49 protein-coding genes (1 of these 49 running past the window's edge) are annotated in these 57,671 nt (G+C 50.9%); 19 read left to right on the forward strand and 30 right to left on the reverse strand.

Annotation, left to right across the window (positions count from 1 at the left end):
* The 7 genes from ACKI61_RS08025 to ACKI61_RS08055 form a co-directional block, all read right to left on the reverse strand.
* A partial coding sequence (locus ACKI61_RS08025) for a patatin-like phospholipase family protein (RefSeq protein ID WP_407457225.1) occupies positions 1-332 on the reverse strand: 332 nt, incomplete at its 3' end.
* Entirely contained in the window at positions 329-1,075 is a 747-nt protein-coding gene (locus ACKI61_RS08030; RefSeq protein ID WP_407457226.1) for a lysophospholipid acyltransferase family protein, read from the reverse strand. The genes ACKI61_RS08025 and ACKI61_RS08030, both read right to left, overlap by 4 nt.
* A 90-nt stretch (positions 1,076-1,165) precedes the next feature.
* Positions 1,166-1,612: a 3-hydroxyacyl-ACP dehydratase FabZ gene (fabZ, locus tag ACKI61_RS08035; RefSeq protein WP_407457227.1), complete on the reverse strand. Its 447-nt coding sequence runs from the start codon at positions 1,610-1,612 to the stop codon at positions 1,166-1,168.
* The gene (locus ACKI61_RS08040; protein ID WP_407457228.1) at positions 1,609-2,340 is read right to left on the reverse strand and encodes a glucose 1-dehydrogenase; all 732 of its coding nucleotides are present in this window, start codon (positions 2,338-2,340) and stop codon (positions 1,609-1,611) included. Before ACKI61_RS08040 ends, fabZ begins: the two co-directional genes overlap by 4 nt.
* A gap of 189 nt (positions 2,341-2,529) precedes the next feature.
* Positions 2,530-4,746 (reverse strand): HD-GYP domain-containing protein, encoded by a 2,217-nt coding sequence (locus tag ACKI61_RS08045; RefSeq protein ID WP_407457229.1) that lies wholly within the window; start codon positions 4,744-4,746, stop codon positions 2,530-2,532.
* Positions 4,747-4,759: 13 nt separating this feature from the next.
* Positions 4,760-4,981 (reverse strand): DUF167 domain-containing protein, encoded by a 222-nt coding sequence (locus tag ACKI61_RS08050; RefSeq protein WP_173566031.1) that lies wholly within the window; start codon positions 4,979-4,981, stop codon positions 4,760-4,762.
* A complete protein-coding gene (locus ACKI61_RS08055; RefSeq protein ID WP_407457230.1) occupies positions 4,981-5,493 on the reverse strand; it encodes a DivIVA domain-containing protein in 513 nt (170 codons plus the stop codon). The genes ACKI61_RS08050 and ACKI61_RS08055 overlap by 1 nt, the downstream gene beginning before the upstream one ends.
* Before the next feature lie 153 nt (positions 5,494-5,646).
* Here ACKI61_RS08055 and ACKI61_RS08060 point away from each other — a divergent pair, with 153 nt between their 5' ends.
* The 13 genes from ACKI61_RS08060 (at position 5,647) to ACKI61_RS08120 (ending at position 18,297) form a co-directional block, all read left to right on the forward strand.
* On the forward strand, positions 5,647-6,735 hold the full coding sequence (locus ACKI61_RS08060) for a GGDEF domain-containing protein (protein WP_407457231.1): 1,089 nt from the start codon (positions 5,647-5,649) through the stop codon (positions 6,733-6,735).
* Positions 6,736-6,815: 80 nt separating this feature from the next.
* Positions 6,816-7,076 (forward strand): phosphoribosyl-ATP diphosphatase, encoded by a 261-nt coding sequence (gene hisE / locus ACKI61_RS08065; RefSeq protein ID WP_072812962.1) that lies wholly within the window; start codon positions 6,816-6,818, stop codon positions 7,074-7,076.
* Positions 7,073-7,912 (forward strand): ATP phosphoribosyltransferase, encoded by an 840-nt coding sequence (gene hisG / locus ACKI61_RS08070; RefSeq protein WP_407457232.1) that lies wholly within the window; start codon positions 7,073-7,075, stop codon positions 7,910-7,912. The genes hisE and hisG overlap by 4 nt, the downstream gene beginning before the upstream one ends.
* A 3-nt stretch (positions 7,913-7,915) precedes the next feature.
* The gene (locus ACKI61_RS08075) at positions 7,916-9,151 is read left to right on the forward strand and encodes an EAL and HDOD domain-containing protein (protein WP_407457233.1); all 1,236 of its coding nucleotides are present in this window, start codon (positions 7,916-7,918) and stop codon (positions 9,149-9,151) included.
* Positions 9,141-9,737, forward strand: a complete 597-nt coding sequence (gene recR / locus ACKI61_RS08080) for a recombination mediator RecR (protein ID WP_407457234.1) — start codon at positions 9,141-9,143, stop codon at positions 9,735-9,737. Before ACKI61_RS08075 ends, recR begins: the two co-directional genes overlap by 11 nt.
* Positions 9,734-10,435 (forward strand): ribosome biogenesis GTP-binding protein YihA/YsxC, encoded by a 702-nt coding sequence (gene yihA / locus ACKI61_RS08085; RefSeq protein WP_407457235.1) that lies wholly within the window; start codon positions 9,734-9,736, stop codon positions 10,433-10,435. Before recR ends, yihA begins: the two co-directional genes overlap by 4 nt.
* Positions 10,419-11,297 (forward strand): MlaE family ABC transporter permease, encoded by an 879-nt coding sequence (locus ACKI61_RS08090; protein WP_407457236.1) that lies wholly within the window; start codon positions 10,419-10,421, stop codon positions 11,295-11,297. The genes yihA and ACKI61_RS08090 overlap by 17 nt, the downstream gene beginning before the upstream one ends.
* Positions 11,297-12,112, forward strand: coding sequence for an ABC transporter ATP-binding protein (locus ACKI61_RS08095; protein WP_407457237.1), 816 nt, complete (start codon positions 11,297-11,299; stop codon positions 12,110-12,112). The genes ACKI61_RS08090 and ACKI61_RS08095 overlap by 1 nt, the downstream gene beginning before the upstream one ends.
* A 1-nt stretch (position 12,113) precedes the next feature.
* On the forward strand, positions 12,114-13,118 hold the full coding sequence (pyrC, locus tag ACKI61_RS08100) for a dihydroorotase (protein WP_407457238.1): 1,005 nt from the start codon (positions 12,114-12,116) through the stop codon (positions 13,116-13,118).
* Positions 13,119-13,133: 15 nt separating this feature from the next.
* Positions 13,134-14,201: an acyltransferase gene (locus ACKI61_RS08105; RefSeq protein WP_407457239.1), complete on the forward strand. Its 1,068-nt coding sequence runs from the start codon at positions 13,134-13,136 to the stop codon at positions 14,199-14,201.
* 69 nt (positions 14,202-14,270) lie between these two features.
* On the forward strand, positions 14,271-15,014 hold the full coding sequence (locus tag ACKI61_RS08110; protein WP_407457240.1) for a lysophospholipid acyltransferase family protein: 744 nt from the start codon (positions 14,271-14,273) through the stop codon (positions 15,012-15,014).
* A 1-nt stretch (position 15,015) separates the two neighbouring features.
* Positions 15,016-17,406 carry an RNB domain-containing ribonuclease gene (locus ACKI61_RS08115; RefSeq protein ID WP_407457241.1) on the forward strand — a complete coding sequence of 797 codons (2,391 nt, stop codon included), beginning with the start codon at positions 15,016-15,018 and terminating at the stop codon, positions 17,404-17,406.
* Between the two features lie 3 nt (positions 17,407-17,409).
* Positions 17,410-18,297 carry a hypothetical protein gene (locus ACKI61_RS08120; RefSeq protein WP_407457242.1) on the forward strand — a complete coding sequence of 296 codons (888 nt, stop codon included), beginning with the start codon at positions 17,410-17,412 and terminating at the stop codon, positions 18,295-18,297.
* On the opposite strand, the gene ACKI61_RS08125 is transcribed toward ACKI61_RS08120, so the two are convergent.
* Positions 18,294-19,370: a hypothetical protein gene (locus ACKI61_RS08125; RefSeq protein WP_407457243.1), complete on the reverse strand. Its 1,077-nt coding sequence runs from the start codon at positions 19,368-19,370 to the stop codon at positions 18,294-18,296. The genes ACKI61_RS08120 and ACKI61_RS08125 overlap by 4 nt on opposite strands.
* Positions 19,371-19,533: 163 nt before the next feature.
* Positions 19,534-34,227, reverse strand: coding sequence for an InlB B-repeat-containing protein (locus ACKI61_RS08130; RefSeq protein WP_407457244.1), 14,694 nt, complete (start codon positions 34,225-34,227; stop codon positions 19,534-19,536).
* Between the two features lie 368 nt (positions 34,228-34,595).
* Here ACKI61_RS08130 and ACKI61_RS08135 point away from each other — a divergent pair, with 368 nt between their 5' ends.
* The gene (locus ACKI61_RS08135; RefSeq protein WP_407457245.1) at positions 34,596-35,492 is read left to right on the forward strand and encodes a PD-(D/E)XK nuclease family transposase; all 897 of its coding nucleotides are present in this window, start codon (positions 34,596-34,598) and stop codon (positions 35,490-35,492) included.
* Between the two features lie 67 nt (positions 35,493-35,559).
* Here ACKI61_RS08135 and ACKI61_RS08140 read toward each other — a convergent pair whose 3' ends face one another.
* The 10 genes from ACKI61_RS08140 to ACKI61_RS08185 all read right to left on the reverse strand — a co-directional run bounded on the left by ACKI61_RS08140 (position 35,560) and on the right by ACKI61_RS08185 (position 44,524).
* On the reverse strand, positions 35,560-37,692 hold the full coding sequence (locus tag ACKI61_RS08140) for an FISUMP domain-containing protein (protein ID WP_407457246.1): 2,133 nt from the start codon (positions 37,690-37,692) through the stop codon (positions 35,560-35,562).
* A complete protein-coding gene (locus tag ACKI61_RS08145) occupies positions 37,637-38,884 on the reverse strand; it encodes an FISUMP domain-containing protein (RefSeq protein WP_407457247.1) in 1,248 nt (415 codons plus the stop codon). Before ACKI61_RS08145 ends, ACKI61_RS08140 begins: the two co-directional genes overlap by 56 nt.
* A gap of 80 nt (positions 38,885-38,964) precedes the next feature.
* The gene (gene yidC, locus ACKI61_RS08150) at positions 38,965-40,839 is read right to left on the reverse strand and encodes a membrane protein insertase YidC (protein ID WP_407457248.1); all 1,875 of its coding nucleotides are present in this window, start codon (positions 40,837-40,839) and stop codon (positions 38,965-38,967) included.
* Positions 40,839-41,099, reverse strand: a complete 261-nt coding sequence (gene yidD, locus ACKI61_RS08155) for a membrane protein insertion efficiency factor YidD (protein WP_407457249.1) — start codon at positions 41,097-41,099, stop codon at positions 40,839-40,841. The genes yidC and yidD overlap by 1 nt, the downstream gene beginning before the upstream one ends.
* Complete coding sequence (locus tag ACKI61_RS08160) at positions 41,092-41,496, reverse strand: ribonuclease P protein component (RefSeq protein ID WP_407457270.1); 405 nt, start codon at positions 41,494-41,496, stop codon at positions 41,092-41,094. The genes yidD and ACKI61_RS08160 overlap by 8 nt, the downstream gene beginning before the upstream one ends.
* Positions 41,477-41,632: a 50S ribosomal protein L34 gene (gene rpmH, locus ACKI61_RS08165; RefSeq protein ID WP_072979488.1), complete on the reverse strand. Its 156-nt coding sequence runs from the start codon at positions 41,630-41,632 to the stop codon at positions 41,477-41,479. Before rpmH ends, ACKI61_RS08160 begins: the two co-directional genes overlap by 20 nt.
* A 137-nt stretch (positions 41,633-41,769) precedes the next feature.
* Positions 41,770-42,495 carry a hypothetical protein gene (locus ACKI61_RS08170; RefSeq protein WP_407457250.1) on the reverse strand — a complete coding sequence of 242 codons (726 nt, stop codon included), beginning with the start codon at positions 42,493-42,495 and terminating at the stop codon, positions 41,770-41,772.
* Positions 42,492-42,827: a hypothetical protein gene (locus ACKI61_RS08175; protein WP_407457251.1), complete on the reverse strand. Its 336-nt coding sequence runs from the start codon at positions 42,825-42,827 to the stop codon at positions 42,492-42,494. The genes ACKI61_RS08170 and ACKI61_RS08175 overlap by 4 nt, the downstream gene beginning before the upstream one ends.
* A gap of 12 nt (positions 42,828-42,839) precedes the next feature.
* The gene (locus tag ACKI61_RS08180) at positions 42,840-43,886 is read right to left on the reverse strand and encodes an ORF6N domain-containing protein (RefSeq protein WP_407457252.1); all 1,047 of its coding nucleotides are present in this window, start codon (positions 43,884-43,886) and stop codon (positions 42,840-42,842) included.
* Positions 43,887-44,149: 263 nt separating this feature from the next.
* Positions 44,150-44,524: an ASCH domain-containing protein gene (locus tag ACKI61_RS08185; protein ID WP_407457253.1), complete on the reverse strand. Its 375-nt coding sequence runs from the start codon at positions 44,522-44,524 to the stop codon at positions 44,150-44,152.
* A gap of 321 nt (positions 44,525-44,845) precedes the next feature.
* Here ACKI61_RS08185 and ACKI61_RS08190 point away from each other — a divergent pair, with 321 nt between their 5' ends.
* Positions 44,846-46,912, forward strand: a complete 2,067-nt coding sequence (locus tag ACKI61_RS08190) for a DNA/RNA helicase domain-containing protein (protein WP_407457254.1) — start codon at positions 44,846-44,848, stop codon at positions 46,910-46,912.
* Between the two features lie 92 nt (positions 46,913-47,004).
* Here ACKI61_RS08190 and ACKI61_RS08195 read toward each other — a convergent pair whose 3' ends face one another.
* Together ACKI61_RS08195 and ACKI61_RS08200 are read right to left on the reverse strand one after the other, a co-directional pair.
* On the reverse strand, positions 47,005-47,400 hold the full coding sequence (locus ACKI61_RS08195; RefSeq protein ID WP_407457255.1) for a hypothetical protein: 396 nt from the start codon (positions 47,398-47,400) through the stop codon (positions 47,005-47,007).
* Between the two features lie 249 nt (positions 47,401-47,649).
* Positions 47,650-47,784, reverse strand: coding sequence for a hypothetical protein (locus ACKI61_RS08200; protein WP_407457256.1), 135 nt, complete (start codon positions 47,782-47,784; stop codon positions 47,650-47,652).
* A gap of 159 nt (positions 47,785-47,943) precedes the next feature.
* Between ACKI61_RS08200 and ACKI61_RS08205 the strand changes: the two genes are divergently transcribed.
* Together ACKI61_RS08205 and ACKI61_RS08210 are read left to right on the forward strand one after the other, a co-directional pair.
* Positions 47,944-48,633: an MrcB family domain-containing protein gene (locus tag ACKI61_RS08205; protein ID WP_407457257.1), complete on the forward strand. Its 690-nt coding sequence runs from the start codon at positions 47,944-47,946 to the stop codon at positions 48,631-48,633.
* A gap of 60 nt (positions 48,634-48,693) precedes the next feature.
* Positions 48,694-49,959, forward strand: coding sequence for a hypothetical protein (locus tag ACKI61_RS08210; protein ID WP_407457258.1), 1,266 nt, complete (start codon positions 48,694-48,696; stop codon positions 49,957-49,959).
* Positions 49,960-50,096: 137 nt separating this feature from the next.
* Here the strand turns inward: ACKI61_RS08210 and ACKI61_RS08215 are convergent, their stop codons facing one another.
* From ACKI61_RS08215 to ACKI61_RS08255, 9 genes are all read right to left on the reverse strand, one after another.
* Positions 50,097-51,752 carry a BspA family leucine-rich repeat surface protein gene (locus ACKI61_RS08215; protein WP_407457259.1) on the reverse strand — a complete coding sequence of 552 codons (1,656 nt, stop codon included), beginning with the start codon at positions 51,750-51,752 and terminating at the stop codon, positions 50,097-50,099.
* A gap of 33 nt (positions 51,753-51,785) precedes the next feature.
* Positions 51,786-52,466 carry a hypothetical protein gene (locus ACKI61_RS08220; RefSeq protein WP_407457260.1) on the reverse strand — a complete coding sequence of 227 codons (681 nt, stop codon included), beginning with the start codon at positions 52,464-52,466 and terminating at the stop codon, positions 51,786-51,788.
* Between the two features lie 5 nt (positions 52,467-52,471).
* Positions 52,472-53,266 carry a hypothetical protein gene (locus ACKI61_RS08225; protein ID WP_407457261.1) on the reverse strand — a complete coding sequence of 265 codons (795 nt, stop codon included), beginning with the start codon at positions 53,264-53,266 and terminating at the stop codon, positions 52,472-52,474.
* A gap of 29 nt (positions 53,267-53,295) precedes the next feature.
* A complete protein-coding gene (locus ACKI61_RS08230; protein WP_407457262.1) occupies positions 53,296-53,994 on the reverse strand; it encodes a hypothetical protein in 699 nt (232 codons plus the stop codon).
* Position 53,995: 1 nt separating this feature from the next.
* Positions 53,996-54,634, reverse strand: a complete 639-nt coding sequence (locus ACKI61_RS08235; protein ID WP_407457263.1) for a hypothetical protein — start codon at positions 54,632-54,634, stop codon at positions 53,996-53,998.
* A 14-nt stretch (positions 54,635-54,648) separates the two neighbouring features.
* Positions 54,649-55,284 (reverse strand): JAB domain-containing protein, encoded by a 636-nt coding sequence (locus tag ACKI61_RS08240; protein WP_407457264.1) that lies wholly within the window; start codon positions 55,282-55,284, stop codon positions 54,649-54,651.
* 1 nt (position 55,285) lies between these two features.
* Positions 55,286-55,666: a hypothetical protein gene (locus tag ACKI61_RS08245; RefSeq protein ID WP_407457265.1), complete on the reverse strand. Its 381-nt coding sequence runs from the start codon at positions 55,664-55,666 to the stop codon at positions 55,286-55,288.
* 42 nt (positions 55,667-55,708) lie between these two features.
* Positions 55,709-56,392: a hypothetical protein gene (locus ACKI61_RS08250; RefSeq protein WP_407457266.1), complete on the reverse strand. Its 684-nt coding sequence runs from the start codon at positions 56,390-56,392 to the stop codon at positions 55,709-55,711.
* Between the two features lie 503 nt (positions 56,393-56,895).
* Positions 56,896-57,213, reverse strand: a complete 318-nt coding sequence (locus ACKI61_RS08255) for a hypothetical protein (protein ID WP_407457267.1) — start codon at positions 57,211-57,213, stop codon at positions 56,896-56,898.
* Positions 57,214-57,453: 240 nt separating this feature from the next.
* Between ACKI61_RS08255 and ACKI61_RS08260 the strand changes: the two genes are divergently transcribed.
* Positions 57,454-57,648 carry a hypothetical protein gene (locus ACKI61_RS08260; RefSeq protein WP_407457268.1) on the forward strand — a complete coding sequence of 65 codons (195 nt, stop codon included), beginning with the start codon at positions 57,454-57,456 and terminating at the stop codon, positions 57,646-57,648.
* On the forward strand, positions 57,623-57,671 hold the start of the coding sequence (locus ACKI61_RS08265) for a GNAT family N-acetyltransferase (protein WP_173382438.1). Its footprint extends 551 nt past the window's final position; 49 of the gene's 600 nt are visible here — the first part of the coding sequence; the start codon lies at positions 57,623-57,625; its stop codon lies off the right edge, out of view. The genes ACKI61_RS08260 and ACKI61_RS08265 overlap by 26 nt, the downstream gene beginning before the upstream one ends.

Here is a 57,671-nt window from a genome sequence, read left to right on the forward strand (position 1 = left end):
AGACCGATTTCGAATTCAATCTTGGAATTCCGGTAGGCCTCGAAATCGAGCGGCATCTTGCCGTCGGCCGCGAGGTAATTCAATGCGTGAAATTCCTTCTGGATTCCGATAAACTTGCTCGCCCATTTTTTGCCCTCTTGCAGGCGTGTCGGGAGAACGATAAACTTGAGCCTTCCCTGCTGGCGGGTAATGAAGTTCACCGCCGCGTGCGCACCGGCGGAAACGCCCGCAACGTAATTGAAGTCTATACCCTCGTCGAACCAGGTGTCCAGCACTCCTGCGCTGAACATCGTCTGGCGCGAGCCTCCTTCCAGCACCAAACCCGTTTTCACGCATTCCCCCTATTGTCATCCCCGGCCTGACCGGGCGGACAGCACTTAGAGCTTTGCTCTTTAGTGCGCATGGCCACCAAGGTGGGGATCTGTTCGGACGGAGTTTCCGCCGCCACCGGCAAAACCGGAGGTTCTGCAACGCCAAGAGCCTTCTGCTTGAGCGTCCAGACCTTCTGGCGGAAATACTCACTGCGTTCGGCCAGATGCTTCGAAGAAGGTATGCCCTTCACGCGCTCGATTTTTTCGGGCTCACCCACGACTATGCGGGTGCGGTGCCCTATCTTGTACACACCTTCAAGGCCCACCGAAAGCACGGGAGCGCCCGTACTGCGCGCAAGGAAAGCAAAGCCCGTCTTGAATTCGTTCAGCAGGCCATCGTAACGGCACTTGCCCTCGGGGAAAATAATGACGTTGTTCCCCTTTTCGAGTTCGCGCTTCGCTAGCAGCGCCCATTCGGTATCCAGGTTAAAGCGGTCGCAGGGAACCACGCACTTGACGCGCGTCAAAGCCCAGCTGAAATGCGGGTCTTCCACCTGATCCTTCGCCACCACGATGCTCTTCTTGTGGAAAAAGATGGCAAGCATCATGAGGGGGTCCCACATGCTGGTATGGTTCGCGATAATAACCGAAGGCGTCTTGAGCCGCGGGGACTTTACCGAACCCGCAAAAGTAATCTTCGGGCGGTACGCCACCAGCAGGTAAACGCGCACGGTGTATATCACGACCACCATGACGAACTGCATAAAAAATTCAAACAAAGGATTCTTTTTCTTACTAATCGCAGACATTACGTTCTAAAGGGAGATCCCCGCCTTCGCGGGGATGACATCTACTTATTTACCTAGAGATTCTTTCGGGATGGACGTAAAGGTCAAGGCGCCCTTCGCATGCACGTTGCCGTTCACCTTCACGATGCAGTCAAAACCAACGAGAACGCCACCGCCCTTCGTCTTATTCACGGTAATTTCGAGCTGGTCGCCGGGAATTACCGGCTTCACGAACTTGAACCCGTCAATCTTCAAAAGCACGTAGAGGTTCTTTTCCAAATCTTCCGCGGGCTTCTCGATAACGAGGGAGCAGAGCTGTGCGCATGCTTCGCAAATGAGGACACCCGGCATAATCGGAGTGCCCGGGAAGTGTCCCATGAAGTACGGTTCGTTCACGCTCACGTTCTTGATGCCGGTAGCGGATTCGTTCGGCACGAGTTCCGTGACTTTCTCGATCATCTGGAACGGCGGGCGCTGTGCAATCTTTTCGCTGATTTCGTAAATGTTCATCATAGGGAAAGTCCTCCGTCGAGCACGAACACCTGGCCGGTCACATAAGCGAACTGGTCAGAGGCCAAGGCAGACACGATGTTTGCGACTTCGTCGGCAGAACCGAAGCGCTTGAGCGGAATCTTTTCAAGGTAGCCCTTGCGGGTCTCTTCGGGAATCGCTTCGATCATATCTGTCGCGATAAAGCCCGGAGCCACGGCATTCACGCGGATACCGAAACCGCCCAGTTCCTTGGCTAGCGTCTGGGTCAGCGAATTCACGGCACCCTTCGTGGCACTGTAGACAGCCTGACCCGCGAGAGCGAACTTCGAAGACACGGAACTCATGTTGATGATCACGCCGGACTTCTGCTTGTACATCTTCACGGCCACCTGCTGTGCGCAATAGAAGTAACCCTTCACGTTCAGGTCGAAGCACTTGTCCAAGGTTTCGGGATTCATCATCATCAGGTATTCATCGCGGACAATGCCTGCGTTGTTCACCAGCACGTCAATGCGGCCGTAAGCCTTGAATACTTCGCGAACCATGACCTTTACCTGGGAAAGGTCGGCCACATTGGCTTTGTAAATCATGCCGTCGCCACCTTCGGCCTTAATCTGGTCCAAAGTCTGCTGAGCAGCCTCGTCGGAACTGGAGTAGTTCACCACAACCGTGTAGCCATCGCGAGCAAGACGCAAGGCACAAGCCTTGCCGATTCCCTTCGATGCACCTGTAACCAAAGCAACTTTCATAGGTCCTCCCACAGTTCGTTTCAGTTTATTTTTCATCGCAAATTTAACAAAAAAAACGGAAACGGCCTTCCCAACCAATCACAAAAGCGACAAAAATACAAAATCAAGGGGCGAAATGACAGTTCATTTGTTCAAAATAGCCGGGTACAAGGCTCCGCCACCTACAGACAAGCGTTTCACCCCTGTTCTCTACGACTTCGGGGCGTCACTCTTTTCTGGAGCCGTGGATTTATCAAGTTCGATGCTCGCTTCGGAGCCGGACTGATCAAGCCTCGTCCTTTCGCTGTAGAGCTTCTCAGATATATGCGTGAATGTTTCGACAATTTCCGGGTCGAAATGTCTGCCCGCTCCTTCGGTAATGATCGCCATCGCCTTCTCGTAGGTAAAGGGCTTCTTGTATACTCGTTCGGCGACCAGTGCATCGAACACATCGGCCACCGCCATAATTCTTGCAGACAGCGGGATGTCTTCGCCCTTGATTCCTGTCGGATAACCCGTGCCGTCCCACTTCTCGTGGTGGTAGTGGGCCATGTCTATCGACTCGTTCAGGTAATTTGCATCGATGGTATCGCCCGCATCTTCTACCATCTTCGTAAGGATTTTCCAACCTTCGGTGGTGTGGCTCTTCATGATGCCGAACTCTTCGTCGGTGAGCTTGCCCGGCTTGTTCAAGATCAAGTCGGACACGGCAATCTTTCCGATGTCGTGGAGAGGAGCTGCGCGCTTGAGTTTCTGCACAAACTCTTCGGTAAGCACGTCGGAGAACTTGCCTTCTTTCTTGAGCTGTTCGGCCAAGGCTTCCACATAGGCGGCAGTCTTCTTAATATGATTACCGGTGCTCTTGTCGCGGGCTTCGACGACTTCAGCGAATTCCATAATAATCACTTCCTGCATCCTGCGGATTCGTTCCGCCTGCCCCTGCACCTGCGAAATAAAATTGTAGGTGTCGGTGGCCATCGCCTGCAGAGAATCGTAAAGGTTTCCAATTTCGTCGAGAGACTGGATCTTCAGGTCGACCACGCGGTCTGCCGCAAGCTTAATCTGCTCGAGGTTCACCATTTCGTTATCCATGGAGCTTGCGATCATGGTCGTTCCAGAGAACTTCATCGCCGCCGTAGCCATGCGGTTCACGGGAATCACAACGCCGCGGTTCACCAGTTCGATAATGACGCTCATGATGATAATCGAAAGGCCAAAGAACAGCGAAAGCATCTTGATGAAGAACATGGCCTCGTCGGCGGAAATTTCCGTCATGTCAATGTCTGCAGCCACATAGGCAACGGTCCGTCCGCTCGAATTCTTAAGCGGAGTGTACACCGTGAGTAGCCAGCCGAACTGGTCGTCCGAAATAATCGGATCGATGGTACCACCGGCAAAAAGCGTCGGCAAGTAGGGCTCGAACGACGGATCGAACGGAATAATTTCTCCTGCGTATCCTCCCGGTTCCCCTTCGGCATCCAGGTCGAACACCACATGGCAGCCGTCTCTTTCGATCTTATAGATGTAGAGGAACCTTGTCTGCGGGAAACTTTCACGAATGCCAAACAAGATGCTCTCGATCATCTTGTATTCTTCGGCACTGTCCCCCATCGCGATGTATTCTTCGACACGGTCGGCATCCACAACGCGGGACGCCGCATGAGTCACGCCGGTCGCAATGTCCACGAATCTCTTGATGGAGTTGTCGCGGTAGAGGAAGAAACCAATGGTACAGGCTAGCGCTCCCAGGAGCACCTGAGCAAAAATAATCAGCACCACCACCTTGTGCAACAAGGAATGTTTCACGGTCTTCTTCGCGTGGCTGTTGCTCGAGTCGCGCAGGAACACCTTGTTCAAATGGTTCTTTAGGCGCCGCGGGATAAAGCGGAACAGGAATACGGCGGCGACAACCACAGCGCCCTTGTCAAACACATCGATGATGATGTCCGCGAGGAGTTGCGACACGAACTTGCTGTAGCCGAACACCTCGTGGAAAGCGTTTGCAAAGGGAGCGGTCACGCCCTGACCGAAATTCAGCCCGTAAAGGAAATAGGTAAAGAGCGAACCGACGCCGCCACCGATAACGGCAAACGACACAATGACGACAAAGAGCCTAGGAATGTTCGTGAAAAAGCGTTGATGGTAATAGAAGGTCGCCACAGCCGCAATCAAGATGCTGATGACCCCGTAGTACATGGTCTCGGGCTCGGAGATCCCGTTGATGGCATTTGACGCAAAGCCCACTATCACGGCGGGAAGGTTTCCGCCGAGCATCGCGGTTATAATCGTTCCGGTGCAGTCCAGGTAAAGGGGAATCCCCAAGGCCAGGGCGATGCGGGCAGGAATCACGTTCAAGAGAATTCCCGTCACGATCAACAGAAACGCAGACACTAATGTCGGATGGTTTCGATAATCAAACACCTTCATACCACACCTGCTTCTACATTACGATTTCCACAACCTTTTTATTGTTGGTGGCCCCCGTCACCACAGACACGTCCCTTTTGTGAACCCCAAAGTGCGATGCCAAAAGTTCGCAAATAGCCTCGTTTGCGGCACCATCTACAGGCGGGGCCTTCACCTCGACCTTGTAGCTGCCGTCGGGCTGCTTCACGACGCTTTCGCGCTTGCTTCTAGCATGTACCTTGATATTGATCTTCATCAGGCTAGCACATTTCCTTGGGGAGCCGACGGGCGAGCTCTCAGTTCTTCTTGCATTCGCTGGTCGTTTTCCATGGCGGAAAGCAGGTCTTCCTGCCCCTTGATCAGGGCGCGGCAGCGGATAAAGTAGTTCGTTCGCAGCTGCTTGAGCTGCTCGATTTCCATGCGGAGCTCTTCGGCTTCCTTCTTGGTGGATTCCACCTCGCGGACCGCACGGGCCTTCGCCTCGGCGACGATGAGTTCGGCTTCCTTTTCGGCAGACGCCTTGACTTCGTCAACGGTGCGCTGCATGGTGACAACGGCATCCTGTATGGTCTTTTCGATCTGGCGGTAGTAATTCACGCGTTCTTCGGCCACCTTGAGCCTTTCGGTCAGGTCCGTCCGGTCTCTGGACATCTGCTCGAACGCGCCCGCGGCCGTTTCCAAAAACGCCTTGACCTCTTCGGGGTCTACGCCGCCAAAATTCTTCTTGTGGAAAGTCTGGTTTCGAATATCCAAGGGTGTAAGTTCCATACGAATACCTGCAAAAAAAGCCTATTTCAGCCGTTATTAACCATTTGAAATATAAAAACTTGAAAATGAATCCAAGCTGGTCATCAAAAAATAAGATTAAAAAAGCCGAAATATCTTTTTATACACCCCATTTTCAAGCTATATTATCAGTATATGGTCAAGGCTATCAAAAAATTCTGGAAAGCTCAGGATACGCTAGAACGCAAGATGTTCTGGTCTATTTTGGTAGTTGTGACCATCGTTGCGACTTTTTCTGCCATTTTTACGGTTTTTGAAGGGTTCAACATCGCAGCCTCGCTTGCAAGCCTCGGTTGCGCAGCCCTTTGCTTTGTCATCGCGTTCATCGCTGTCAAGTCGGCCCTTTACAACCAGTGTTACCTGGTCATGTGCTGCATGCTCAGCTGCTTTCTCCTGCCGCTCCTGTTCCTGTTCTGCGGCGGAATCACCAGCGGCATGCCCCTGTACTGCATCACCTCGATGGCCCTCATCGCGCTCGCCGCTCGGGGCAAGGCAAAAATCGCCGCATTCATCATATCGATGGTGATTCAGATGGTTGTCGTGTACCTTTCTTGGGTCAACCCCGACATGGTATTTACAACACTTGACAGGGACGCTTCGTACCTCGACTTCATCGTGACCATTTTCCTGACCGGCATCACGTTATTTGCAGTGGGTTCGCTCTCCCTAATGGCCTACGCCGACGAACGCGAAAAGAACGCACGGCTCATCGCGAAACTCGACTACCTTTCGACGCACGACCCACTCACGGGGCTCTACAACAGGCGCTACCTGTTGCAGTATCTCGAAAACTTTGTATGGAAGCGCCGTAACGACTACTACCTCGCCATGCTGGACCTAGACAATTTCAAACAAGTTAACTGTTCCTGCGGAAACGACTTCGGCGACCACATCATCTGCACCGTGGGCAAGGCCCTGCAACGTTACGAAGACCAGGCCACCGGCGAATGCGTCGCACGTTTCGGTTGCGAAAAGTACATGTATGTAATCAACGCCGGTTCCGAAGTCGAAGCCTACGCCAAGGTGGAATCGTTCCGCAAGGCCGTTCGACAAATGCACTTCGAAAAATCCGTCGCGGTAAACGTCACGGTAAGCGGTGGGCTCATTCCCTGCAACAGCAAGGCGATTACCGATGTAAAGCAGTTGCTGTTCAAGGTAGACGAACTAGTGGCATCCGCCAAGAAACAGGGCAAGAACCAAATCCGCAACATGGTGGAAAATTAACGGAATCCCTGCACGGCAGGGATTTTTCGTTACGGCTCTTTTTCTATCTTTACATCCGTAAAAAATTTAAGAGGTCCATTATGACATTTGAAGAAATGTACGCCCTGGCATGCCAGCGCAAAAAGGAAATGCCCGAAGGCAAGGGAACTACGGAACTTTTCAAGAAGGGGCCGCACGCCATCGGCAAGAAGCTCGTGGAAGAAGCCGCCGAAAGCTGGCAGGCCGCACGCTTCGAAAGCCGCGACGCCCAGTGCCTTGAACTTTCCCAGGTGCTCTACTACGTGGCCGTGATGATGGCCGAAAAAGGCTTAACTCTCGAAGAGGTGTACGCTAAACTATGATCAAGGTAGCTCTCCCGAACAAGGGCATGCTTTTTGAGCCCACCCAGGAACTTTTGAAGGCCTGCGGCTACAAGGCTTCCAAGCCCTACAAGACTTTGACCCAGCTCGATACCAAGAACGGAATCGAGTTCTTCTTCCTGCGCCCCAGCGACATTCCCATGTACGTGGGCCGCGGCATTATCGACGCAGGCATCACGGGTATCGACTTCAATGCCGAAGCCAAGAGCCCGGCCGTCAAGGTGCTGGATCTTCCCTTTGGCGCATCCAAGATGTGCGCTGCCGTGCCAAACGAAAGCCCGGTGCAGTCTCTCGATGAACTCAAGAACTCGACCATCGCCACCAGCTTCCCGAACATCGTCGAAGGCTACTACAAGAAGCCGATGGATTTCGTGGTGCTCGAAGGTGCCGTCGAAATTTCGGTGAGCCTGGGTGTGGCCGACGCCATCGTCGACGTGGTGGAAACCGGTACGACGCTCAAGCAGGCAGGACTTCGCATCGTGGGCGAACCACTCTTCAGGAGCAACGCCGCCCTGTTCTGCAACCCGCAGAAGACCGAACTTGAAGAAGTTAACACACTGATCCGCCGCATCGAGGGCAAGCTTGTGGCCCAGTCGTACATGATGATCGAGTACGACTGCCCCGCCGAGCTCTTGCAGAAGGCCTGCGAACTGACCCCGGGTCTCGACGCCCCGACGGTGACCAAGCTGCACGGCCGTGAATGGTACTCCGTGAAGGCCATGGTCCCGCAGGAAGAAGCCAATTCCATCATGGACAAGCTCTGGGACGCAGGCGCTCGCAGCATTCTCCTGTTCGGTATCAAGAGCGCCCGCATCTAGACCATGAACTCTCTCGCTTATTTAGCACGCCAGCCCATTCTTGACCGGGAAGGCAAGATTTACGCCTACGAGCTTTTGTTCCGCGATTCCCCCGAAAGCGACATCGCGATTATTGCAAGCGATGTCCTTGCAACGGCGCAGGTGCTCGAGAACGTGCTGAACAACATCGGCATCCAGCGCCTGATCGGCAAGAACAAGGCGTTCGTGAACTGCAGCAAGAACATGCTGCTCGACAACCTGTTCGGGCTTTTAAACCCCAAGTATTTCGTACTCGAGATTCTCGAGGATGTCGAAGTGGACGATGCAATCGTCAAGGCAGTCCAGCGCTACAGGGCGCTCGGCTTTGAGCTCGCCCTGGACGACTTCATCTTCAACGAGGAGTTCATCACCCGGTTCAAGCCGCTGTTCCCCTACATCAGCTACGTGAAGATGGATGTCGTGGACAATTCGCTTCAGTCCATGGCAACCGCAGCGACTTTCTTCAAGACGATGGGTGTAAAGCTCCTCGCCGAAAAGGTCGAAGACGAAGCAACCTTCAAACGCTGCGAGGAAGCGGGCTACGACTATTTCCAGGGGTTCTTCTTTGCAAAGCCAGAACTTGTCACGGGCAGAAAGATCGACGCCACGTCGGCGACCATTCTTCAGCTTCTGCTCTGCATCAAGTCGCGGCCGAGCCTCGAAGACCTGTGCGAACATCTGCAGCAGCACGAAGACATCGCCCAGAACCTGCTTCGATTCGTAAACTCCGATGCACAGATCCGGCACAGCCGCATAAACTCCATCAAGGAAGCAATCGTCTGGGTCGGTATGAGCCGCATCCAGGAATGGCTGATGCTCATGCTGTACGCACGCCCCGAACTCGGCATGACTCCGCAGAGTTCTCCCTTGTTCCAGAACGCAACCCACCGAGCCAAGTTCCTGGAAAGTTTGGCCCGTACCATCGACAACGACAACGACGACTTCTGCGCGAAGGCCTTCATGGCGGGTCTCATCAGCCGCATGGACGCACTTGTCCGTGCCCCGCTCGAAACGATCCTGCCCGACGCCCCCGCTGACGACGAGATGCAGGACGCGCTTCTCAACAGAAGCGGTCGACTGGGAGCCCTTTTGCGCCTTGCCGACGCCGTGGAACTTGACGACCAAGACTCGATCCGCTCAAGCCTTTCGGAACTCGGCCTGAACTTTGCCCAGCTGAAACTCTGCATCAACGAAACCTACAACTTTAGCAATGAACATTGAGCCTGCAAGCCTTGAAGCGCTAATCGGGGAATTCTCGTCGCTCCCTGGAATCGGGCACAAGACCGCCCGACGCCTCGCCTACCATGTGCTTTCGAAAAGTACAGGCGACGTGGAGCGGTTCTCGGCAAACCTGCTCAATGCAAAGAACAAGGTCCACCCCTGTCCGCGCTGCTACGCCTTCACCGACGAAGACCTATGCCCCGTTTGCAAGGCCCGTGAAGGCGCCAAGTCCATCTGCGTCGTCGAGAAAAGCTCCGACATTATCCCCTTTGAACGCTCGGGAATCTACAAGGGGACCTACTTTGTACTGGGCGGCGTCATTTCGCCCCTCGACGGAATCGGCCCCGAACACCTGCACCTGCCCGACCTGGTGCGCCGCATCAAGGACGAAAACATCGAGGAACTGATCCTTGCCCTAGGTTCGAGCCCCGAAGCCGACAGCACCGCCCTTATGCTCGACCGAATGCTCGCAGGGATAAACGTCAAGCGCACGCGCCTTGCCCGCGGCATTCCCATGGGTTCAGACCTTGAATTTGTAGACGAAGTCACCATGCTGCGCGCATTCGAAGGGAGAGTCAGCTTATGATGTCGGAAGGAAAAAAAATGCAGGCCCCGAAAATAGCGAAGGGGCTAAAGGCGAACCTGCCGCCGAAAGTGAAACACCATGCTCCCGTGGTGGTGGGCGGCTACAAGATTGTCTCCGCAGAATTTGTGAAGGGTTCCACAAGCATCAAGCATCTGCCCGAAGAACGCCTGCCGCAAATCGCATTCCTCGGGCGCTCCAACGTGGGCAAATCTTCGCTGATGAACGCCCTAATGGGCAGAAAAGACCTCGTCAAAGTCGGAAGAACCCCCGGAAAGACCCGCGAATTGAATTTTTTCAAAGTCAACAACCAGTTTTTTCTAGTAGATTTACCTGGTGTAGGCTACGCAAAGGTCAGCAACAGCAAGCGCGACGAGATGGCGGACTTTATCCGCGAATACGTGGAAAAGTGCAAGGACCTGAAGGGACTCGTCTATCTGGTGGACGTTCGCCACGGCGGACACGCCATCGACATCGAGACGGTCGAAAACATCCGCGCATCGGGCTGTCCCGTGCTGATCGTTGCAAGCAAACGCGACAAGGCGAACCAGTCGGAACTTTCGAAGGGGCTGCGCTCTATACGGGAAAAATTCGGTCTCGACCAGAACCCGCTGAGCGTGAGTTCCCTGAAAAAGTTCGGGTTGGAGCAGCTGTGGCAGAACATTTTGGAAGCGATAGAGCAGGATGATCAAAAGGGCTAACAGAAACTCGGATCGGTTTACACCGCCCGCCAAGTTGTTCCACAACCTGGGACTGTTCCTGTTGCATCTTCCGGTGGGTCAGCAGGCCGCATTGTTCTTCAAGGCCATCGGCAGTCTGTTTTCCAATAACCGCAGCTTCAAGACCGATTCCAGAAACATCATCCTGCAGACATTCTTTACGGGTGTCGAAGTTTTCCCCATCCTGTTTATCGTTGCAACCTTGTTCGGTACCGTCGTCATTATCGAAGTGATTACCATGATGGGGAAGATGGGATTTTCCGATGTTGTCGGAAGCCTGATCGTGGTGGTGATTATCCGCGAACTGGGGCCCATTTTAACGGCGTTCCTGATTGCAGGCCGAAGCGGGTCGTCGCTCACGACCTACATCGGAAGCATGGTCATCAATTCCGAAGTCGACGCCCTTGCGACCATGGGTGTAGACCCCGTGCGCTACCTGGTGATGCCAGGCCTAATCGGTGGCTGTATTGCGATGGTCATCATGAACATCTTCTTTAGCACAAGCGCAATCGTAGTCGGATACCTCACCACCAAGGGGGCGATCCTCCTTAGCGGAAACGCCTTGAACATTCAGTTGACCTGGACCTACCTGAGCACCGAAATCCTGAACGCCATTTCGCTTTCCGACTTCGTGTTCGTCATCTTGAAGCCGCTCGTATTCGGCGCCATCATTACGACAAACGCCTGCTACCAGGCCCTGAACATCCAGCGCGATGTTCGCCAGGTGCCCAAGGCGACATCGCGGTCGGTCGTCAAGTCTTTCTTGTATGTCGTTATTGCTGACGTGTTCCTCTCGGTATACTACTTTGTTGAATACATGAACAACCTCTCTACGCTGATCTAATGTTTGACGAAGCCTTAAGAATGGAAGATGTCCACCTTGCCTACAGGGACATTGCAGGAGCAATGTTCTCGAAGCCGAGGACTCTGGGCTATTTTAGAGGCGAAGAGACCGACCCGCAAAAGGAACTCTTTTCGGACGTGAATCTTGTCGTGAAGCGAGGCGAGACCCTCTGCATCGGCGGTGGATCCGGTCAGGGAAAAAGCGCCCTGCTGCGAATCATCGCTGGGCTTGTCCGCCCCACAAAAGGCGACATCTTCTACTTCGGCGAATATATTCCGCCCGAACGCCTTACCGCACTCGAAGTGGCAAAGCGCCAGGTGGGAATGGTGTTCCAGAACGGAGCCCTGATTTCAAACCTTAGGGTGCGCGACAACATCGCGCTCCCGCTTCGTTACCACAAGATGGGCTCACCCGCCGAAATCGAAGAAAAGATTAACATGGCCATGGACCTGATGCGCGTCCGCGACGAGGCGGACCTGTTCCCGCACATGCTCAGCATGGGCATGCAGAAGCGCGTCGCCATCGCACGTAGCTGGGCCATGGACCCGAAGCTCCTCTTGATGGACGAACCCACCGCAGGGCTCGACAACTACAACCGCCGAAACCTGCTGCCGCTGATCGACAACATGCGTACGCTGTTCAAGACGACCATCATCATCGTGACGCACGACCTCATGATATCGAAGGAACTCGACTGCAACATCTGTTTTTTGCACCGCAAAAGGCTGACCGAGCCCAAGTCTTTTGACTACTGGCTCAATTCCAACAGCGAAATTTCCAAGGAACTTTTCCGCGACTTGCGCACAAGTGGTTAATATGTACCTACCTTTGCCCGACGATTTTCATGCCCACCTGCGACAGGGTGAACTTTTGCCCGGCTACGTACGCGACCTTGTAGCCCAGTTTGGCCGTGCCATCATTATGCCGAACACCATCCCCGCGATGACGTCAGCGAAGGCGATTGCCGAATACAAGGCGCAGATTCTCGACGCCGCGAAGGACATTCGAGCCGATTTCGTTCCACTGATGACCTTCAAGTTGAACCCAAGCTACACGGAGCAGGACCTGAAGGACATGATGGAAGTAGGCGTAGTCGCAGGCAAGTACTACCCCGCCGGAGTCACGACGAACAGCGCCGATGGTATCAGCGATTTCGAGGCGGTTTTTCCCGTAGTCGCGATGATGGAGAAGCTTGGGCTCGTGCTGTGCGTGCACGGCGAAGAGCCCGGCGAGTTCTGCCTAGACCGCGAGCCCGCATTCATCAAGCGAGTCGAGACGCTCGCCGAAAAATTTCCGAAGCTGAAGATTGTATTTGAACACCTGAGTTCTGCGAAGTCGGTCGAGGCGGTCAAGAGGCTACCCGCCAACGTGGCGGCGACCTTCACTGTACACCACCTGATGATGACGCTCGACGATGTCGTCGGGGACGCCCTCAGGCCGCACCATTTCTGCAAGCCCTTGCCTAAGCGGCCTGAAGACCGTGCCGCCATCCGCGAAGCCGCCTTCAGCGGGAATCCGAAGTTCTTTCTCGGCACGGACTCCGCCCCGCACCAGCTGGGGAAAAAGGAATGTCCGTGCGGGGCGGCGGGCGTCTACAGCGCACCGGTCGCCATTCCGCTGCTCGTGCAGGAATTCGAAAAAGCCGGTCACCTGGACAAGCTCCCGAACTTCATCGCAGGCTTTGGCGCCGACTTCTACGGAATTCCGCGCACCCAAAAGCAGATTGAAGTCGTCAAGGAATCGTGGACCGTCCCCACGCTCGTGAACGGAGTGGTGCCGCTTGCCGCAGGCCAGACGCTCGAGTGGAAAATGAAGCAATAGTAAGGGGCGCCCCTTATGAAAGAGTCTCGCGCTTCTAATTTCGAGTTGCTCCGAATCATTCTGATTCTTTTCGTCCTCGCGCTCCACTACAACTCCCCCTATCGACACGGCGCCTTCAGCTATATCGAAAGCGCACCCCTTTTCAACAAGTTCTTTCTGTACAGCATCGAGGCCCTCGCCCTCGGTGCCGTAAACACTTTCCTCTGCATCTCCGGATATTTCCTGAGCGAACGGAAGAGCGTCAACGTCCGAAAAGTCGTCTACCTATTTACCGTGCTGATTGCCTACAATGCCTTATCGTATTTGGCCTTGTCGATCGGAAGTGGAAACTTCACCCTAAAAAACTTTTTCCTTAGCGCAAGCCCCGTCAACTACTACGCGTGGCTATATGGCGCCACCTACCTGCTAGCCCCCTTCTTGAATCTCGTCTTTAGACATACATCTAACAAGGGACTCAACACGTTCATAGGCATCGCGGTCATCCTTTTCTCCATTGTCCCGACGCTCTCCGATTTCTGCCTGCCGTCACTTTTCAATACCAAGGCATCGTTCTCAGCCGTTTCCCTCTACGGTAACGGAAACGGCTACACGCTGGTAAACTTCGTCTTGCTCTACTATATTGGCGGCTATATCGCCCATCAAAAGGCCGGCCTAAAACCAATTCCTGCTGCGCTATGCTACATCCTTTGCACCGCAGTCATTTGCGCCATGATGTTCATCGACCACAGCAGGGCCATATCGTACTGCAACATATTTGCAATCATGCAGGCCATCTCGCTATTTCTACTGTTCAAAAACATCCACTTCAACAGCAGGATCGTGAACAGCATCGCCAGAAGCGTATGGGGCATATTCATCATCCACACGTTTTTCGTCACCCTGTTCGTTCATGCCTATCCCTTTGCACCGGCCGTTTCTGGTTCAATTCCGCAGCTTCTTACGCACTTCACCGTTTGCATAGCATCCACGTTCCTGTGCGCCCTGCTATGGGACAAAGTTTGCTCACTACTGCTTCGTCCCGTCAACGCCCTATTTGACCGGGTTAAAATCCTGAATAGGGAAATTTCGGTTTCCGCTCTTTAATCGCATTTTTTTAGTTCCATCACTATAAAATAATGTAGATTATATGAAGAACTATAATCTGGGATTCTTATGGCCTTTATCCGTGCAATCTTTTACTATTTGTTTATCGCCGTCGGTCTTTTTGTCGTCGGTATTCCTTTCATGTTCTACAAGGGAGTGCTTTGCAGGCGCTGGGAAGACAGTACCCGAGTGTGCATCCCTTTTTTCAATGTACTTTTCAAGCTATCCGGAATCAAGATCGAAATCGAAGGCAAGGAAAATATCCCGGACCACAAGAAATTCGTACTCGTCGCGAACCACCAGAGCTTTTTGGACATCAACGTCATTTGGCCCTCGATTACCATGACCTCGTTCATTGCGAAGGCGGAACTTTGGAAGATTCCCGTATTCGGCTGGGTGCTGAACAAGATCGGCTGCATCCCCGTACACAAGAACCCGCGCAAGAACCTGGGCATGGGCGCTGTCGTGAAAAAGCGCCTCGAAGACAACGTGACGATTTCGGTGTTCCCCGAAGGCCACCGCAGCGCAGACGGGCACATGCTCCCGTTCCAGAACGGAATTTTCCGCATGGCCAAGGAAAACAAGTTTCCGCTCCTGCCGGTGACGCTTGTGGATACGGGCAAGCGTCTTTCCAAGACCAAGTGGGCGCAGACCCCGGGTGTCGTGAAGATTGTGGTGCATCCGCTGCAGACACCCGAAAGTTTTGAGAATAAATCCGCCACGCAGCTGCGCGACGAGATTCACAACATGATTTCATCGGCTCTGCCTTACAGGCAAGCCGAAGCCGCCACCGCGGCACAAAAGGAGGCTTAGTATGGCTCAGCATTTACCTAGCGAAGATCAGATTATTGCAATACTGCGCGACGAACCGATGGTCGGTAGCCGCCTGCGCAGCGCACTCGGGCTCCCCAAGAAGCAGAAGATGGCTTTCAAGCAGCTGCTCGCCGACATGGTGGACCGAGGCCTCTTGAAGCGCACCAGCCACAAGGAATACCAGCTGGGAGACGGCGAAAGCGTCGAAGAAAAGCGCGAAAAGCGAGTGAAGAAGATTGCGGAACAGTCCCCCGAAGACAACCGTCGCCCAGGTGCCCGTAGCCGCCGCCAAAACGACAAGTCTACCGAGACCCGCGTAAAACGCGGAATACTCCACCAGACGGGCGAAGAAGAATGGGAAGTACACGAACTCGAAACCGGCAAGGTGTACGAGATGTGCCACCGCAGGCAGGCCCCGGGCAAGGAAGGCGAAACCATCAGCTTTACGCTGTACCCGCACCCGAAACTCAAGCACAGCTACTTGGCAAAGGTCGACCGCAGCGCCGAAGCCATGAACATCAGCTGGGACGAAGTCAAGACCAAGTTCATGGAAGACGCGAACTTACCCAAGGACTTCAGCCCCGCTATCAAGAAGTATGTGGACAGCGTCAAGGAGCCGTGCGGCAAGGACTTCAAGGGCCGCGTGGATTACAGGCAGCTCACGATTCTCTGTATCGACCCCGAAGGCGCCATGGACCACGACGACGCCATTAGCGTGGAACGCACCCCCAAGGGCTACAGGCTGGGCGTGCACATTGCCGACGTGAGCTACTACGTACCCGAAGGGAGCGAACTCGACGAAGAGGCTCTGGAAAGGAGCTACACGCAGTACCTGCCGTGGACCGCCGTGCCGATGCTCCCGGACAAGCTTTCGAGCAATGTTTGTAGCTTGCACCAGGGCGTGGACCGCTGCGCATTCACCTGCATGATGGAACTCGACAAGCACGCGAACGTGCTCAGCTGGGATTTCCACCGCAGTATCGTGAAGATTACCAAGTCCATCACCTACGAGCAGGCGATGGAAATGATGAAGAACGGCGACGACGACATCAAGGCGCTCGCCGAGGTGACCGCACTTTTGAAGCAGAACCGCACCAAGGACGGCCTGCTGGAATTCCAGAGCACCGAATTCGGCTGCAAGTTCAACGAGAAAGGTGAACCGGAAAAGATTTACCCGCGCGTAACCGACGAATCGAATTCGTGGGTGGAAGAATGCATGCTTATTGCGAACAACTGCTGCGCGAAGGAACTCAAGAAGCGCAAGCTCCAGGGCATTTACCGTATCCACGAGGCGCCAGACACCAAGGACATCATGGAACTGTACTACATGTACCCGGACCTGTTCAAGGATTCTCCGGTGATGTTGCGCGACCTGGGCAAGCCCCGCAGCGGCGACACGAACCTGAACCCGACGGCATTCAAGCTGTACGAGCATTTGGTGAAGCGCGCCCAAGGCGACGAGACGCTTACGAACCGAATTCTGCGCAGTATGCAGAAGGCGCATTACGACAGCAACAGCTTCGGACACTTTGCGCTGAACTGGCAGGACTACGCCCACTTTACGAGCCCGATTCGCCGTTATGCCGACTTGTGGTGCCACCGCGAACTGGCGCGCAAGGGCAAGGAAATTACCGCCGAACGCAAGAACAGCGTGATAGAAGTCTGCGACCTGATTTCGGCAAACGAAGTCAAGAACCAGAAGACCGAACGCATCGCCATCAAGGTGTGCAGCTGCTGGATTTTGAAAAGCCACATTGGCGACGACTTCGAGGCAACTGTCTCGGGCATCGAAGAATGGGGAATCTACGTTTCTATCGCAGACCCCATCGCCGAAGGCCTGGTGCGTTTCCGCGATATCGCAGGCGACGACTTCTACGTATTCAACCCAGACCAGGGACTCGCCTTCGGCAAGAAGAGCGGGCGTACGTTCCGGCGCGGCGACAAGGTGCTGGTGCGCCTTTTGCGGGTAGACCCGCTGCGCGGTCAGGCGGACTTCAGCATTATCGAAAAGCTCTCTAGCGAACCGAAGAAGCGCCGCCGTCAGGGAGAATCTCGCGACGTTCATGAACGCGCTGACCGCGCCGCCGCGGCGGAAGCCCTCGGCTACGTGAGCCAGCCCGACAATGACTTTGACGACGATGTTCCGGAATTCGTTTCGGCGCACAGCCACATGAACCGTGGCGGTCGCGGAAAATCCCGCGGCGGCAGGTTCGATTCCGACGCTCCGAGCTTCGAACGTTCTGGCCGCAGTTCTCGCGGCAAGGGCGGAAGTTCTCGTAGCGCATCCCGCGATGACCGCGAAGGATTCCATGTTGCAAGCAAGCCGCGTAGGGGCGGCTCCCGCAAGGGTGCCGGTCGCAGCCAGAGCCGCGGACGCGGCGGCAGAAGGTAATCTATGTCCAACGGTAAAATCATTCTCTACGCCAGCTACCAGACCGGGGAAAATCTCCCCGGGTATGTTCAGTTTGCGCTAAAGCACCTCGCCGAGACTGACTTTACCGTCGTACTACTCACGAACAAGCGCCCGCTTTCAGCCGAGACGATGTCGTTCCTCGAAGACAACGAAATCACGCTTTACCTAACCGACGGGGACGGGAATGACTTCGCCATGTATCGACGTTTTTTAAAAGACATCGCCAACGGGCGCAGCAATCTAGCCGAGTTCAACACGATTACTCGCCTGTTGCTCCTGAACGACAGCATTATCTATTTCCAGAACAACTTCGACAAATTCATTCGCCGCGCCGAATCGAACTCCGCAGATGCCATTTCACTCACGCAGAGCGATGAGATCCGTCCGCACCTACAACCGTTCTTCTTGTACCTAAAGCAAGAGGCACAGGGCGCTTTCTACCTGCATCTTCTCGAAACACCTGAACCGAGACCCAGCAAGGAACACCTCTCCATGATGGAAGCCCGCTTGGCTCGGGAACTCGGCTTGGCCAGAGCCTTTGATGAAGCGGAGGTGCAGACCGCGCCCCTTTACCGAACGCAACAATGCGATTTTTCGTCCTACCACGAACTTATTGCGCAGGGGGGCGGATTTATACATCGTGCACTTCTGCAAAAAGAGTTTAATGCCCATGACAAGGCGAAACTCCTGCGGCACGGTGCCTATAAAACGCTAAGCACTGATTACTCCAAGCTGATCATGGATGCAGGCCTTGCGCCCGACTTTAAAGAAGAGTGGCTTCCGAGGCCACGCAGAAGCGCAGTCATCCGAAAAATCGAACTTTCCGTACTGAATGCCGCATTGAAGGTGCTCCCGCACAAAGCAGACTAGTCTTCTAGCGAAGAAGCCTTCTCCACCTTAAAGAATGTCGTCACCTGGATGGAATCAGTCTCTTCGATTCCTTTTTCGTAGTGTGTGTAGCCCAACGTCCACGTGACCGTGGTGTCCGATTGCAGCTTGGACTCGTTCATAAAATTGTAGCCAATCGTTACAGCGTAGTAAGTCTGCGGCCACCGCGACAAGCTATAATCCAACTTTATTCCCATGGGGCGTAAACTAAGCACCAAAAGAGGAAAGTCCTTAAAGGTTAGTTCAGAACTTACCGTCAGATGATTCTTTCCACCCCACTCCGGATCGCGGACATCCAGCGTATCGAAGAAGGCGCGCATCTCGGTAGAATCAAACGGATGATCGCCCTGCATATAAATGTAGTCGGGCGGAATGTAATCCGTTTTTCGGGAATCTCCATAGTTCAGGAAGGTCGTATCCGATGTGGCTACAAGGACCTCCTTATGGTAGGCGTCGTGGTAGACCGTATCCGTTTTGCAAGCATAATAAATCGCGGAAACGATCTGTCCGCACGGATAAAGTGCGAGAATTGAATCGGTAATCCTGTAAAAAGAGTATTCGTTAACCAGGACCTGGCCAACCCATTGGCAGCTAAATGCTTCGTCATTAAATTCGCAATCGATAAACCGAGAATTCCGTGTGACCGTATCGAGTACACCCGTCTTGTTTTCCCTATATACAAAACTCGTGTAGGAATCCGTAGAATAGGTAGTGTCGTAGACCGTATCCTTGTAAACCACCAGCGTGTCGCGGACAATAACCGTATCGATTGACGCTACGAGCGAATCGACAGGCGCATCTTTATTCTGCAATGAATCGGGCTCATCGGCAGGAGGATTCTGCGCATCGGGATTTTCGCGCCCGGGATCTTCGGCGTTGGAATTTCCGGCATTTGGATTTTTCGCATCAGGACTTTCTGCCGTAGCGCAGTCTTCCTGGACATCTTCGCAAGCCGTCCCCTGCAGCACCGTGGCCGTTTCGTCCAGAGAACAGGCTGCCATCAACGACAGCAGCGTTCCACAGAATACAGGCAATATTTTTTTGAGCATTTTCATAGTTCCTCCCATTTCACCCCTAAAATAGGTTCTTTCGGGAGCAAATGAATGGGGCTATTGCCTTTCCGCAAAACCCTGTAACTGCCGTCACCTATTTTTGCTGGAACGGCAAGCGTTCTTCTCCCCTAAACGCAAAGATCCCCGACATGGTCGGGGATTTTATTTACTTTACCATGATCTTTGTCGCCTGCTGCTGCGAGCCTGCGCGGACGCGGAGCATGTAGAGGCCAGACTTCGGAGCGTCCAGCAAGAGTGCGTTCGTTCCTTCCACAGCCCTTGCATTAGCCGTCGCCATCACATGGCCCTTCATGTCCATGATATCCACGCGGGCACTCTTGCCGGCAAGGCCGGTGGCATCGAAGGACACCTGCAGCTTGCCGCCGAGCCTTGCCATGCGCAGGCCCTTCAGCGAGCTTTCCGCCACGACGCGGTTTGCCGGGGCGACGCGCACGGTTGCGGTCTTCGCGGTTTCCTTCAGGTAGACCTTCAGCGGAACACCTTCCTGCATTTCGGTGGTGTTGCCATCCACCGTCACGTAGACGCGGTAGCCGTAGGCCTTCACGCCGTCGATACCCACCAGGCTCAAGTAGCCAATGCGGTTGGTGGAAGCAGAGATGGACACCGTCCATTCCATGTCGTCGCTGAATGGCTTGATGGACTTCGCAAAGGCGTGCTTGCCATCGACAATCGACAAGTTCACATGGTCGCCCATGCTTTCAGGCGGCTCTTCGGCGTTGAACGGATTCGGGCCCGCACCAAGGATATTCCATACGTCGCGCTTGCCGTTCTTGTCGGACAGCACCGCCTGCAAGGTCCAGCGTTCCTTTGTCGCAGTCTTTGCAAGCACGCGCTTCAGGAGCACCGGATTTTCCGGATCGCCAACCTTTGTCGAGTCCACATCAACCGTATCGGATTCCTGTGCGAATACAGGCTTTGCAGAAATGTTCCAAGTCGTCCTCTTCGAGACCTGTACCCAAACAGCTTCATAAGGCTGCATGGTCAGAACACTGTCGTAGCCACCCGTCTCGGCATTGTAGCGCCAGAAGGCCACTTCCGATTCTTCGTCAACATCCTTAAGCTTGTCGGGGTTGTTCGAATACAGGTCAACTGCCCAGCCGTGAGGGTTGGCAACCAGGTTCCAGCCCGTGCTCACGCTATCGAGATCCCAGACAATGTCCTTGCCGTCGTCATCGACATCCTTGCGCAGCACCAGCGGGCTACCCTTGAGAGAGCTGTACCACGCACCGCGAGTCGAAACAACGGAATCGCCCACGCTGAAGCGCTTATACTGCCAGAATTCACCCGTGCCATGTTCATCCCACCAGTAGAAGATCTGGTCGTTGGTATCGATCTTCGAAGTATCCACGGCGGCAATCGAAAGCATCTGCCAGCTGTCGGCGGCAATCGAGGCAATTTCGTTCACGACCGAGAATTCCCTTTCGTATTCAGCCACTTCAAGCGAGTCTTCGAGAACCAAGGCAACCTTGTAGTTGCCGGTACGCTTGGCACGCAGCACCACCTCGTCGGTATAGCCCATGGCAACAGAGTCGCCCAGCAGGCTATCGACAACAACCGAGTCGGTCGCCATGTCAATCAGCTGCACCCTAGCAGAAACTCCGCGGGTCACTTCGAAGTCGCTCGCCTTGAAGCTCAAGCGAATAGCGTTTCCACTCTGTACAAAGCTTGTATCGACAATCTGAATCGGGGTCTTGTTGCTCTTTTCGAATACAGCTGTAAGGAGAGCGCCTTCCAGGCTGCCCGGCAGATGTTCGCCTTCGTGGAGGATCGACATCACCTTTTCGTTACGAGTAATGGACACCGAGCCCAATTCGTAGCTCGAATCCGGAGCAGAGCGCACCGTCCATTCGAGGCTTACGATATCCATCGGAATAAGCATCGTGCCCTTGTCGTTAAACTTGTGGACCGCTTCGCCGCTGCCCGTATTTTCGACAAGCATCACGGATCCCTTATCCTGCTCGATAGCGACACGGGTAAGTTCGCCGGCGCAGAGTTCGAGGCTATCGGTAAAGCGAGCGTACAGGTTCACCTTCGTCGTATCGTCCAGATTCGGATAAGTTGCATAGAGCTCATCGGCGAGGGCGTCGCCCATTACCGTGTAAGAGGTCTTGCCATCCGGCTTTACGCTCCAGCCCGCAAGGCAGCGGTCAGAGTTGTAGACCATAGCCGGGAGCATCGTTTCTTCAGCCGTTGCGATAAAGTCGCCTTCGGACTTCCAGTCGTCACCCAAAAACAACGAATCCTTCGAGGTCACGTTGAACACCAGATGGAATCCGATGTACTTCGCAATAACGCTGAAGGTCAGCGACTTAGGCATTTCATTGAGATTTCCGTAGAAATCATTTTCCGTGGTATCAGCACCAGAAGCAGATGCCCACACCAGCGGACGTTTTCCCATCAGGAGCCAGGACGGATTCGGTTCGAAATGACCCGTCGCGATAATTTCGTCATCGGGAGCCGTCGGAATCTCGAGGCCATCCTTGCCCACCACATAGGCAAATGTCGAGTCAGACACTTGCTGCACAATGGTCAGGGTACCCTGCTTCAGGCTGTTCGACACAAGTGTGTGCGTCGGGACGGTCGCCTTCGTATCCCACACGGCGTAAAGAACCGGATAAACATCTTCGAAGAACTTCATCTGGTATTCTTCAAAGGCGTACTGATCGAGCTTGGCTAATTCGGCAGGAGAGAGGCTGCTCTTGTAGGCTTCGAATTCCTTCATGCGCTGTTCATACACCTTGTCGAGATTCTGCTTGTAGGTTTCATACTCTTCGACAAAGCGGTCGTCGATTTCCTTGTAAGCTTCGGAAGCCGTTGCATTCTTCTTGAAGCTCCAGCCGACAAGCTTTGCGTCGCTACGGTAGGCTCCCTTCGGGAGCTCGTCGCCATAAGAGGAACCCCACCAGCGGAATTCAAAGTCCCTGCCGTAGAACACGTCGGCACCGCCCGCATTTACATCGAGAACGACTTCAAGAGAGCCGATATCGCCCGATGCCTTGAGACGAGTGTCTTCCGAGAAGGTGCGAGTCTGACCCATCCAGAACGTTTCATTGATTGTTCCGTTCGGCGACACGACATTGATGTAGGTGTACTCGACCTTATCGGATTCCGAGATGAAGTCGACTTCGAATTCCAGGTCATCTTCCTTAGGAATGACGATCGAGCTACCGCCAGTAACGAAGAATTCTTCGGAGTATCCATAGCTAACATTCGTGAGTTTCACCGAGCCTTCGGAAGCCTTGTTCTCTACAGACACCATAACCGTCTCTCTGTTGCTACTGGGCGCCCACACGGCATACAGTGTATCCGGGGTATCGAAGGTTTCGCGGGATTCGACATGCTTCTTATAAGCATTGATGAACTTGTCATTCCAAATCGTCAGGATAGGATCGCCTTCGGCAATATTCTTCTTGAACGACCAGCCCCTGAGCACGGCATTGGTGCGGTAGATTTCAATCGGCAAGGATTCGTCTTCTTGCATGTTAAACAGATCGGGGTTGTAGTCGCGACCATAGAACACCGTATCGGCATTTGCGGCGAGCACAAGACCCTTGCTGTTCAGGTACACTTTCGCATTCAAGATGGTGTTCGCGTAGAATTGGAATTCGGCGCCGTTAGTTAGATAACTTTTGATATTATCATATTCATCCATGACGCGGATGTCATCATCGTAGAGCAAGTGGTAAGCATGTCCCGCAGTGAACTGCACCGTAAAGGCGAGATCAGCCGCATAAGGCACCGCCATTTCCTCGCCCGAGACGCTATAGGAGTTGCCTGCGTTCACCAAGGTGAATGCACCTTCGGCAGCGGTGTTGTTCGTCTTCACCGTATACACCTGCGGGTCACAGTCGCTATCCATTTCAGGAGTCGTCCACACGGCATACAGCGTAGAGGGCTTTTCTCCTTCGATAGCCCTGTAAGCCACGATGAAGTCTTCGTTGAGTTCCTTGAAGGAGTCACCCGTTCCAGCCGCGTCAAAGGCGAAACCTGCGAGGCACTTGCCGGTCTGGTAAGCAGATGTCGGGAAGTAGAAGTTGCGGTCACCCGTGAAGTCGTAATCCTTCTCGCTGAACCAATCCGTGCCGTAGAACACTGTATCGCCTGTTGCGGCATTCGCGTTGAAGGCGAAGTGGTAAACGTCTTCGGAAGTTTCCACAGCAATGTGCGTCGTCTGGGTAAGTTCAAACGTTCCGCCATTGGCGATGGAATCAATGATGGTTCCATTTACATCGACCAGCTTGACCGGGCGGCCATTCTTGATCGTATGTTCGTTGTCAGCCACAAAGTTCACACTGAAGACCAGATTTTCCTTGGCAGGGGCTTCAAGACCACCGCCTACCTGGAATTCGTTCTCTACGCCAGTAGCGATGTTCTTGAGCGTGAGCGAGCCTGCCTCGTCAGAATCGAAGTAGATGGTGTATGTGCCGGTCTCGTCGTCACTATCCCAAGCGGCATAAAGCGTATCGGACTCTTCCGGAGTTTCACTCGATTCGAGACTCTGCTTGTAAGCTTCCACAAAGGCGTTGTCGAACTTCGCATGCGCTCCAGAGACTGTACCAACCGACCAGCCCACAACCTTGAAGCCCACGGCATAGACATTAGTCGGGAGTGTATCACCATAGCTCGTAGGCGTCCATTCAAAGCCAGCGAAATCAGACGGATAGAAGACATGATCGTCTTCAACCTTCAAGACAAAGGTCTTCGTCTTGAGTTCAACAACCGCATGGAGCTGCTGGGTTTCAGCCGAGCCCGTGAAGATGTAGGATTCGCCATCGTTCACCCTTGCAAGGGCTGTTTCGGTATTGGCGGCATCGTATACATCTACCTTTCCGGTGTAATCGAACGCGGCATTTTCAGTAAAGGTCACCTTGAACTTTAGGTCTTCTTCGGCGGGAACAACGAGGCTCGACAGGTTGTCAAATTCATATTCGTTGTTAATGCTATCGCCGAACGAATTCGTCAAGACGAACTTACCTTCGGTAGTGTCGTTTGCAGCCGTAATGGTATAGGTTGCACGCGGTTCAGAGCAGTCGCCCCACACCGCATAGAGCGTGAGAGGAGAACTGTAGTCTTCCGCCTTGAACCTTGTCACGAAATCTTCACTCAGTTCATTATAAGTTACCGTCGGGTCGGAATCTTCAAAGGCAAAGCCTTCGAGGCACTTGTCCGTGCGGTACAAGGAAGTCGGGAACTTCAGGGACGCTTCGGCATCGGAAATGTCGTATGCCTTACCAGCGAACCAGTTTTCACCGTAGAACAGTGTTGCACCATCGGCATTTTCGGCGAAAGCAAGCTCGAATTCCGTCATCTTCAAAGTAGGATCGGCAATGAGTTCTGCATTGCGCGTAAAGATGTAGGCGTCACCATTGGTATGGCTTTCGGTAATTTTGCCCATCTTTATGCTGATGTCGTTAGTACCGTAGTCATCGTAGGTGTCCTCTGCGGTGAACAGCACATCGAACTCAAGATCGTCTGCGACAGGAATTCCAAGAGAAGACTCATCTTCAGCAGCAGGGACCGTGTAGGCTTTGCCCGCATTCGTCAAGGTGAAGGTACCTTCGGTCGCGCTATTGGTCGTTCCGACCATCACAAATTGCTGCTGGCACTTTTCACCCGGTTGATACCACACGGCGTACAGCGTATCCAGCGGACGACCGAGCTTCTTGTAATCGGCAACAAACTCAGAATCGATTTCCGTATAGAACTTGACATCCGGCATCGTCATGGTGTAACCCGCCGGGAGAGGTTCCATCGGTTCGAAGTAGAAACCTGCAAGGCAGTTGGACTGCTGGTACGCAGAAGTCGGGAAGCGGTGTCCATTTTCGGCCATGCTGTAGGTTGCAGTCGATATCCAATTTGTACCATAGTAGACAACCGCGTCATCATCCACATTGATGTCGAAGACAAATTCGTATTCGTCGGTTGTCGGCGTCACGCGAACTTCGATCGAGCTAAGGTTGAGATAGGTTTCGTCAATGGTCACCATTTCACCATTGTCGATTTGCGCAACGACGCCAAAGTCACCCATCAAGGTGATCGGCTTTTCGGCGGCTGCAACCGAGTGGGCGCTGTCGGCGGTATAGTTCACGGCAAAGGCAAGGCCTTCTACCGCAGGGATTTCCAGAGCACCAGGAACATCGATTACGACCGTATCCCCGTCGACCACCTGGGCAAGCGAGAGCTTACCCGCAGCAGCCGCTTCGGAAGACAGGTACATGCTGATCGACGGAGTCTCATAGTTTTCTTCCCACACGGCATAGAGCGTAACAGGGCCTTCGAGTTCCTCGTGGCGGGTCACTTGTTCGACATAGTCGTTGTAGGCGTTTACAAAGTCGTCATCGAAGTTCTGGAAGGCTTCAGTGGAATTGCCGAAGCTCCAGCCGCTAAGCTTTTGGCCTGCACGGTAGATGTTACCCGGCAGGGATTTGCCAAAGTCGTCGGCCATCGGAGTCCAGGTCGAACTGTAAGCGGAACTGTAGAACACGTCGTTATCTTCCACCTTCAGAACGAAGTTGTATCCCACCGCTTCGGTAGCGATATCGATGGCGTAAGTCGGCACACCTTCGATGTCTTCTGTCCTTACGTACCAAATGTCATGATCTACATCTCGATCGGCACTGACAGATTCATCGGAGCCAGCCACCGTGTAGGTGAACATGTATTCAGCATCTTCTGCAATGCGGTAGCCGATCTTTGCCTTGGACTTGGATTCATCCATATGGAAGACGAACTCGTCGCCCACCAGCGAAATACCTTCAGTGGTAATCTCATGAGGCAGCGAGTCTTCGCCAAACATCTGGTACAGCGTAACGGTCGTGTGTTCGGAACCGTTCTTCAGGACCACCGTCGGTTCAGGCAGAGTGCATTCCTGCCAGATGGCGAAGAGTTTCGTCGGGTTGTCGGAATTCGTGCTGAAGTCGCCAAAGTGGTCGGCATCGAGCACCTGGTAAATGGAGTCAATACCCGTAGTGAAACGGTCTGCCGACGTAGTGGACCAGCCCGCAAAGCACTTGTCGGTGCGGTAGGGCTTCCAGAAGGCAACCGTGTCGGCATTCGATTCAAGTTCAACGGAGCCCGCCGTGACAGCACTTGTCGGCAGGTAGGTGTTCGCGGAATCTTCAGCCGAAGAAAGCGACAGGTCGTAGGTCACGTAAATCGGGGCAAGGTTCACGAACTTGGCGTTGAACACCAGGTTTTCCATAATGTTCAGCGAGTCGCCGTCTTCGAGTTCGGCAATGATGTAGTTGCCGTTCTTCGAAGTCTCGTAGGTCAACTTGTCCAGCACATAGCCTTCAGCAGGTTCCACCTGGACAATAAACTTGACACCCGTCAAGACGGTATCGCCATTTCCATTGTCGTTGTAGGCGGCAGGGACATGCATATAGAAGTTTCCGTCGTTCGGACTAAACGAATGCGTGACCACCAGCTGGGCAGGGTCATCTTCGCTTTCGGGAGCCTTACCCAACTTCTGGAGCAGCTTGATCGTACCTTCGCCTTCGACATTCAGGAACTGGGTAAAGTAGTTCTCAGAGCCATCGCACAGGTAGTCACTCCTTTCGACATCAGGAACAAGCGTGTTCACAAAGCCATCCATCTTTTCAGTCGAAGTCATATAGGCAAGTTCATACTTGATGCTTGCCGTAGGCTCGCTTTCTATGCGGTCAGACTCGTCAACCTTCCAGGAAATGCGGCAACCTTCAGCATTGTAGACAACAGGAGCCTTAACGTCGTCTACGGTAATATCACGCATCGAGCCAAACCAGTCTATTACATAGTCGCCATTAACCAGCTTGTTCGCCACGAACACTTCGGCATCGGAGGGCATCGCGAAGTCCACGTTGTAATGCAGCTGGGTGTACCTGACCGTCAGATACATCGAATATGACATTGGCATCTTAAGCCTCTTGGTCGTAGAATCATAGCCCCAGCCGTCTTCGTCAAGATACTTTCCATTTTCGACATCAGCAATACTATAAGGATCAATTTCCATAGAATAGCCCGGATCCGGCTCATATTCCAACACGAATTCAAGGGTGTCATCGTCACCCAAGAATGAGGCAGGGGTTTTCCAAGTCAACATAGATCCAGCATCCGTCGGTGTATCGAGCGACGTTCTCTGCTTAAACGTCAAATCCTTCCAGGTCTGCTTCAGCACGACATTTCCATGGTAGTCGGTGTCATAATGGGGTAAATTCGGCAAATCAACAGTGATATAGTTCCTGTAATACCCTCTATTATCATCGATTTCCCCTGCAAATGGATAAATAGTCAAGGCTGTCGCAGTGGGATTATCTTCAATAAGGTATCCGAGAAGTTCCGAGTTGAACTGGGGCTTCTGCGTCGTGTGCATAAGCGATGAGACTATAAAATTCGAACGCCAATTATCCAATTCATAAGGTTCATCGAAATCCGATTCCGTCTTGACATCGTTCGCCCAGAAGGCCTCGTTGAAAATATATCCATTGTTAAACACATACACTTTCGGGAACTCTCTCGCCGGTCCCACGTTCATTGTTAGCGAGCCAGTTTCTGCGTCAACTCGGTCATACCAGCTTTTTCCTAACACCACGGTGGAATCCTTGAAAGAACTGATATCGAAGGTGACCGTGTAATCGATAAACGACATGTCATCAGGTACAATGCGCGTGTTTTCCGTAAGGAGGCGTGTTTGCAGAACCATTTTGCTTTCTGCACTATTATACTCACCAATTTCACTATCATTAAATTCAAGTTTAATAGAATTGACTTCATATCCCGGATTAGCCTGGAACGCGACATCCATCGTTATTTCATCAAAGTACCCTGTCCAAGGGAACGCAATAACGCTATCGGAACTGTGTGTCAAAGTAATCTGTTCGCCCGCCATACTGAAAGTTTGCGAGAGACTTATCGTCATCGGATGGTCGTTTTCACCACATCCATCTATAGCATTCTCTTCAGGGCAGCCAATCTTAATACGTTGGTAACCAGGAAAATTACCCGTTGGCGCCACTTTCCACACAGGTTTCAGCTTTATCGTTTTGTCCTCAATGGCGATTTTCCCAGCAGCTTCTGCAGCCAAGGCTGCTACAACCAAGTCAGCAGAGAAGGTTGGGAACACCTCGTTGAGTTCGGATTCCATCACCCCCATACAGAAGGTATCTTCGTCCTTAGCGTTCCCCTCTAAGCAATTAGCTCTTTCTTCATAGAACGTCCATCCCGAAACAACATAAGTTTTTGGAGATCCCTCAAGAGAAGCGGCGTAAAGCACAGGCAGCTTCTGGGCAGACTCACCAACCACATAAGATGCCGGAAGGTCAAGATCTTTGTCAAGAGCATAAAGTTCATACCTATAATTAGTAGTGGTCGAAGCATTTACGGACACTGCAATATGTTCCCAGCCCGTAGTATCAAGGGCAACCGTATAATCGGCACTAATCAGATCCACATAGAAACTTACTTGATGCCCTTCAGTCGTAAGAATGCCGTCTGTATATGGAATTTTCACCGAGCCAATTTCTTGAGACGACAATTGATAATACGATTCACTGTAAGTTGCATAGCCTTCTGCCGGCACCGCATGAATTTCAAAGGTGAAGGGAACATAGTTTTCCGCCACAGCTTGCGACAACGACACCTTCGGAACAGACAGTACAAACTGGGTCGGGTCTTGTTCGTTCTGGACCATTACATGCTTGATTGTATCGGCAACGTCATCATCACCCGTAACGCCGATAATCTGGCGAAGCTCCAGACGAGTCAATGCATCAGGATTGTTGACTGTGGCTTTTATCAAGAAAGCGCCCTCCGGGGCATCGCCACAGAGATTTGGATTATCATCCGGCGTAAAGTAGACCGGGTAGAGGACCATCTCGCTTTCATAGTCTTGAGCAACAGACTGATCGAACTGCCTGTAGACCGGATGTTCCCCGTCATAAGTTGTTGCTTTAGACCAACCAACGCAGCCATCCAAGGCATAGAGCTTGGGCATATCCAGATCAGCATCACCCAGGCCATAATTCTTAACATCGGGCCAATTTTCACCCGTATATTCATCGGCGACATAGTAATCGACACTCGTTACGCCCACAGCATCATTATCTGTCGGACGCTTAAAGCCAACCAAGAATCGTTCATAGTCGAAGCTTATATTAAAGCCTGCGGAATTAAGCATCGAAGTGTTGATAGTAAGAGTCGTGTCACCCTGTTCAGGGGCATTAAGGGCAATCGAGCTATTTTCGCTTACGCCCTGTTTGAAATCACGCTGAAGCTCAATGCCAGAAATTTTGAAACCTCTTTCAATAGCGGTACTCACAATAAAGGTCAGCGTATCGTCTACTTCCGGCAAGGTGGTATAATGGGAAACATATCCACCACCATCATAGGTTGTCACCATGGGATGTGCAATCGTATCGCCTTCACCCAACACCTGTTTCAGGACCACGTATCCGGGGAAAGCAGCCAAATCCTCATCGTCTACAGAAGCCCAGTACGAGAAGTCGAGAGTGTGCGGAGTTGTACAATTGTCCGAATTCCAGGTGCCATAGGCAGTCGTATTGTAATCTGCATCTACAACGGCGCTGTTCAAGAAACTTTCGTTCAGCACATAGGTGCCAGGCACCGAACCGTCATCGACAGGCGACCAGCCGCCAAATGCCGGACATGTCGTCGTGTAGACCTTGGGGAGATTGCCGGCTTCGACCGTAACATTGCTCTTGGGATTATTCCAGCCATTGCCAAAGAACAAGACCGAGTTATCCGCAATTTCTGCAGGAAGTTTCAGATCGAAATTGACGGTGTAGTTGATGGGGGTATAATTGGCAGCAACCCTCAAATTTCCGCTAGGTCCATATTCCGTCGAGACCTCTTGCTTTGCCAGGGCCAATGCAGTCCTCACATTGTTCAAATTCACCGTATCGGTTGCAGTCAGATTGTTAACCGACAAATGAAGCCTCACATTCGAAAGCATCTTCTGTAAAAGGTTCGCCACCGAGCCAAAAGCATGGTCTTCCGTACTTTCGTAAATAGGTTCATGGACTTCATCAAGTTCATAGGTACCATCGTAATACTCATAAGTCGCAGTGTAGGTCCCCTCTAGTTCATAACCCACCTTCTGTTCAAAATCGTAAGCCCTTACACCCATGGCACTGGGAATAGTAACGTAATAATTCGTATTGGGGCTAGAAAAGACGCGCACACTCTCGCCATCGGCATCGACACCGTACGCATCAATGGTGGGGCCGTTTGATACATATACATCGAGATTTTCGCTAGATCCCGATTGATAATTAAGCTCAATCTTGGATACAGCATTGTCCAGACCACGGATGAATTGTGAAATTTCTGAGACCAGCCAGATTTGAGAATGATAAGTCCAACTCGCCGGAAGTTCAATTTCTTCATCGTTTTCATCATACAGTTTCACCGAAAGTCTCAGCTGCGTAGCATCGGGAACTTCATCTGTACCACCAAGATCTACTACGAGAGGGAGGAGCTGATACGATCCGTCATCACCCGAGCTAATCGTATTCACCTTCGGAGACATAAAGATAAATGTCTTGTCGGTCTGCGATTCAAACGGAGTACATGAAGTCTGTCCCGTGCAATAGTTGTAGGCAATAGAAATGTTCTGAACTCCCTTAATGGTCAAAGGCTGGTCAGAACTAAAGGCCACGTTTGCAATCGATGTCACATCCCGTCCAGTTCCATCAACCAGCATCAGGGAACCCGCTTCTGCACCGGAGCTCATTTCTACCGCCGATACCAAAGCATTCAACTTGTTCACAAGTCCAGAGCTGACATGCTGAGTCGCATCGGTATAGCCATAGATTGCCTGATAATAACCATAATCATCATCAAAGAAATACGCGTTCCACCTTTCAAAGCCCAAAGTCGACATCTGAGTAGAATTCAGCCCCCAAGAACCATCCCAATCAATACTTACCACATGGTTCGGCAGGTGTTCATCATCGGCAAACGTGGGGAATTTATCATTCAATCCGTCAGCTCTGGTCCACACATTATGTTCGTCGGCATTAGGCGTTTCACCGTCTTGAACAACCGGATTCTTGTTCATCAATGCCGCGAACATGTCTGTCTTCATATCATCTTCATCGGCAATACCATTACGAACAACCCCAACAAGTCTAACGACGACCGGATCTTCTCCACCGCCCTCTTGCTCGGTAGAATATGCAAAGTAATCCAAATAGTAATACATGTCATCACTATGCATATAATGGCCCATGGCACCATCCGTAGCCAAAGCACCAGATGCATTACGTACGTTGCCAAAGACATCTTCATCACCACTTTTCCAGGAATTTGCATTGTAGCCGTTTCCGATACCCTGCACGATAACATCCGAGCCAACGTGATAGTTGTTATACACAACTTTAGAGTTCGCACTCAACGAGCCGACAATGTAACCTTTCAAAGCGTCATCAGAACCACTAATAGATCCCCTAGAATAGGTATTCTTTATAGTTAAACTGTTGCTGGGGAGATTCACCTTACCAAAGATTCCACCTACATTTGTACCACCACTGATGGATCCTTCGAAGCCAAACCTTTCAAGAGTCTGTGACGATGTACTGTAGTCCTCAACAAACAAGCCCGCGAAGCCACCGATATTCACTTCCGTTGCACTGGAGGCGTTACTGATAGTAATGTCAGAAATTCGGAATGTATTGGGAAGAGACTCTCTACCGCTTACAAGCTCACCAACGACACCACCCAAAGAAACAACCGTACTGCTAGCAATAGAGGCATCCGCAGACACAGTGTTGTGGGATATCGTTATGGTAGCACCGTATCCGCCCACACGACCCATGCCAGCAACGACACCCGCCTGCACAGAAGCGGTCGCAACCACTTCCTTTGCAATGATGGTTGAATTTGTTATGGTCACATTCGACAATCTCGAAGCATAACCGTAATCAGAATTATTTAAATGACCGGCAAGGGCGCCCACAGTGTTACCGACAACGGTCGCATTATTGACCGTCACGGAGCTCCAGGTAACTTCGCCTTTTTGGCTTGAACCAAGGACACCCGCGCTGTCACCACGCACATAGGCATCAACAAACGCGACAGACGAAATTGAATTCACATCAGCCTGCAAAAAGCCAGAACTATCCGCTGTTATGTGGCAGAATCCATAAACCGTATGTCCGTAGCCTTCAAACTCTTTTGTGTATAGAGCGCTGAAATCAGACATCACACAAGCATCGGAACCACTGTCGTAGCCGCCCAGGTACAAGTCAGAGCCAAGCATTATGGTACTCCAGTTTCTTCCCAACTCTTCTTCCACTTTAGCAGCCAACTCAGACCAGCACCTATAGTCGTCGTCACCCGGAACAAACGCACCCTGAGAAATTGTACACGTCTGGGAACTGCATTCTACACGGAAATACATTCCATTGTCAAGGCAACCGGCATTGTCATAGGACACCGTGGAACCAGCAAAGTATGGCGTGACGGTCACTTCTGCAAACGGCATAACAAAGGTCGCGGTATTGCCATCTTTAGTCGTCTCTACAACATTCCCATTTTCATCGACAACGCGAACACCGCTGAACACATTACCATCCTGGGGATTTGCCGTCAGGGAAACAACGTCACCAGGCTTCGCATTTTCAGCGATCTCCACCGAGCCGTTTCCGACCGAACTTGCAGTAGCGATTGCATAATCAACATATTCTCCCAGCGATAACGTCAAGTCAAACCCGCTGTACGAATATCCGTTAGATTTAAAATAAAGAGTCATTATTCGCGATGAACCAAAAACGTCCCCAACATCGGTATCCGAATAACCATTGTCGGGCCCTATCATCTTTTTGAGGTTGCTGGCATATGCAGCGCCGTCATAAACGGACAGGCTGGCATCGGCGCTTTGGATGGTTCCCGACAGCCTAAATACATAGCCTTCGGGAGCCGTCAAAACCAGGTAACCGTCAGCCCCTGCCTTATGGGAACCAGTTCGACCACCGTCATCATACACCTTGAACGACTGGACGTTACCCGGAATCTGGGCATTCGTCGTACCGGTCGCAGGCATGTTAATATAGAGTCCGCCATCAGCGGTCAGGTCATTTGTATATGTCGGAGTAACCGTAACATCGGCATAGGGCATCGTGAACACCAGCGGATCGTTGGAATACCATTCACCACCGGTAAATTTTAACGCCCTACCATTTTGTTCGGCAACAGATATTCCACTCATCAAATAGCCGGTTAACGGTTGAATATTCAAGGTTACCGTTTCTCCCGCAAGAACATCGGTCTCTGCCGTACTGATGTTTCCGCCTTGCCCCTGATTTTCAAAGGTTATTTCGTGTGCAATAGATGCGGATGCCAATGTCACCGTAAGGTCTAGGCCTTCGTATGCATAATTTATAGCGCTATTCCGAAAACGGATCGTCATTGTACGACCAGAACTGGACCGCATAGGAACATCTCGGGGTACACCCCAGTCTGAGCTTCCGAAACTAGACAGCAAGGGTTCTCCGCTCGCATCGCCGTCATAAACAGTCATGGACGCATTGTAATAGTAGTGCGACGTTATGGTTCCTTCCACCTGCAACACATAACCTTCAGGGGCGGTCATGACCAAAGAACCATCTAAAGAAGCACTTAATGTGTAATTACCGTTCTTGCCACCATCATCGTAGACCTTGAACGAAGTCACGCCAGTTCCAATTTCCAAAGTGTTGGTTCCTGTCGTAGGCAAATTGACATAAAGCGAGCCATCATCACCGTCTTCTGCCAAGGAGACTGCATCCGCCCAAGTCGCCGACGCAGCGAACAGGACCATCAGGATGGACATGAAAAACGTACTAAAACTCGGAATCTTCTTCATAAGAAATCCTCTAATTATTTTCGAGGTAAAATATAGTTTTCTTACAGGAGGCTTACAGAATGGTGTCAGTCGCCCAGCAAGTTCCATCACAAGCAAAATAACGCCCGTTTTCTTGTACACCGGGCGCATCTTAACGAATTAACAATTTATCAACAAACTATTAACAATTGAATTTTGTATAGGGAATGTGGGGTCCAAAATCAACATTTTCTTCAAATCCAGCGTATTAAGGAAAAGGGAGTAAGCGAAAAACCGAACAAAAGGACCAACATGCCTGAAGAAAACAAGCCTACCAAGCCCTACATCGTCACAAACGATGCCGGGGAGGAGTTCTGCTGCCCATCTACCCGCCAACATTCCGCGCCCTGATGGACGACAAGGACACCATTCGCGATGTGCTAAACAGCCTGCTCGAGTTGGACCACGACCGCGAAATTGTGGACCTGAGCTACGAATTCGAAAAACACCTTGATGTGTTCATACCCGGTGACGAGACAACAAAACTCGATGTGTGGGTAACGACAAGGGACGATCGTTTCATCAACATCGAACTGCAGAACCGTCAGCATCCGTTCTTTCTTGACCGCATGCAACTGTACAATTCCTACCTGATGCTACGGAGTAAGCACGACTACAACAAGTCGGACACGTTTCTCGCACTCTCGGAAAGGGAGCAGAAGATCCGCTACTACGAGCTTCCCGAAACGGTTTCCATCTGGCTCTGCAATTTCGGAATCTTAAAATCCGAAAACATCTTCAAGGACACATGGACAGTCTACAGCCAGAGCGACATCAGGGAAGGCGGAGCCCTACCCATTTTTCCAAAAAATAGATATATTATAGTGGACTTGCTCAAGTTCGCGAAACTTCGCAAAGGAGCGAACTCCCGCGAGGACTTCTGGCTAGGACTTTTAGCCTGGGGACCGCTCAGAGTCAACGACACAGACGACCCGCTTTACGCTAAAGCCATTGACCGCCTGCGCGTAAGCCGTGCGAACCCGAAACTTATAAAAACCTTGGAGAAAACCATGTTCGACAAACATGCAGAAGAAGCAATCCTTGCAGAAGCGGAACTCAAAGCCGAAGCCCGTGGTGAAGCGAGAGGTGAAGCGAGAGGTGAAGCTAGGGGTGAAGCTAGGGGTGAAGCGAGGGGTGAAGCGAGAGAACGTTCCAGAAATGAAGAAACGAGCAAACGCAGGGCAGAGTATCTCCGTTCGCAAAATGTCCCTGAAAACATCATTGCAGAGATGCTTGCCGTCAAGTAGATTCAGTCAAGCCAAAACCCCGAGCCGCCTGGTTCGGGGTTTTGAAGAGCAATAGTATATAATTCTGCTAATCCTTGACGCAGCGAACGGAAAGATAACACGATTTACTCACCCATTTGTCAGCACCAGCAATATCTGCATATACATACCAATGGTAAATAAACGCGCTGTCCCTTTGAGCGGTTGTCCAAAAATCAGATGCATAGCCAACAAAGCGATCTTTGCAATAAAAGGGAGCAGGATGTGCAGAAAAACCAAACTCATCTTTTGCCCCCTTCCAGCGTTCAAAACCTTCCGCCTGCAGCGCATATGCAGAATACCCCACTGCTTCATAAAGAGCTTCCCATTCTACAGAATCGGGCAAATGCCAATCTTTAGGGCATATTCCACGCACTGGAGAAACCGCCGAGCATACTTCACCGAAACCACAACCCTTGCCGTTGTCGCCAAAAGCGGCTACACTGTCCATTGCCGTTGCCCATGTATAAAGTTTTCTGTACTTTTCACAGCTGTCCATATAGCAATGATAATTGGAATCCACTTCATAGTTCAGGTTTTCGGCCATCCATATCTGATTTCCAATTTTCACCACGCGATAGATATTCGAATCCCTTAAATCTCTAATTTCGTGGAACGTCCATTCTCCTGCAGAGCACTTTAAACTTCTTACAGAAGCATCTTCATTTGGGAAAACGAAAATATCGCCTTCGTTTGCCCCAGAGCAATCGTCCACATTGAATTCCTTCATCCAGAAATTGCGAACGTATTTTTCAAAATTAGGAACAGTCTTCGACATTTTCCAATTTAGAATATTATTACGGATTTTCGGAAGGCGTCCAGACAAATCGGCATTCATCGCCCAACTTGCGATTTCTGCCCTTACAGAGTCATTGTTACCCTTGCCGTTGTTCAAATAGTTAGGAATAAAGTTATAGTCTTCATCGATAAGACGCTTCACACTAGCAGAATCCCTCAGCAGAAGGATAGAAACGGCTAGCAGCACCGCATCTGACTCAGACGACCCAAATATGTTCATTTGCTCAAAATCAAAAATATCTGTATCATCAACATGGAAATAGTTCAATATTTCACCATGAGCTTGTTTTTTCGCCTGTTCCACGGACATATTCTCTTTAGACATCAACCAACGAGTGCGCGAATAATCCAAAGTTGTGAGAGCATTGACATATACTGTTTTATTTTTTTTGATATCAACCATAGCAAGCAGTTTATCATAATACGAGTTTCCATAGCGCAGTTCACCCGTAACTTCATTGAGATAATCTCCTTGCACAAGAAAAGACGCATATTGACTCGTAAATTTGGCTGTCGGAAAGCTAAACCGTCCCTTATCATCCATTGGAATAAGAGAGCATGCTTCCCCCAGAATACAAGCTTTCGCCCCCTCGACCATAGGACCTTTCTGCGCATAGACAATAATCGAATCCGTCGCCATACGGGCTTGCAAATCCAACGTCACCGACTGATTGCCACACACTATCGTCACCGTGGTATCCGTCGCATCGGCAATGGTACAGCCAACGCCATCGACACCGTCTTCACCATCTTTTCCATCAGCGCCCTTGTCTCCAGGCTCTCCCTTGGCGCCATCATCGCCATCGGCTCCATCTTGACCATCGGTACCATCTTCACCATCTGTGCCGTCTTTGCCATCTTTTCCTGCAGCCCCCTTTGTACCGTCTTTGCCATCCCTGCCATCCATACCATCAGCGCCATCATTTCCATCGCGACCATTCCACACAGTGCCAATAGAATCGCCATTGCAGAGAATCTTGATGCCAGATCCATCCGAAAGTTTCTTTGTTTCGCAGGAGACCTTTTCGCTCACATAGACCTTACTAACGCCCTCGTCTACATAGATCGTATCATTGCCCAGTTCGGACATGCTCACCCACTCGCCATCTACGCAGATGCGAACGGGAGTTTCTCCTTTTACAAGGGCCTGAGAACCTTCATTCTCTGAAGTACATCCAGGCAAATCAGAAATGGTTTTGACCACAGACATCTTTTCTTGGACAACCTGAGTCGTTTCGTCACCACAGGCAGCCAAAAAGAGTATAGCGAAGAGACCAAGAACCAGACCGATACGGCAATCAAGTTTCATGCTTTCACCCTCAACAAAATCATTGAACATTCTTAATACAACGGACGGAATAACCCGTACTCTTAGACCAGCCATGGAAAGAATAAGTATCCGGAAGCAAATTCCAAAGATAGGCTTGAGTATTGTTAGATTGAGTCGAACTCCAGAAATTGGCATCATCACTAACAAGGTAGAATACTCCCCTATAGTAGGTTCCTGCAGGAATCGCCGAAAATCCATAAGCATCCGTCGCTTTGGGCCATGCGGCATGGCCTCGCACCTGCATAGCGTGAATATTCATTCCCATTATTTTGAACAACACGTTCCATTCCAATGTGTCAGGCAAGTGCCATCCTACGGGACAAGACTTCATTGCCGCATACCATGTATAATAGCGGCCAAACATTTTGCTCGAATCGGAATCACAATCATCTTGATAGCAGTAATTTTCAAAGACCTCTCCGTCTACCCGGTATTCGAAACTCAAGTTTTCCGCCATCCAGGTTTCGTCTCCAACCATTACGAACCTGTATACATGATGGTCTCGCTCATCACAAAACTGGGTTTCCGGATTATAGGAATTCGGCCCACAAGCAGCCTTGAAGATTCTAATGACATTTTCGCCACAAGTAATTAAAATTTCCCCATTGGTATGTTCTGTCAAATCACAGCTACTCCCATTCACACCATTTTTTCCATCAGCACCTTTTTCACCGGTGTCTCCTTTTACTCCCTCAGCACCATCTGCCCCATCTTGTCCATCTGTTCCGTCCTTTCCGTCTACGCCATCTCTTCCATCTTTGCCGTCTGCACCATCAGCACCATCTACACCGTTTCGTCCATCTTCTCCATTGATTCCATCTACTCCATCTCGACCATTCAACACCGCTCCTATAGAATCGCCATTGCAGACAACCTTATATCCCGAGCCATCAGAAAAAGTCTCTATTGTGCAGAAATAATCTTTGCCTACATAGATTTTCTCGACATTTCCATCGAGGTAGACCGTATCGCGCTCCTGATCAAGTACGCCTACCCATTCCCCGTCTACACAAGCGAACATCGTGCCAGATTCTTTCACCAGAGCCTGTTCGCCTTCGTTTTCATCGGAGCATTCCGACAGGTCGTCAACAGATGCGACAACAGGCATTTTCTCTTGGACAACTTGAGTAGTGGATTCTCCGCAAGCAGTCAAAAGCATAACCGCAATCAAAGCCCAAAGACAGGGGCCAAATACGCGTAAATCCAGAATTGCCTTAAGGCAATTGAGCGAAAGCTTGCATCCCATAATGAAAAATGTAATAAAAATAAAAGAAACCCGGGCCAGAAGGTCCGGGATTCGGGGTTGACGAAAAGCGGGCGCCGAGCCTACTTCACGATTTCGGCGTCCTGCACCTTCTTGCCGTTCACGGTCTTGGGCGCATTATCGCCATCGCGGCGGATAATCTTATACTGAATGATGCTCCAGAAGTTAGACACAATCCAGTAGAGCACAAGGCCAGACGGCATCACCGCGCTAAAGAGGAACATCATGGCGGGCATCATCCACACCATCATCTTGGCCTGTGCGGGGTCCATGGCGCCGTTGCCACTCATGGTCACCTTGGTCTGGAAGTAGGTGGTGACCACCATGATCCACGGAAGGAGGGCGAGGCCATCGGGCATGATGAACGGGATGCTGATGCCGTGGAAGATCACGTCGCTACGGCTGAGGTCGGTAATCCAGAGGAAGGCAGGCATGCCGCGGAGTTCGACGGCGCGACCGAGCACAAAGAAGAGGCCCATGAAAATCGGCATCTGGATAATCATCGGGAGGCAGCCACCGGTGCAGCTGGCGAGCGGGTTCACGCCGTTCTTGGCGTAAAGTTCCATGATGGCGGCCTGCTTCTTTTGCGGATCGCTGCGGTACTTCACGTTGATTTCGTCGAGCTGCGGCTTGAGCTTGCTCATGGCAGAAGTCGACTTGAGCTGCTTGATGGTAAAGGGCGTCGTAAGGCCACGCACGATGAAGGTCACGAGAATGATGGCGACACCGTAGTTCGGAATGATCGAATAGAAGAAGTTGAGCAGCTTGAGCAGCCACTTGCAAATCCACACGAACCAGACGCTGGAACCGGGAAACCACTTGGAGCCCGTCACGATAATCTTTTCGTAGCCCTGGCCGAGGGACTCGACGACATCCCACTGGAGCGGGAGAACCATGAGATTATAGGCAACGGAGTCGCCACGCACGGCGTCTGCAATGGAGAGGCTGTAGGTACCCGGATCAGGAATTTCTTCGGTGGCGACCTTGATGTGCTTCGCGTTCACCTTGGCGGGCACCGGCTTGTCGAACTGCACCGACATCGCCACGTACTTGCGGCGAAGCCCCACCCAGTAGTAGTTTGCCTCGTCGAACGCCATGGCGTCGGAGAATGTTTCGCGTTCGGTGATTTCGCTGTTCTTGAAGATCACCTCGCTAAAGAAGTAGCTGGTGCCGCCGAAGCTCTTGCCCTTCGGAATCACTTCGGTTTCGCGCATGCCGCCCTTCCAGGAGAGCTCGTAGTTATCGACGCGGAAACCCTTGAAGCGGTTCACCTGGCGGACCGCGACGCCCGACTTGGTAAATCCGTAGCTACGCACCAGCTGGTTGCCGTTCGCGTCGGTAAAGACGAACTGGACTTCGGTATCGTTCTCGACATTGATCCATTCCGGGGCATCGACATCGAACATGACTTCGGAAAGGTCCGCACCGCCGAGTTTAAGGTCCAGGGCGCCGAGCGCGGTATCCTGGATGAGTTCGGGGAAATGGTTCGCGGAATCCGGCAGGGCCTTGACGATCACGCTCTGGACCTTGCCGCCCTTGTTGGTAAGGGTCATGATGAACTTGTCAGTTTCGACCGTGACCGTGCGCGGGGCAATGACCTTCGGAGCCGGCGCCGTGGCGGAGTCTGTGGATTGCTTCGCTTCGCTCGCAATGACGTTAGCGGAATCATTCACATTGATGTTAGCGCTATCGGCAGCTACGCTTGCTGCACCGAGAACCGGGGCGGCCTTGACTTCAGCGGTTGCGCCGGGGAGTACGAGTCCGTTTGCAGACGGGGCCTCGGAAGAATCGACCACCTGGGCGGCGGCAGCCTTCTCGGCGGCCTTTTTCGCCTGTTCGGCCCTGGCCGCAGCCTCGTTGTTCGCGCTGGTCGACATGAACCACCAAATCATGATGGCGCCGATAAGGATCGATCCGACGATAGTATTCTTATTCATCACTTTTCCTTTTTGGGCGGGACCGGGTCGTAGCCGCCCTTGCAAAACGGGTTGCACCTTAAAATTCTAAAAACCGCAAGATAGAAACCTTTGAACACCCCGTGAACCTGGACAGCCTCTATCGCGTACTGAGAGCATGTCGGCTGGAACCTGCACACCCCGTGAAAAAAATAGGGGTGAATCAACTGGTACAGCCGGATGGGGGCTATCAGGACAGCCTTTGCAGCCGCGTGAAACCTGCCCCAGAAGCCGCTATTCATTGGGCATGGCCCCCAGGTCGAGCCCCTCGGTCCATTCCATCTTCTTAAAGACCTTGAGCGCCGACTGTCGCATGCGTTCCGAGGACACCTCCCCGGCCTTGTCACTCACGATGATCATCGCCCAGACGGGCTTTGCAATGTGGGGAACCCTTTCAAAAAACAGGGGCCGCAGCAATCTACGGCACTTGTTGCGGTAAACGGCGTTGCCGTTTTTCTTTTTTGCCAAAAAGCAGAAACGACAAAAACCGTCCGGGCTTTCTATCCAACGCATCGAGAACGACGGCGTGCGGATGAACTTTCCATGGACGGCTACTTGCCGATAAGCTGGCTCGTTGGGCAGCCTATAGGAGCGCAGAGCGGCGATATGCCACCCCCGACTACTTCTTGTAGATCGTATCGCTCACGGTCAGGCGCTTGCGGCCCTTGGCGCGACGACGGCTCAGAACAGCACGACCCCAACGGTCTTCCATGCGGGCACGGAAACCATGCTTGTTGGCGCGCTTACGATTATGAGGCTGGAATGTTCTTTTCATTGTAGTAACCTTTATTAAAAGTCAAATTTTTTGAGTCACAAAATTAGAAAAATTCCTAGATAAATCAAGGGGTCGGGCCAAATGTAAGCAAGATTTACCCACATTTTTGAGCTTTCCCCAGCGGGCCTTCCAAATTATCAACAATTTATCAACAATCGCGTAATTTCGGCCCCACCGCGGATGCACGTACGGGCCGCACGGCCTATGCTTGTGTCTAATTCTATCAGAAAGTCTTCTCTACGAAGATCATTGTCGGCATATGGGTTCTCGTCGGGATACCCGACGGGATTGCAAAGCAGCAGATGGCATTTGCCCTGCAAATCCACGAACATCTTCTTGATGGCCGTATGAGTATGGCCAGCTTGGTAAATGCTTCCGTCATCCAGGTTTTCAAGATACGGGGCTCCATGAAAATAGAAGAAGTTCGAACACGGGTCATGTATGTAGCGTTCCGCCATCCCGAATTCCAATGGCAAGAAATGAGACATCATAATCTTGGGCTTCTTTAAAGAAAGTTCACGCAGCACGACATCGTAGTGCTCCCACAGACGTTTTGGATTATTACGCATGTAGTTCCAATGGCGACCGTCGAACCAGCGTGTAGACCAAAGCATCTGATTCAAGATTTCCGAAGTTCCCGGCGCATGCATGTACTTGAAATCGCACATACCCATGCATCCGGCAATGCCGTCCTCCATGCAATTTTCTAACAGGCGAATGTTCGGAATCTTTGCGGACTCTTTCAAGAAAAAATCCATCTTGCTTTCGGAAGTTGGGAAGTCTTTTTCAGCACCGAAAACTCCCGCCCTTTCGGTAATGATGTCATGGTTGCCAAAACATACATAGACAGCGCTGTACTTCAACTCTCCTCATCCTCTTCAGTAGTGCTACATTCTTCGTCATACATTTCTTTATGTGGGGCATATTCGTTCGGAACAACATACGACAGGTATTGTAAAAAATTTCTGTAATCCTCTTTCGCGAACACGCTGCCCATGCCAGAAACGCCTTCAAGTACGACATCTGAGTAGCGGTCCAGAACATGGATGTTCCGTTCATGGCGAAACATTAACCTGTACAACATTGCGGCGGCTTGATCCTGATGCTGACTCATAAGTTCATTAAGCCCAGCTATTGATTCCAAGAGTTCCTTCGGCAACTCAAGTTCTTTCTCGTTTTCTGCTTTTTTCTTCACAGTAATTCTCCTTTATTTGATTGTTTCTCGCTTTAGTCGGGACAACAATTCCTCAAACATGTTCCGGTAAGCATCTACATCATCGAGCCGGACAATGGTCGTAATCTTGCTGCCGGCATCCTTGCTTGAAGCTCCGCAATGGTACAGCTTTTCGCTTTTGGTCTTAAAGTCTATAAGAATGTAGCGGTCGTGGAACTTGTGCGCAGCAGAAACCTTGTCAATCGAAACGCCCGGCATCTCGGCCCGATAATCGGCAAGCATATCGTCTGTCATGCGGCTTCCACCGAGCAAGTCGCTGAAAATCAGGACGGAAACGCCTTTGCGCACATTTCGGAGCAAATTCAGCGTTTTAACGTCTACATAGTTATCGACAATCAGCACCGACTTCTTCGCCATGCCGTAGATCTGCGCATAGGCGACATCCGCCTCCAGCTTGTGCCCGTTCAGAATCAAGAAGTGCCTGAAAGACGAAGGATCAACGAAGTTTTCCATGACCATCCGGAGGTCCACATTGATTTTCCCCAGATCGCTCCTGATATCGCGAACTTCGCCAGAAAGTTCCTTTACTTCGGCGGAAACGGCCGCGATTTCATATGTATTTTGAGCAGTCTGCGCAGCAATCTGGGCGATTCCCGCAGTTCCGAGCAGTTGATGGTTTTCCGCAACGATATAGTCCTTCATTTGCTTGAAAAGGCGAATTAGGGCCATACTTTGACGAATCGCCAGGTCACCTTTTAAAACCGTCATAAGCATATAGATGCCCTGTTCGGTGAAGGCATACGGCAATTTTCGTGTTCCACCCCAACTTGATGTGCATTTTTTGCACATCAAGTTTTGCATTTCATCCTCACTCAATTGAAATCGGAAATCCTCCGCAAATCGATCAATGTTGTTTTTCACCTGACGATTAAAAAATCTCGTCTCGTATCCATAAATCTCGGCCAGGTCGGCATCGAGCATCACCTTGACCCCGCGAATGGTGTATATCCGCGATTTGAGCAGGGTTTCGTCAATAAGTGGGAACTCCGCGACAGCCAATTTATCAGTTTTTCTTGCCATACAGCCTCCAAGTGGTCACAATTTGTGACCGGTTAATTTTTAGAGGCGTTCTTGCGAAACTGGAATTCCGGTTAAACAAAAACGCACCAGGCCGAGAGCAGCAGAAATGAGCTTGCTTATTTCTATTGCCGAGGCCAATGCGTTAACATTGATAAATGAAAACGCACCTCACCTTTCTATAGCGAGATGCGTTCAGCGGTAATGTACCTAATATCGGAAATTCTGGCAAGGGGAGTAACGAAATTTTACATTTCGTGCTTAGCTTATTCTTCTATATACGTGAAGGACTGCGGGGCGGATGCAATCCCGTATTCGGCGAGCGTCCTGGGCTCCTTGAACCTGCGCAAAGTCCCCAGCTGGAAGGCGTATGCGACAGTGCGGCCCGCAAAGTAGTCCATGAACTTTGCTCGCGATATCCCCGCGCCGGCATGCGTTTGTTGCCAGAGCCTTTGGGGAGAATCTTGCAGCACGCCCTTCACCTCGACCAGAGCCACCACCTTCTTCACGGGAGTCGTGGAATAAATCAGGATGCGGCCCACCTTGCGCTTGGCGACGGACCTGCGGAACTCGAACTTCTTCGAGCCCTCTAGAATTCTGCTGACATATTCCGGCTTGATGGAAAGAAGGATTGTAGACATGGGCAGGTGTTCACAAATCTAACATTTATTTCCCGGATGTGGGCGTTCCCCGCGCACGCGCGGGGCGGGCTATATGGACGGCTACGCCGTCCGCGGCTTCACTCGGTCATAAAATTATGCAAGCATAATTTTGCGGCACTCGTTTTGCACGCTATCCTAGGGGCAATCGCCTGCACTTTCGCTTGCCGCTCGCCTCCTAGAACCAAGCCTCGCTACGCGAGTCTTGTCCCCAAGGGGTCACTATCCCTAACGCAAAATGCAGGAAAAATATTATATATTTCCAAAAAAGGCAATTCCAAGCATGTCTGAAAGGAAAATGGAATGATCAACAGATTCTTTTACAAAGCCAGTTTAGCCGACTTCATAAAGTCTTCCCCGACAAATATTCTTGGGGTTATTGCAAAAGATGATGAGGGCGACAGCGTCACAGAGCAAAAGCATGCATGGCTAGCAGAAATATCAATCCTTCAGAAAAGCCTGGATTCATGGAAACAAGAATCTGCCGAAATCATTTTTGAATACACCATTCCACGACTCGGCAAACGAATCGATGCAGTCCTTTTACTTCAAGAAAGAGTCTTTGTAATTGAATTCAAGGTTGGAGAAACCGAATTTCTACAGCATGATGTTGACCAGGTTCTAGACTATGCCCTTGACTTAAAGAATTTCCATCAAGGTAGCGTAGATAGGTTTATTGTACCAATATTAGTCGCAACAAATAGCACTGAGCAATCGAGAACATGTCAAACATCTCATTACGATGATGGCATCTATGAGCCCTTAATGACAAATCATGCGAATCTTGGTGAAACAATTCGCTTGGTTTTGTCGGAACCCATTCCGCCCAAGACATACGCAGTCGCCTTGGATGATTGGGCACGCAGCCGATACGCTCCGACGCCAACTATCATCGAAGCTGCGCGTACGCTTTACATGAATCATAGCGTAGAAGAAATCACTCGTCATGAAGCAGAGGGCGAACAGTTAGAGCGCACCACACAATACATTCAGCAAGTAATTCGCGATACCAAAGCGAAACACGAAAAGAGTATATGCTTTGTGACGGGGGTTCCAGGAGCAGGCAAAACACTTGTCGGACTCAATGTAGCCATTCAACAATCCAACGAAGATTTGGCGGTTTACTTGTCTGGCAACGGTCCTTTAATTGAAGTTTTGACAGAAGCCCTGACTCGAGATAAACAAACAAAGGAAAAAGCTCTCGGCAACAAGATTACAAAGAAAGAGGCTGAACGCGAAGTAAAACGATTTATCCACATAATTCATCGTTATCGCGATAACATGCTGGGCAAAGTAAAGATTGTCGGTGATCGATTGATTGCAGATACCACCACTGAACTCGAAGATGAAAAAGCCGGTTACGGTGAAGTGGAAAATATCGCCATCTTTGACGAGGCGCAACGTTCTTGGGACAAGGATCATATCGCCGCATGGCTCAGTAAAAAGAAGGGGCTTGTCGGCTTCCCCATGTCTGAAGGTGAATTTCTTATATGGTCCCTTGACCAACGCAAGGATTGGGCCGTAATCATTTGTCTTGTCGGCGGCGGTCAAGAAATCAATACCGGGGAGGCAGGCATTGGCGAATGGATTCGCGCCCTTAATGAAACATTCCCTGAATGGAATGTATACATATCAAGCCAGCTTACCGCAAAAGAATATGCAGAAGGCAAAGTAAAGAAACTGCTGGAAGCCAACGAGCACGTTGTATATTCAGAAGATTTACACCTTGCTGTTTCCATGCGCAGCTTCCGCGCCGAACGCCTATCGAGCATGGTGCATTACCTATTGGATTGTGACGCTGAGAAAACGCGCGAAATCTACAGAAGTTTTTCCGACCGCTATCCGATTGCGCTAACAAGAAGTATCGAGACAGCCAAGAAATGGCTGCGTCAAAAAGCCCGCGGTAACGAAAGATATGGACTTGTTGTTTCATCAAAGGCTTATCGTTTGAAACCCTTGGCAATCGATGTACGTTGCAAGCCCGATACCGTTCACTGGTTCTTGGATGACATCAACGATGTACGTTCTTCCCTGTTCCTGGAAGACGCCGCCACGGAATTCGATATCCAGGGACTGGAATTGGATTGGACCGGCCTTATATGGGATGGCGACCTTCGCTATAACAACGGCACCTGGGATAATTTTGAGTTTAATGGCGGAACTAAGTGGAATCGCGTCAACAAAGCGGAACGCAAGATGTACCAACTCAATGCCTACCGCGTTTTGATGACCCGCGCCCGTCAAGGCATGGTTATTTGCGTCCCTAAAGGTGACCCGAAAGATTCGACAAGACTCCCCGAATTTTATGATGACACCTATAATTATTTGAAATCGCTGGGATTGATTGATATTGACGCAGATAGCATATAAGAAAAAAATGCAGTTTTTCTAAATCCGAAGTATCACAAAATCATACCAAAAATCCCCACTTGAAAAATCAAGTGAGGCAGAATAATTTATTCTTACGGTCTTGCCTTTCTTTTACAATAGAGGTCCTTAACAGAATTAGAAAGCTGTTTTTCTAATTCCGAGTATTTTTTTTCTTCTTTAACCAGTTCATGGATTTGTTTAGATAAAGAGGCGATCGATCTATGGATAGTATTTTGAGAATCAAATTGTGGTATTCCTATATAGCGAAGGACATCAATCCCTCGGTTTGTATTAATCGCATATCCATCGATGATCTTTACCACAATGGGAGAGTTGATTATGCCGCAAACATAATACGCATCATCTTCATTATCAAGCCCTAACATCAAAACCTTAGAGTCAACCACAATAGTCTTATCTTCAACGAACATTTTCTTATCAGCATTTGGCACGCTGTTGCAATATGTACTAACAACCACTGCGGCCATACATCCCGACTGTTCTTTCCATAGAACCTTATATGGAGCAAACGTGTACGGTCCAATATTATCTAATCGATAAAACGGGTGAATTTTCGGGTTAAAAAACTTTCCATTTTTTTCTCTTGACGCCTGCAACTCATCATGAAAATAAGACCCGGGGAGTATGGCCAGACTATCGGTTGCGCTTCGCGCTCCCTCCAGGGTGACATTAGGGCCACTGAGCCGGGGCTGCAGGCAGGGGGAGGCTTCCCCCGCTCAGGATGACAAGAGTTGTATGACGTCGTTCTCGCAGAAATCTTTGCCGAGGGCTTGCCGGTAGCTCGATTCCAGAGCCTCTCCGGGGGTGCAGTTTTCCCTGAACAAGGCCATGCCGCTGTCCAGGCATTCCATGTCCAGCTCGAGGGGGGCGCTTGACCCATGCGAGTATCGCGCCGCCGAAAGTGGTGTTATTATGGATACTATTCCAATTTGGAATAAGCCATGGTGTTATTTTCCACAAAAAAAAGATCTAGTTTAGCGAAAAGCAACAATAAAGGAGATGAATAACCCATGGATTTACGTCAAATTTTTCTGAAAATTTTTGATAAAAAGGCTTTTCAAAAAGCTCGTGTCAGCGAGTACGGTGCGGGCCATCCATTCTTTAACCTTTTCAATACCGAAATACCAAAGTCTTTGCAAACAATTGTCAACGCCTTTCAATCAAAGCCAACTGGTGTAGCGCAAGCTCTTTACCGAAACTCAAACGCATATTCTTTTGTCGGAAGCATCGGTAAAGGAAAATTGGCCGATATATTTTGGTTCTGCATTTTGGATCGCAAAATAACTGACGATCCCCAAAAAGGCGTCTATATTGTTTACCTTGTCTCCCACAATGGAGAAAGCATTTATTTATCCCTAATACAAGCCATAAACGGTGCCATTGGGACTGAACCTGAATGCGAAGAAGCGATTCGCAAATTGAAAGCGGCTCGTGGAGGCTTAATAGAGAAAATTGAGAATAGGCTTTCCCTAGCCCCAGAAAACTATGCGGAAGGTTTTACAAAAGGCGCAATAGACTTATCGATCAGTAACGAAAAAACCTTTTTTACGGCAAAGGCATATCAAGAAGCTGCACTCTATAGTAAAAAATATAGCTGCGACTGTGTGCCAAGCGAAGAAGAACTCAGAAAAGATTTATGGAAGATGATAAAAATATATGGAAACTATCGTGCGTCATTAACTAACGTGACCCAGCAATAAAAAACTCTTTACATATCTTTCAATAAAAACGATAACAGAAAAGCAAGGGAGCATCGTCTCATGACGTTACAAGAAAAACTCAATACAATCCGCGAACCTAGAATCCCGGAGATTGAAACAGGCTCTTCGGAAACCATCACCGAATTTTGGGACACGTTTGTCGCCCCGAAGCTTATTCCTGTAGAATATGTAAAAGAATGGTGGGAGATCCTGAAAAGATACATTGAAGAGCCTGACGCTCTTTTTGCCATAAGAACTTTCGGGAACGGCCGCGACTGGGACCGCGATCTGCGAAGAGGTTTCTACAACATCGTCACCAACGATACATATAGGTTCTTTTATACGGACAACTTCTTTACGGCTTATTTCTATAAAATGGCTTATGACCGCTACGTCCCCAGTTACGAGGACTTCAAGGAAACTATGATTTCCCGAAAGTTTCCTGCCCGCTTTGGACGAAGCCAGCAATCAGAAAGAGATAAAGCAGCAATATCGCTGGCAGGAAAAGATCCGTATATCGCCAACGCAGGATATAAAATTTCCCATATCGTAAACGCAGGCGCAGATATATGGGATGGAAGGAAATCGGCAAAGATCTCGGATATCTGCAAAAAATTCTTCCCGCGAGGCGAATACGAAGATTGGACGCTTCACGAGGATCCTTCGGGAAACTTTTACGCTAGAGATATTGAAGTTGACGAACACGGGAAAGAACTGCTTAAAGCGCATTTCCTCCGCCTAACCTGCCCCATGAACTTCATTTTGACACCCAAAAGGAGTCTGCAACAACTGCAAGTCCGCGTAAAGCTAAACGACATTGGCGAATCTGATCAATTGCAGAAATTCGCAATGAAGAAATACCATGAATTATATGGTAATATGTACGAAGATTTTTTGTCAAAAATTGCGATGAAGCCTGATTTCGACATAAATACAGTAACCTCAACAGGCGATTTTATTGTCGGGATTCAATATGGCACAACCTTCGCACAGGCTACACCTCCTGCACCAACGGACGAAGAAAAAACAAATCAGCCTCGACGCCCAAGAACCCGAGCAGCAGCTAATCAATCCGAGCAAGAATTTAGGGATTGGATGATTAACGCAAATGACATTAAACCAGGAACAGCGGATAATTACATATGCGCCCTTCATCGTATTCTGGAAGATGCAGATAACGTCGAGTTCGATACATTTGCAGATTCTATTCAAGACATCGCTTACAAATACATGCGTGGAAACGATAAGGAAGCACTAGGCGACACATACTCCGGGTCTGGAAGAGGTGTCATCAATCAATTGGTTGCTTTCATGCAGGAACACTAAACAAAGCAATGTGAGCGGGGCGTTGCGGGGCCGTCGTCATTCTTCCATCAGTACCGCGATGTCGTCCTTGTCGAAGTCCTTGCCGAAGGCTTGCCGGTAGCTCGATTCCAGCGCCTCTCCGGGGGGGGCAGTTTTCCCTAAACAGGACCATGCCACTGTCCAGGCATTCCATGTCGAAACAGATGCGGCTTATAATCCACTGTAATGGAGTGCCTTGCCGGCTTCTCTTTACTCCAATTGGGGATGCTGTTGTTTTTTTCCAGTTGCGAACAATGGAACATGCCGCTATTGTATTTCAAATTCGGAGCATTCCAGTTGCCGACATCGCCGTTAAATTTTGAATTGGCGAACATATAGCTCATGTCGGTCACGTTGTATACGTCCCAGCGGCTGATATCGCCATTGAAAGCGGATCCATTGAACATCTCGCGCATGTCAACCACGTTAGACACGTTCCAACGGCTGATGTCTTGGTTAAAATGCGTTCCGTAAAACATGTAGCTCATGTCGGTCACGTTAGACACATCCCAGCGACTGATGTCTCCGTTGAATTGCGAACCACAGAACATATCCTTCATCGTTGTTACTTTTGACACGTCCCATTTGCTAATATTCCCATAGAACCGCATGTTTTTAAACAGTCCTCTCATGTTCGTAACACGCGATACGTTGATGAAGTTCAAGTTGCACTCTGGGCCTTCTTTCTCGATGGTTTCTGCGATAAGCTGATCCAGATGAGCGCGGTCGCGTGCGAGGACTTTTTCCTTTTTTCCTGATTTTGCCTGTATTGTACCATTGAGGAAGCCCGTCATGTCTTGTACCATGGTCGTATTCCATCCGCTAATGTCTCCATTGAATTTGGACCCAACGAACATATAGCACATGCTGATTACATTTGATACATCCCAGTTATCTATGTCTCCATTGAATTGGGAATGCGCAAACATGTTATTCATGCATTTTACTTTCGACACGTCCCAGCGACCGATATCTCCGTTAAAACTGGATCTCTCAAACATATGACTCATGTTAGTTACATTAGATACATCCCACCCGCTAATATCGCCATTAAAATCGGAATTGTAGAACAAGCAGCCCATATCGGTCACATTTGACACGTTGATTTCATTGAGATTACAATTGTTTCCGTTTAATCCGATCATGGCGGAAACTAGCGCATTCAAATGAATAACATCCCTGGCAACAATTTCATTGGAACTGTTTTTTGCGTTCTCGATTACTTGATGGAAAAAGTTTTTGATCCAAAATTCGGCTTTTGATGTTTTTTCAAAAGAAGAATTTTCGAAGATATTATCTATTGAGCAAAGATCATTCATTTCCCAATTGCTGATGTCGCCATTGAATGCTGCTTCCGAAAACATGTAGCTCATGTCAGTCACATTGGACACGTTCCACCCGCTAATATCGCCTTTAAATGGAGAATTACGAAACATCCAGGAGATATTTTCAACATAGGTTACATTCCATCGGCTGATGTCGCCATTGAATGCCGCTTCCGAAAACATGTAACTCATATCTGCCACATTGGACACATCCCACCGGCTAATATCTCCATCAAATTGGCTGCATTCAAACATATGACTCATATCGATCACTTTGGACACGTTCCACTTGCTAATATCACCATTGAATTCGGGATATCGAGAAAACAGGTATTTCATGGTCGATACCCGCGAGACATCAATAAAATTCAGGTCGCAGCAGGGGCCGTCCTTTTCGATTGCCTCTTCGATGAGCTGTTCAAGATGTTCCTGGTCTTTTGCAATAATCATTTGGAATCTCCTTTTTTTGTGTTTAGGATGGTGTTATCTCCAGCTAGGGGTAATTTCCTCGCCGTAGATTTCGTCTAGTTTCAACAGGTGCAGGGCAGTCTCGAAGACTGTTCCCGATTCTGCCGGGCGGTGACGGCGCTTCCATTTTTCCAGTAGCAGGCGGAAATCGTGGCACTTGGATTGCGGGTCATGCTCGAGCTCGTAGAGGTCGCTTTCTTTTCCGCAGGCGCTGCAGTAGATGCGGCTTTTTTCCGGAAAATCCGGGAAATCGTCCGGCAGGCTGCAGAACATCGTAAACGGGTGTTCCACGTACGGAATGAAATACGCGTCCTCGTTGCATTCGGGGCAGGCGGTGCGCATGCAGCGCGCACGCCAGGCAAATGCGAGCGAGCCGAGCGTCACGCCCCTTATCCCATGCACCACGCCGATGGAGTCCATGGAGATGTCCCTGAGCGCTGGGGTCTTCAGGATCTTCTTCCAGTTTCTCATGATAAGGGGGAAACTGTCCCAGAAGAGCTTGAGCCGTCTTTCCCTTTGTGCGGACACCTCCTTTTCGTAGGCGATTTCGTGCTCGCTCACGAGTGGCACGCCCGCCTTTGTCCGCAAGAAGTAATGACTGAGCGTTTCCCTGCGGTTGCAGAACCCTTCGCTTTTAGCCGTTTCGGTATCGGCGAAGCAGTTCAGGAGCACATAGTTGCGCTTAGTTTCTGCCATGGACATTATTCCTCCTTCTTGTAAAGCGTTCTCAAGACCCTTCCCAGTTTCGCATCGGAGGGGCTCCAGGGCACATCGACTTCATAGAAGCCGTCCCACATGCGCTCCCCGGTACAGCGTTCCGTCAAGATAAGCTCGGGAAACACGTTGCGCCTGAGGGCAATCTTGTGGAGCAGCTGATCCTTCCCATAGCGGGCGTACTGTCCGCCATAGCCGTAGTCGTCGATCAGCATGGCGAACAGGTTCGCATTCTTGTTCGCGTACAGGGCGTTGAACACGGGGAAGGCATCGCCTCCGATAAAGAGCAGTGCAAAGCGTGCCGCACCAAAGGAATTGTCCAGGCCCGCCTTGAGTTCGAACACCAGGAACTTCACATAATGCTTGATCGTGTCGAAATCCTCGCGCTCCGTGTGGCTGTACGTAAAAGCATGAAAAACTTCTTTGCCGGAATCCAGTCCGAAATCGGTGACAAACGAATACGGCTGGCGAAACATGGAGAAAAAGAAGCTCTCGGAAATGTCGCGTTCGTAGATAATGTCATATCCCGGGAACATCGGCTTTTTCAGGTTATTCTCGAGCTTTTCCTTCGCAATTGCGTAGTCCACGTTGACAAAGCAGTAGGCGCTGTGGCTGCGCGTGAAGGCGTTTACCGTGTACGGATCGATTCCGGAACCCGGATAGAACACCGTGCGCGAGCCGAAGAATTCCTTCCACGGAATCCTTGAATTCTTATTGATTTCCCAAAGCCAGGCCGGGAGAGGTGCCTGATAGTGCGTGTAGAGGTATTCAGTCTGATTCATTTTATCTCCTTTGTTATTTACTGAGTTGCCTAGATGCGGACTGGGTTATCGTAAGTGATGTCGGTACAAGACTGAAAAGAGATGCACATATTCACAAAATCCTGCAGGGCGAAAGTCTGGCTGTCGAACATCAGGAACCCAGCGTGCTTGTGCAAGGGCAGCTTCCGGAATTCCGAGATAGAGGCGCATTCCCTCTGGTTTTCCTTGAAATCGTACCCCCAATCTGTTGTTGGCTTCACAAGCTTGTTATCGAAACTATCAAAGGTGTTCCTAACGAACTCGCACTGGTGTGATTTTGGGATTGCCCTCCACAGAAGCTGCGCGAAGTCTTTATCTTCATTTTCGATGTAGTAGCCCGTGTAGCGGATCCTTGATTGTGCAAGGTACGTGTCGACAAAGTAGTGCTTCTGCTTGAACATTTCCTTAAAATTGCGCTTGAGCTGTTTCAGGCTCTTGTACAGATCAAATTCCGTATTGTGAATCGCACGGTTAAACAAGACAATACGAGCCTTATTGGCGGGGGTCCACTGGAATTCGGCATCCAGAATCATCTTGCGGCGGGCCAGGAACTGGCGGCAGATGTGATTTATTGTCTCTGAATTGAATGATTCCTGCTTTGACCAGCCGCGCCACTTTTTCAGCAGGTCCATGCCGACATGATCGTTATGATTCATAAAGAACTTGTCGATAATGTAGTCGAAAGGGAAATCAATTGAGTCGTGTAGCATTTTAGGCCTCCATTTGCATGTTGATTTTTTGAAGTTCGATATCGGTGTCAAGACGCTGAATCTGGTCGATGGTGCTGTTAGGGAACTTGACTTCCACCGACATCCAAATTCCGTCGCCATCCAGGTTCTCGATAAGTCCGATAAGCTTAGTCCTCTGCTCCTGATCCATGAGGTTCACCATAAAATTGAGCGGGGCGTCCTTTTTCAAGTAAGACGGTCCCTCAGACACCTTCAGGAATTCCGCCAGCTTGTGTCGCATCGCGGTACGCATCATGAAAATGTCCTTAGGATTCTCGTTCCTTGTCTGGGGCCAGGCCGGGCACTTGCAGCGCCTTGCAAAAAATCCATTTGCCCCAAAAATGGAGTCGTGCAGCAGATCAAAACCATCCACCGGGCCAAAAATCAGCCAAGTAAACGGGTCGGGATCATGACGGTTGGTCCCATCCTTGTATTCGATGGTGATGCGGTCCAGGTTGCGTTCCTTGCGGGTGCACTCCTTCAGCGCAAGGTCGTTCTTGCTGTCGGTAAAGCTCACCCACACGTTGTAATGGGATTCCGGAAGCTGCTTCAGAATCATCTTGACGCTGGATTCGGAGATCCATTCGTGTCCGAAAATCCCGGTAATGTTCTTATAGGCCATGATTCCTCCTTGTTTTATTCTTTTAGCGGCTTTTCGTTGAACATTTCATAGTTTTCGGTGCGCATCGAGCGGAATCCGCGGCGGGTGATCAGGACGCTGTCGAGAATACGGATGCCGAGCAATGCGCCCGCCTTGATGAGCTGAGTGGTAAAATTGTAGTCCGCCTGGCTAAAACGGGGAGATCCGCTCGGGTGGTTGTGCACGAAGACGATGCCGCTAGCCTGGTCTTCAATCGCGCAGCGAAACACTGTGACAGGATCCGCCTGAACCGAGCCGACGCAACCGGAAGAGAACTCGTGACGCTTGATGAGAGAATTGTCCGAGTCGATGGTGAGGACCACCAAATGCTCAACCGGGGCAAACTTGAGTTTGCTCAGGTAGAAAGCGACCTTCCTGGGGTCACTCAGGTGCGTGGGCGAGGAGTCAAGAAGGTAAGTGCCGGAAAGCTTGGCGGCGGCCACGATCTTGTGGGCAATGCTGCGCGAAAGTTTCTGATTCCTGCGGGCAACACAGCGCGAAATTTTCATATTTTCAACGAGATCATCTTCTGTGGGCAATTCGCGACAGTGCGAGAGATAGTTGACTGCATCAACGGCAATTTCGTCTGACCCGAGAAGGGTCGCAAACAGGGGAATTGCATCGAAAACCATATTACTTTCCTCCTTTTGCGAGCCAGCCATAGAAGCGGATAATACTCTTCGTCAAAGGAAGGTCGTATCCCATCATGTTATGGAAGCCCGTCGAGATATTAAAGTAGGTGATCACTCCAAAGAAAGCGACAGTAGCGACCTTTTCGGCGGTTTCGCTATAGAAAACGCTGTCCCAGCCAACCAAGGCGCAAATCATCGCCTGGACGGCGAAGGTGATCCAGCAGCCTCCCGCGACACCGAAATGCTTGAAGAGCACCTTGCCGATGGGGTTACGCTCCATGTTGGCCGTCTTGACGCGCTTGATCGTGCTGAAGACGTCGGTGAGCTTGGTGAGCGCCGCGAGCGTGGCGAACGCGATGACGATGATGTTCATGATGTGCATATTATGCCTCCTGTTTTGATTGTTGTAAAAGGATCAGGATTACTAAAGACCGTCCCACCCTGGGTAATCTATTGTTTCCGTATGGTATTCCGAGCCTGGAGCGTTCGCAGTGCCAATCCAATAGTTGAGTTGCTTGCGATAGCGAGGTCCGCCGCACTTGTCCACGAGTTCCTTCTGCGTGACGAGCACGAAATCGATGAGCGCGCCGTTGCGGAAGTAGGGAGTCGCGTCCTCGGCAGCCTTGAAGGTCTTCGCGGCCACCACGTCCATCCTTCCCTGCTGGGCCACCGTGACGATGATGTCGGGGCAGTACTCGACATGGTCGGTGGTGAGCATCGGGCCACCCCCGGGAACCGCGATGTCGTACCCGCAGACGAACCCGAGGCACTTTCCTTCCTGGCGGTCAATCATCGCGCTGTAGATGTGCCTGACGGTGACCCCGGGGCAGTAGTACGCGTCCATGCGGGGCTCGTAGTATGCCGGGAACACCAGGTCCCCGAGGTAGGAGCACATGGACTTGCCGTTCTCCTTGTAGAGGCGGGCCTGCGACGCGTCGAGGAACCATGCCGTGCCGGTGCGGAACGGGTTCACGCTGAATGTGAACTTGGACGGTAGCCCAGGCACCTTCGCGCCGAACAGCATACTTGCAGTGAGCGTCGCTCCGATAAAGATTTTCTTGATTGCGTTCATGGTAGTCTCCTTTTTGCAGTAGTCGTTATTAGCCATAGGATCGTGATTAACACCGCCCTGCAATGTCCTAGGTGTCCCAAAATCAGAGCGTAGATACCTCCCTGCCGGAATACGGTAGTGCGCGAAAGCAAATCGAGATCCGTTTTTTTCGAATTTACGGGGTTAACACAGCCTCGCCGCCCAACAGAAAAGAATGATTATTGATGAACAAGACTTAAAGCGGGGCGGTACGACCTTTGACCACTTAGCGCTTTAGCGCTTACGTGGGCATGGCCACCTTTAGGTGGTGCCAACGGGGTTTTAGGGGCGGAGCTCCTAGGAGAGGGGGTGTCCGGAAGACCCGGGGAGTGTGGCCATGGACCCTATCGGTTGCGCTTCGCGCTCCCTCCAGGGTGACATTAGGGCCACCGAGCCGAGGCTGCAGGCAGGGGACAACTATGCAAGGCGAGTGTCGCGACAGACCGCTTGCGGGCTGGCATGATCGAGCCGAACAGTTGGGACTTTAGTCCCACCTTCCCCCACCAAGTGAAAAGGCGGCGTCATTCTTCCATCAGTACCGCGATGTCGTCCTTGTCGAAGTCGGTGCCGAAGGCTTGCCGGTAGCTCGATTCCAGCGCCTCTCCGGGGGTGCAGTTTTCCCTGAACAGGACCATGCCGCTGTCCAGGCATTCCATGTCAAGCTCGCCGTCGGTGTCGGTGCTTTCCGGCCGGAACGTGGACCATAGGCAATAGTCGGTGAACCCTTCCCGAATGTCTTCTTCGAGCAGGTTGTCGCCGGTGCCCGCCTGGACTTTCAGGAACGCCTTTGCGCTCTTGACCCATGCGAGTATCGCGCCGCCGAACGTGTCGTTTTCCATAGTGCCTCCGCCCCGAAAGATAGATAATGCTAGTGACAGAAAATGTCTTTTTGAGGGGCACGAAATTTCTTTGCGATTTTGTTCGGGAAAGGGGTTGACAATCGTTTGACGTGATTCTATATTTAATAGTGCTCAAATGCGCAAAGCCGTAGTGCGACGCCATTTTATGCTTGTTGGCGCCGAAGGAGGTATAGATGATGTTGACCGAACCTGCAAATAAATGTAGATTATGGGGGTATTATGGCTCTTGAAATAAGAAATATCCCGGTTCTTACAGGCTCTACGGCAGAGTCGTTCGTTCGTGCTGCCGAAGAACACGAAAAGAATCCGCGTCGTCTCGGGCTCAAGGTTTCCTTCGCCCAAATCGACGAGATGGCCGCCCGCGGCCGTTCTTACAGAGAGGCCCATAATGGAAAGAATCCGTTTAGCATCTGATTGCACCCTTTACCCCATCGACA

The organism is Fibrobacter sp. (genome assembly GCF_045601785.1).
Taxonomy (GTDB): Bacteria; Fibrobacterota; Fibrobacteria; order Fibrobacterales; family Fibrobacteraceae; genus Fibrobacter.

Excerpts from the sequence above, each read along its gene's own strand:
- ACKI61_RS08030 (WP_407457226.1), bottom strand. The coding sequence starts at position 1,075 with ATGCAGTTCGTCATGGTGGTCGTGATATACACCGTGCGCGTTTACCTG.
- fabZ (WP_407457227.1), bottom strand. The coding sequence starts at position 1,612 with ATGATGAACATTTACGAAATCAGCGAAAAGATTGCACAGCGCCCGCCG.
- ACKI61_RS08040 (WP_407457228.1), bottom strand. The coding sequence starts at position 2,340 with ATGAAAGTTGCTTTGGTTACAGGTGCATCGAAGGGAATCGGCAAGGCT.
- ACKI61_RS08045 (WP_407457229.1), bottom strand. The coding sequence starts at position 4,746 with ATGAAGGTGTTTGATTATCGAAACCATCCGACATTAGTGTCTGCGTTT.
- ACKI61_RS08050 (WP_173566031.1), bottom strand. The coding sequence starts at position 4,981 with ATGAAGATCAATATCAAGGTACATGCTAGAAGCAAGCGCGAAAGCGTC.
- ACKI61_RS08055 (WP_407457230.1), bottom strand. The coding sequence starts at position 5,493 with ATGGAACTTACACCCTTGGATATTCGAAACCAGACTTTCCACAAGAAG.
- ACKI61_RS08060 (WP_407457231.1), top strand. The coding sequence starts at position 5,647 with ATGGTCAAGGCTATCAAAAAATTCTGGAAAGCTCAGGATACGCTAGAA.
- hisE (WP_072812962.1), top strand. The coding sequence starts at position 6,816 with ATGACATTTGAAGAAATGTACGCCCTGGCATGCCAGCGCAAAAAGGAA.
- hisG (WP_407457232.1), top strand. The coding sequence starts at position 7,073 with ATGATCAAGGTAGCTCTCCCGAACAAGGGCATGCTTTTTGAGCCCACC.
- ACKI61_RS08075 (WP_407457233.1), top strand. The coding sequence starts at position 7,916 with ATGAACTCTCTCGCTTATTTAGCACGCCAGCCCATTCTTGACCGGGAA.
- recR (WP_407457234.1), top strand. The coding sequence starts at position 9,141 with ATGAACATTGAGCCTGCAAGCCTTGAAGCGCTAATCGGGGAATTCTCG.
- yihA (WP_407457235.1), top strand. The coding sequence starts at position 9,734 with ATGATGTCGGAAGGAAAAAAAATGCAGGCCCCGAAAATAGCGAAGGGG.
- ACKI61_RS08090 (WP_407457236.1), top strand. The coding sequence starts at position 10,419 with ATGATCAAAAGGGCTAACAGAAACTCGGATCGGTTTACACCGCCCGCC.
- ACKI61_RS08095 (WP_407457237.1), top strand. The coding sequence starts at position 11,297 with ATGTTTGACGAAGCCTTAAGAATGGAAGATGTCCACCTTGCCTACAGG.
- pyrC (WP_407457238.1), top strand. The coding sequence starts at position 12,114 with ATGTACCTACCTTTGCCCGACGATTTTCATGCCCACCTGCGACAGGGT.
- ACKI61_RS08105 (WP_407457239.1), top strand. The coding sequence starts at position 13,134 with ATGAAAGAGTCTCGCGCTTCTAATTTCGAGTTGCTCCGAATCATTCTG.
- ACKI61_RS08110 (WP_407457240.1), top strand. The coding sequence starts at position 14,271 with ATGGCCTTTATCCGTGCAATCTTTTACTATTTGTTTATCGCCGTCGGT.
- ACKI61_RS08115 (WP_407457241.1), top strand. The coding sequence starts at position 15,016 with ATGGCTCAGCATTTACCTAGCGAAGATCAGATTATTGCAATACTGCGC.
- ACKI61_RS08120 (WP_407457242.1), top strand. The coding sequence starts at position 17,410 with ATGTCCAACGGTAAAATCATTCTCTACGCCAGCTACCAGACCGGGGAA.
- ACKI61_RS08125 (WP_407457243.1), bottom strand. The coding sequence starts at position 19,370 with ATGAAAATGCTCAAAAAAATATTGCCTGTATTCTGTGGAACGCTGCTG.
- ACKI61_RS08130 (WP_407457244.1), bottom strand. The coding sequence starts at position 34,227 with ATGAAGAAGATTCCGAGTTTTAGTACGTTTTTCATGTCCATCCTGATG.
- ACKI61_RS08135 (WP_407457245.1), top strand. The coding sequence starts at position 34,596 with ATGGACGACAAGGACACCATTCGCGATGTGCTAAACAGCCTGCTCGAG.
- ACKI61_RS08140 (WP_407457246.1), bottom strand. The coding sequence starts at position 37,692 with ATGGCTGGTCTAAGAGTACGGGTTATTCCGTCCGTTGTATTAAGAATG.
- ACKI61_RS08145 (WP_407457247.1), bottom strand. The coding sequence starts at position 38,884 with ATGGGATGCAAGCTTTCGCTCAATTGCCTTAAGGCAATTCTGGATTTA.
- yidC (WP_407457248.1), bottom strand. The coding sequence starts at position 40,839 with ATGAATAAGAATACTATCGTCGGATCGATCCTTATCGGCGCCATCATG.
- yidD (WP_407457249.1), bottom strand. The coding sequence starts at position 41,099 with ATGAATAGCGGCTTCTGGGGCAGGTTTCACGCGGCTGCAAAGGCTGTC.
- rpmH (WP_072979488.1), bottom strand. The coding sequence starts at position 41,632 with ATGAAAAGAACATTCCAGCCTCATAATCGTAAGCGCGCCAACAAGCAT.
- ACKI61_RS08180 (WP_407457252.1), bottom strand. The coding sequence starts at position 43,886 with ATGGCAAGAAAAACTGATAAATTGGCTGTCGCGGAGTTCCCACTTATT.
- ACKI61_RS08185 (WP_407457253.1), bottom strand. The coding sequence starts at position 44,524 with ATGTCTACAATCCTTCTTTCCATCAAGCCGGAATATGTCAGCAGAATT.
- ACKI61_RS08190 (WP_407457254.1), top strand. The coding sequence starts at position 44,846 with ATGATCAACAGATTCTTTTACAAAGCCAGTTTAGCCGACTTCATAAAG.
- ACKI61_RS08195 (WP_407457255.1), bottom strand. The coding sequence starts at position 47,400 with ATGGCCGCAGTGGTTGTTAGTACATATTGCAACAGCGTGCCAAATGCT.
- ACKI61_RS08200 (WP_407457256.1), bottom strand. The coding sequence starts at position 47,784 with ATGGAATGCCTGGACAGCGGCATGGCCTTGTTCAGGGAAAACTGCACC.
- ACKI61_RS08205 (WP_407457257.1), top strand. The coding sequence starts at position 47,944 with ATGGATTTACGTCAAATTTTTCTGAAAATTTTTGATAAAAAGGCTTTT.
- ACKI61_RS08210 (WP_407457258.1), top strand. The coding sequence starts at position 48,694 with ATGACGTTACAAGAAAAACTCAATACAATCCGCGAACCTAGAATCCCG.
- ACKI61_RS08215 (WP_407457259.1), bottom strand. The coding sequence starts at position 51,752 with ATGATTATTGCAAAAGACCAGGAACATCTTGAACAGCTCATCGAAGAG.
- ACKI61_RS08220 (WP_407457260.1), bottom strand. The coding sequence starts at position 52,466 with ATGGCAGAAACTAAGCGCAACTATGTGCTCCTGAACTGCTTCGCCGAT.
- ACKI61_RS08225 (WP_407457261.1), bottom strand. The coding sequence starts at position 53,266 with ATGAATCAGACTGAATACCTCTACACGCACTATCAGGCACCTCTCCCG.
- ACKI61_RS08230 (WP_407457262.1), bottom strand. The coding sequence starts at position 53,994 with ATGCTACACGACTCAATTGATTTCCCTTTCGACTACATTATCGACAAG.
- ACKI61_RS08235 (WP_407457263.1), bottom strand. The coding sequence starts at position 54,634 with ATGGCCTATAAGAACATTACCGGGATTTTCGGACACGAATGGATCTCC.
- ACKI61_RS08240 (WP_407457264.1), bottom strand. The coding sequence starts at position 55,284 with ATGGTTTTCGATGCAATTCCCCTGTTTGCGACCCTTCTCGGGTCAGAC.
- ACKI61_RS08245 (WP_407457265.1), bottom strand. The coding sequence starts at position 55,666 with ATGCACATCATGAACATCATCGTCATCGCGTTCGCCACGCTCGCGGCG.
- ACKI61_RS08250 (WP_407457266.1), bottom strand. The coding sequence starts at position 56,392 with ATGGCTAATAACGACTACTGCAAAAAGGAGACTACCATGAACGCAATC.
- ACKI61_RS08255 (WP_407457267.1), bottom strand. The coding sequence starts at position 57,213 with ATGGAAAACGACACGTTCGGCGGCGCGATACTCGCATGGGTCAAGAGC.
- ACKI61_RS08260 (WP_407457268.1), top strand. The coding sequence starts at position 57,454 with ATGGCTCTTGAAATAAGAAATATCCCGGTTCTTACAGGCTCTACGGCA.